Annotated in this window: 56 protein-coding genes and 1 tRNA gene (2 of these 57 running past the window's edge); 28 read left to right on the top strand and 29 right to left on the bottom strand. The window is 50.3% G+C overall.

All coding sequences use genetic code 11. The features are described from left to right. The 3 genes from V2546_RS06855 to V2546_RS06865 all read left to right on the top strand — a co-directional run. On the top strand, positions 1 to 152 hold the final stretch of the coding sequence (locus V2546_RS06855) for an adenine deaminase C-terminal domain-containing protein (protein WP_329751915.1). It extends 1567 nt beyond the left edge of the window; the window shows 152 of its 1719 coding nt (coding positions 1568–1719); the start codon falls outside the window, past its left edge; the stop codon is at positions 150 to 152. An 82-nt stretch (positions 153 to 234) separates the two neighbouring features. Further along, the gene (locus V2546_RS06860) at positions 235 to 1590 is read left to right on the top strand and encodes an amidohydrolase (RefSeq protein WP_329751916.1); all 1356 of its coding nucleotides are present in this window, start codon (positions 235 to 237) and stop codon (positions 1588 to 1590) included. A 183-nt stretch (positions 1591 to 1773) separates the two neighbouring features. Continuing rightward, positions 1774 to 2013, top strand: coding sequence for a hypothetical protein (locus V2546_RS06865; RefSeq protein ID WP_252197316.1), 240 nt, complete (start codon positions 1774 to 1776; stop codon positions 2011 to 2013). A 258-nt stretch (positions 2014 to 2271) separates the two neighbouring features. On the opposite strand, the gene V2546_RS06870 is transcribed toward V2546_RS06865, so the two are convergent. The 5 genes from V2546_RS06870 to V2546_RS06890 form a co-directional block, all read right to left on the bottom strand. After that, positions 2272 to 3603 carry an MATE family efflux transporter gene (locus V2546_RS06870; protein ID WP_329751917.1) on the bottom strand — a complete coding sequence of 444 codons (1332 nt, stop codon included), beginning with the start codon at positions 3601 to 3603 and terminating at the stop codon, positions 2272 to 2274. A gap of 5 nt (positions 3604 to 3608) precedes the next feature. After that, positions 3609 to 4040: a MarR family winged helix-turn-helix transcriptional regulator gene (locus V2546_RS06875; protein ID WP_118531216.1), complete on the bottom strand. Its 432-nt coding sequence runs from the start codon at positions 4038 to 4040 to the stop codon at positions 3609 to 3611. Positions 4041 to 4267: 227 nt separating this feature from the next. Then, on the bottom strand, positions 4268 to 4927 hold the full coding sequence (locus V2546_RS06880; protein ID WP_118531220.1) for a helix-turn-helix domain-containing protein: 660 nt from the start codon (positions 4925 to 4927) through the stop codon (positions 4268 to 4270). Further along, complete coding sequence (locus V2546_RS06885) at positions 4908 to 5585, bottom strand: DUF3990 domain-containing protein (RefSeq protein WP_252197315.1); 678 nt, start codon at positions 5583 to 5585, stop codon at positions 4908 to 4910. Before V2546_RS06885 ends, V2546_RS06880 begins: the two co-directional genes overlap by 20 nt. Positions 5586 to 5652: 67 nt before the next feature. Next, a complete protein-coding gene (locus V2546_RS06890) occupies positions 5653 to 6642 on the bottom strand; it encodes a guanosine polyphosphate pyrophosphohydrolase (protein WP_329751918.1) in 990 nt (329 codons plus the stop codon). A 243-nt stretch (positions 6643 to 6885) separates the two neighbouring features. On the opposite strand from V2546_RS06890, the gene V2546_RS06895 reads away from it, so the two are divergent. Then, on the top strand, positions 6886 to 7407 hold the full coding sequence (locus tag V2546_RS06895; RefSeq protein WP_329751919.1) for a hypothetical protein: 522 nt from the start codon (positions 6886 to 6888) through the stop codon (positions 7405 to 7407). A gap of 157 nt (positions 7408 to 7564) precedes the next feature. Here the strand turns inward: V2546_RS06895 and V2546_RS06900 are convergent, their stop codons facing one another. Both V2546_RS06900 and V2546_RS06905 read right to left on the bottom strand, forming a co-directional pair. Continuing rightward, a complete protein-coding gene (locus tag V2546_RS06900; RefSeq protein WP_021904010.1) occupies positions 7565 to 8212 on the bottom strand; it encodes a potassium channel family protein in 648 nt (215 codons plus the stop codon). Between the two features lie 19 nt (positions 8213 to 8231). After that, positions 8232 to 9569: a TrkH family potassium uptake protein gene (locus V2546_RS06905; RefSeq protein ID WP_118531224.1), complete on the bottom strand. Its 1338-nt coding sequence runs from the start codon at positions 9567 to 9569 to the stop codon at positions 8232 to 8234. A gap of 427 nt (positions 9570 to 9996) precedes the next feature. Here V2546_RS06905 and hcp point away from each other — a divergent pair, with 427 nt between their 5' ends. Beyond that, positions 9997 to 11634, top strand: coding sequence for a hydroxylamine reductase (hcp, locus tag V2546_RS06910; protein WP_021904012.1), 1638 nt, complete (start codon positions 9997 to 9999; stop codon positions 11632 to 11634). 126 nt (positions 11635 to 11760) lie between these two features. Here hcp and V2546_RS06915 read toward each other — a convergent pair whose 3' ends face one another. After that, entirely contained in the window at positions 11761 to 12165 is a 405-nt protein-coding gene (locus V2546_RS06915) for a VOC family protein (protein WP_147326965.1), read from the bottom strand. A 253-nt stretch (positions 12166 to 12418) separates the two neighbouring features. On the opposite strand from V2546_RS06915, the gene V2546_RS06920 reads away from it, so the two are divergent. After that, positions 12419 to 13393: a 3'-5' exonuclease gene (locus V2546_RS06920; RefSeq protein WP_329751920.1), complete on the top strand. Its 975-nt coding sequence runs from the start codon at positions 12419 to 12421 to the stop codon at positions 13391 to 13393. A gap of 135 nt (positions 13394 to 13528) precedes the next feature. Here the strand turns inward: V2546_RS06920 and V2546_RS06925 are convergent, their stop codons facing one another. The 11 genes from V2546_RS06925 to V2546_RS06975 form a co-directional block, all read right to left on the bottom strand. After that, positions 13529 to 15073: a D-alanyl-D-alanine carboxypeptidase family protein gene (locus V2546_RS06925; RefSeq protein WP_329751921.1), complete on the bottom strand. Its 1545-nt coding sequence runs from the start codon at positions 15071 to 15073 to the stop codon at positions 13529 to 13531. 202 nt (positions 15074 to 15275) lie between these two features. Then, on the bottom strand, positions 15276 to 15995 hold the full coding sequence (locus V2546_RS06930) for a TIGR01906 family membrane protein (RefSeq protein WP_329751922.1): 720 nt from the start codon (positions 15993 to 15995) through the stop codon (positions 15276 to 15278). Then, positions 15992 to 16612 (bottom strand): V-type ATP synthase subunit D, encoded by a 621-nt coding sequence (locus V2546_RS06935; RefSeq protein WP_118531234.1) that lies wholly within the window; start codon positions 16610 to 16612, stop codon positions 15992 to 15994. The genes V2546_RS06930 and V2546_RS06935 overlap by 4 nt, the downstream gene beginning before the upstream one ends. 12 nt (positions 16613 to 16624) lie before the next feature. Continuing rightward, positions 16625 to 18022 carry a V-type ATP synthase subunit B gene (locus V2546_RS06940; protein ID WP_118531237.1) on the bottom strand — a complete coding sequence of 466 codons (1398 nt, stop codon included), beginning with the start codon at positions 18020 to 18022 and terminating at the stop codon, positions 16625 to 16627. 14 nt (positions 18023 to 18036) lie between these two features. Continuing rightward, entirely contained in the window at positions 18037 to 19803 is a 1767-nt protein-coding gene (locus tag V2546_RS06945) for a V-type ATP synthase subunit A (RefSeq protein ID WP_117470999.1), read from the bottom strand. Between the two features lie 87 nt (positions 19804 to 19890). Continuing rightward, positions 19891 to 20472 carry a V-type ATP synthase subunit E gene (locus V2546_RS06950; RefSeq protein WP_346011192.1) on the bottom strand — a complete coding sequence of 194 codons (582 nt, stop codon included), beginning with the start codon at positions 20470 to 20472 and terminating at the stop codon, positions 19891 to 19893. A gap of 73 nt (positions 20473 to 20545) precedes the next feature. Further along, positions 20546 to 20854 (bottom strand): V-type ATP synthase subunit F, encoded by a 309-nt coding sequence (locus V2546_RS06955; protein ID WP_118531239.1) that lies wholly within the window; start codon positions 20852 to 20854, stop codon positions 20546 to 20548. Between the two features lie 45 nt (positions 20855 to 20899). Beyond that, complete coding sequence (locus V2546_RS06960; RefSeq protein ID WP_015552854.1) at positions 20900 to 21331, bottom strand: ATP synthase subunit C; 432 nt, start codon at positions 21329 to 21331, stop codon at positions 20900 to 20902. A 39-nt stretch (positions 21332 to 21370) separates the two neighbouring features. After that, positions 21371 to 23299, bottom strand: coding sequence for a V-type ATP synthase subunit I (locus V2546_RS06965; protein ID WP_118531241.1), 1929 nt, complete (start codon positions 23297 to 23299; stop codon positions 21371 to 21373). A gap of 17 nt (positions 23300 to 23316) precedes the next feature. Beyond that, positions 23317 to 24372, bottom strand: coding sequence for a V-type ATPase subunit (locus V2546_RS06970; RefSeq protein WP_329751923.1), 1056 nt, complete (start codon positions 24370 to 24372; stop codon positions 23317 to 23319). Between the two features lie 3 nt (positions 24373 to 24375). Further along, complete coding sequence (locus tag V2546_RS06975; RefSeq protein WP_015552856.1) at positions 24376 to 24687, bottom strand: hypothetical protein; 312 nt, start codon at positions 24685 to 24687, stop codon at positions 24376 to 24378. 274 nt (positions 24688 to 24961) lie between these two features. Here V2546_RS06975 and V2546_RS06980 point away from each other — a divergent pair, with 274 nt between their 5' ends. Next, a complete protein-coding gene (locus V2546_RS06980; protein WP_329751924.1) occupies positions 24962 to 25876 on the top strand; it encodes a LysR family transcriptional regulator in 915 nt (304 codons plus the stop codon). Positions 25877 to 25993: 117 nt separating this feature from the next. Here the strand turns inward: V2546_RS06980 and V2546_RS06985 are convergent, their stop codons facing one another. Further along, positions 25994 to 26800, bottom strand: coding sequence for an SH3 domain-containing protein (locus V2546_RS06985; RefSeq protein ID WP_329751925.1), 807 nt, complete (start codon positions 26798 to 26800; stop codon positions 25994 to 25996). Positions 26801 to 27133: 333 nt separating this feature from the next. On the opposite strand from V2546_RS06985, the gene trmB reads away from it, so the two are divergent. From trmB to V2546_RS07010, 5 genes are all read left to right on the top strand, one after another. Further along, positions 27134 to 27799 carry a tRNA (guanosine(46)-N7)-methyltransferase TrmB gene (trmB, locus tag V2546_RS06990; RefSeq protein ID WP_118531249.1) on the top strand — a complete coding sequence of 222 codons (666 nt, stop codon included), beginning with the start codon at positions 27134 to 27136 and terminating at the stop codon, positions 27797 to 27799. 54 nt (positions 27800 to 27853) lie between these two features. After that, entirely contained in the window at positions 27854 to 27991 is a 138-nt protein-coding gene (locus V2546_RS06995) for a hypothetical protein (protein ID WP_166462232.1), read from the top strand. A gap of 16 nt (positions 27992 to 28007) precedes the next feature. Continuing rightward, the gene (gene trxA / locus V2546_RS07000) at positions 28008 to 28325 is read left to right on the top strand and encodes a thioredoxin (RefSeq protein WP_215701937.1); all 318 of its coding nucleotides are present in this window, start codon (positions 28008 to 28010) and stop codon (positions 28323 to 28325) included. 192 nt (positions 28326 to 28517) lie between these two features. Continuing rightward, a tRNA-Lys gene (locus V2546_RS07005) sits at positions 28518 to 28590 on the top strand. Positions 28591 to 28850: 260 nt separating this feature from the next. Further along, positions 28851 to 29819: a P1 family peptidase gene (locus V2546_RS07010; RefSeq protein WP_015552862.1), complete on the top strand. Its 969-nt coding sequence runs from the start codon at positions 28851 to 28853 to the stop codon at positions 29817 to 29819. A 67-nt stretch (positions 29820 to 29886) separates the two neighbouring features. Here V2546_RS07010 and V2546_RS07015 read toward each other — a convergent pair whose 3' ends face one another. Further along, positions 29887 to 31062 (bottom strand): amidohydrolase, encoded by a 1176-nt coding sequence (locus V2546_RS07015; protein ID WP_329751926.1) that lies wholly within the window; start codon positions 31060 to 31062, stop codon positions 29887 to 29889. A gap of 60 nt (positions 31063 to 31122) precedes the next feature. Beyond that, complete coding sequence (locus V2546_RS07020) at positions 31123 to 32337, bottom strand: metallophosphoesterase (RefSeq protein WP_329751927.1); 1215 nt, start codon at positions 32335 to 32337, stop codon at positions 31123 to 31125. A 122-nt stretch (positions 32338 to 32459) separates the two neighbouring features. Between V2546_RS07020 and V2546_RS07025 the strand changes: the two genes are divergently transcribed. After that, entirely contained in the window at positions 32460 to 32714 is a 255-nt protein-coding gene (locus V2546_RS07025) for a hypothetical protein (RefSeq protein ID WP_215701934.1), read from the top strand. Positions 32715 to 32885: 171 nt separating this feature from the next. On the opposite strand, the gene larE is transcribed toward V2546_RS07025, so the two are convergent. Beyond that, positions 32886 to 33716, bottom strand: a complete 831-nt coding sequence (gene larE, locus V2546_RS07030) for an ATP-dependent sacrificial sulfur transferase LarE (protein ID WP_215701933.1) — start codon at positions 33714 to 33716, stop codon at positions 32886 to 32888. Positions 33717 to 34049: 333 nt separating this feature from the next. Here larE and V2546_RS07035 point away from each other — a divergent pair, with 333 nt between their 5' ends. The 3 genes from V2546_RS07035 (at position 34050) to V2546_RS07045 (ending at position 37874) form a co-directional block, all read left to right on the top strand. After that, on the top strand, positions 34050 to 35216 hold the full coding sequence (locus tag V2546_RS07035) for a M20 family metallopeptidase (RefSeq protein WP_215701932.1): 1167 nt from the start codon (positions 34050 to 34052) through the stop codon (positions 35214 to 35216). A gap of 32 nt (positions 35217 to 35248) precedes the next feature. Continuing rightward, on the top strand, positions 35249 to 36577 hold the full coding sequence (locus V2546_RS07040; protein WP_329751928.1) for an MATE family efflux transporter: 1329 nt from the start codon (positions 35249 to 35251) through the stop codon (positions 36575 to 36577). Between the two features lie 172 nt (positions 36578 to 36749). Then, positions 36750 to 37874, top strand: a complete 1125-nt coding sequence (locus V2546_RS07045) for a M20 family metallopeptidase (RefSeq protein WP_329751929.1) — start codon at positions 36750 to 36752, stop codon at positions 37872 to 37874. 79 nt (positions 37875 to 37953) lie between these two features. On the opposite strand, the gene V2546_RS07050 is transcribed toward V2546_RS07045, so the two are convergent. Both V2546_RS07050 and V2546_RS07055 read right to left on the bottom strand, forming a co-directional pair. After that, positions 37954 to 40248, bottom strand: a complete 2295-nt coding sequence (locus V2546_RS07050; protein WP_329751930.1) for a HAMP domain-containing sensor histidine kinase — start codon at positions 40246 to 40248, stop codon at positions 37954 to 37956. An 11-nt stretch (positions 40249 to 40259) separates the two neighbouring features. Continuing rightward, positions 40260 to 40955, bottom strand: a complete 696-nt coding sequence (locus tag V2546_RS07055; protein ID WP_329751931.1) for a response regulator transcription factor — start codon at positions 40953 to 40955, stop codon at positions 40260 to 40262. Positions 40956 to 41630: 675 nt separating this feature from the next. Here V2546_RS07055 and V2546_RS07060 point away from each other — a divergent pair. From V2546_RS07060 to V2546_RS07085, 6 genes are all read left to right on the top strand, one after another. Further along, entirely contained in the window at positions 41631 to 42200 is a 570-nt protein-coding gene (locus tag V2546_RS07060; protein ID WP_021904038.1) for a glycerol-3-phosphate responsive antiterminator, read from the top strand. An 88-nt stretch (positions 42201 to 42288) separates the two neighbouring features. After that, complete coding sequence (glpK, locus tag V2546_RS07065; protein WP_142410701.1) at positions 42289 to 43785, top strand: glycerol kinase GlpK; 1497 nt, start codon at positions 42289 to 42291, stop codon at positions 43783 to 43785. A 187-nt stretch (positions 43786 to 43972) separates the two neighbouring features. Next, on the top strand, positions 43973 to 44686 hold the full coding sequence (locus V2546_RS07070; RefSeq protein WP_142410700.1) for an MIP/aquaporin family protein: 714 nt from the start codon (positions 43973 to 43975) through the stop codon (positions 44684 to 44686). Between the two features lie 213 nt (positions 44687 to 44899). After that, positions 44900 to 46336 carry an NAD(P)/FAD-dependent oxidoreductase gene (locus tag V2546_RS07075; RefSeq protein ID WP_215704464.1) on the top strand — a complete coding sequence of 479 codons (1437 nt, stop codon included), beginning with the start codon at positions 44900 to 44902 and terminating at the stop codon, positions 46334 to 46336. Between the two features lie 17 nt (positions 46337 to 46353). Beyond that, entirely contained in the window at positions 46354 to 47622 is a 1269-nt protein-coding gene (locus V2546_RS07080; RefSeq protein ID WP_329751933.1) for an FAD-dependent oxidoreductase, read from the top strand. A 3-nt stretch (positions 47623 to 47625) separates the two neighbouring features. Then, on the top strand, positions 47626 to 47985 hold the full coding sequence (locus V2546_RS07085; protein ID WP_118297605.1) for a DUF1667 domain-containing protein: 360 nt from the start codon (positions 47626 to 47628) through the stop codon (positions 47983 to 47985). Between the two features lie 186 nt (positions 47986 to 48171). Here the strand turns inward: V2546_RS07085 and glgB are convergent, their stop codons facing one another. The 4 genes from glgB to V2546_RS07105 form a co-directional block, all read right to left on the bottom strand. After that, positions 48172 to 50109 (bottom strand): 1,4-alpha-glucan branching protein GlgB, encoded by a 1938-nt coding sequence (gene glgB / locus V2546_RS07090; RefSeq protein ID WP_329751934.1) that lies wholly within the window; start codon positions 50107 to 50109, stop codon positions 48172 to 48174. 3 nt (positions 50110 to 50112) lie between these two features. After that, positions 50113 to 51450 (bottom strand): alpha-amylase family glycosyl hydrolase, encoded by a 1338-nt coding sequence (locus V2546_RS07095; protein ID WP_329751935.1) that lies wholly within the window; start codon positions 51448 to 51450, stop codon positions 50113 to 50115. A 5-nt stretch (positions 51451 to 51455) separates the two neighbouring features. After that, complete coding sequence (locus V2546_RS07100; RefSeq protein ID WP_118297602.1) at positions 51456 to 51686, bottom strand: YaaL family protein; 231 nt, start codon at positions 51684 to 51686, stop codon at positions 51456 to 51458. Positions 51687 to 51860: 174 nt separating this feature from the next. Then, positions 51861 to 52196, bottom strand: a complete 336-nt coding sequence (locus tag V2546_RS07105; RefSeq protein WP_118531285.1) for an ArsR/SmtB family transcription factor — start codon at positions 52194 to 52196, stop codon at positions 51861 to 51863. A gap of 671 nt (positions 52197 to 52867) precedes the next feature. Between V2546_RS07105 and V2546_RS07110 the strand changes: the two genes are divergently transcribed. From V2546_RS07110 to V2546_RS07140, 6 genes are all read left to right on the top strand, one after another. Further along, on the top strand, positions 52868 to 53134 hold the full coding sequence (locus V2546_RS07110) for a hypothetical protein (RefSeq protein WP_142410695.1): 267 nt from the start codon (positions 52868 to 52870) through the stop codon (positions 53132 to 53134). A gap of 86 nt (positions 53135 to 53220) precedes the next feature. After that, positions 53221 to 54237: a P-loop NTPase family protein gene (locus tag V2546_RS07115; RefSeq protein WP_142410694.1), complete on the top strand. Its 1017-nt coding sequence runs from the start codon at positions 53221 to 53223 to the stop codon at positions 54235 to 54237. Beyond that, on the top strand, positions 54225 to 56180 hold the full coding sequence (locus V2546_RS15700; RefSeq protein WP_486463572.1) for a TadA family conjugal transfer-associated ATPase: 1956 nt from the start codon (positions 54225 to 54227) through the stop codon (positions 56178 to 56180). Before V2546_RS07115 ends, V2546_RS15700 begins: the two co-directional genes overlap by 13 nt. Beyond that, positions 56177 to 57403, top strand: a complete 1227-nt coding sequence (locus V2546_RS07130; RefSeq protein WP_329751936.1) for a hypothetical protein — start codon at positions 56177 to 56179, stop codon at positions 57401 to 57403. The genes V2546_RS15700 and V2546_RS07130 overlap by 4 nt, the downstream gene beginning before the upstream one ends. A 21-nt stretch (positions 57404 to 57424) precedes the next feature. Beyond that, positions 57425 to 57592: a Flp1 family type IVb pilin gene (locus V2546_RS07135; protein ID WP_118297595.1), complete on the top strand. Its 168-nt coding sequence runs from the start codon at positions 57425 to 57427 to the stop codon at positions 57590 to 57592. Further along, a protein-coding gene (locus V2546_RS07140; protein ID WP_329751937.1) for a DUF5702 domain-containing protein crosses the window boundary here: on the top strand, positions 57593 to 57671 show its start. Its footprint extends 1772 nt past the window's final position; 79 of the gene's 1851 nt are visible here — the first part of the coding sequence; its start codon is at positions 57593 to 57595; the stop codon falls past the right edge of the window. It abuts the gene before it with no gap.

Consider the following 57671-nt stretch of genomic DNA (forward strand, 5'->3'; position numbering starts at 1 on the left):
TGGAAGGTCTCGGATATGTGAACAACAACGTGATCATGTCCATGTCCACGCTTTGTCTGCCGGTTTCACCGAAGTTAAAGCTCACGGATCACGGGCTTTTGACGGTGCCGGGGCAGGAACATGTGCCGTTGGTTGAGAAGTACGGGAAGTAGTTTTACGGCCCGCCGCCGGTTTTCTCCCCGGATAGTGGAAGAGCCGGATCAGATCGAAATTATGAAGGATGAAATTAGAACGATGAAGAAGATTATCAAAAACGGCATTGTTGTGACGATGAATGCGGCAGGTGATGTCTGGGATCATGGTTATGTGATGCTTGAAGATACAAAGATTCTGGCAGCAGGTCCGGAAGATGAGCTTGAGAAAACGCTTCAGGAGCTTACTGCGCAGGGGATCTTAAAAGCTGGCGAGACATTCGAAGAGATCGATGCGAAGCGCGCCATCGTGATTCCGGGTCTTGTGAACACCCACTGCCACCTCGGAATGATCCCGTTCCGCGGTCTCGGGGACGACTGCAAGGACCGCCTGCGGGTGTTCCTGCTTCCGATGGAGAATCAGGCCATGGACGCGGAGATGGCAAAGCTTTCCACGAGATACGCCATCGGCGAGCTGCTGCTTTCCGGCGTGACGACAGTGCTTGATATGTACTATTTCGAGGAAACTGTGGCGAAGGTCATGGACGAGATGGGGATCCGCGGAATCGCCGGTGAGACGGTGATGGAAAAGGATTCCTGCGACAGTAAGAACGCGGATGAGGCCATCAGGCGGGGAATCGCCCTGATCGAAGCATACAAAGATCACCCGCGTGTTTCCGGAGCGATCACGCCCCACGGAACGACGACCTGCAGCCCGGAGACTTTAAAGCGGGCATATGAGGAGGATGTAAAGGCGGGAACCGTATTTACGCTCCATGTGGCGGAGATGGACTACGAGATGACCCAGTTAAGGGAACAGTATAACATGACGCCCATCGAGTTTATGGAGCATATCGGAGTCCTCGGACCGAATACGCTGGCGGCCCACAGCATCCGCACAACGGAACATGATGTGGAGATCCTCGCGAAGCATGGCGCGTCCGTGGCCCACTGCATCGCCTCCAACACGAAGGCCGCAAAGGGCGTAGCCCCGGTGTCACTGATGCATAAGCACGGCATGTCCGTCGGCTTCGGTACCGACGGTCCGGCGAGCGGAAATACGTTAGACCTGTTCATCCAGATGCGGATGTGTGAGAACTTCCACAAAAATGAGCTCCATGACCGCAGCGCGTTCCCGGCAAAAGAGGTCGTTTCCATGGCAACGATCGAGGGAGCAAGAGCGTTAGGACTCGGTGATATCACCGGTTCCATCGAGCCTGGAAAACAGGCGGATCTCGTCCTCGTAGAGACCGACTCCCTGAATATGTTCCCGGTATACGATCCGTATTCGGCGCTTGTGTACAGCGCGATTGCATCGAATGTGAGAGATGTTTACGTTGCGGGTGAGTGCCTCGTAAAGGAAAAGAAGCTTGTCCGTGAGGACTTCGCGAAGATCAGGAATGACCTTCGGGAGAAGATGGAGCAGACAGCGTTTAAGGATATGAAGAATCTGGTGTAAAATATAGAAAAACGGCTGATTTTATGGTGAATGTAAAAGCAGTCGTTTTTTTATTACAATGAAAAGTCTGTTCCGGGTATTTTAAGAACAAACTTATTTAAGTAATATGTTATAAGCAAGAAAGCAATATAGGGGAAAAGGCAGATATATTGATGAGATTTTGGTGTAAAGAGGCGAGTGACAGTGAAAAAGATAGATAAAGATGGCTTACTTCTATGTGAACTTCAGGCAGCAGCATTTGAAAATTCAATCGATAAAATGGATTCAAGTTCAGAGATCTTTAGCAGGCGGTTTATGAGAAGTAAGATTGCAAAAAGTCTGGATAATGAATCGGTTCTTGAAAGAAATATTCAGGCAAGTGATATTTTGCAGTTGGTGGATGAAGAGTACGGAGCTACAGATTATGGGTCTATAAAATTGTAAAACCGAAAGAATTAAGAGGATTGTTTTTGCCGTATCATACGATGGATCCTGCCCAGGCGGTTGAGAGAATATTGGAAGCAAAGGGAATGATATTGGATGAGAATAGGGAATTAGAACGGCAATATGCAATATTTAAAAAGGTAAGGAGACAGACTACAAAAAGAGGGAGAGCACACTAACTGATATGTTAATGTGTCTCTTCCATATCACGCTTGTTTCGAACGGACTTTTTACTGTGACTGCATGGCTGGCATGAAATTACGCGTACAGATTATGCGACAGTTTTCTCCAGAAAACGATAGATAAAAGCACCGTAATGCAGTCAGTCAGGGCCTGACCGTAGATAACGCCGTTTAACCCGAGGAGGCCGTTTAAAAGGTACAGCACCGGGATCAGGAGAACACCCTGACGGAGGACGGAAAGGATCGTTGCCGGGAGCGCTTTTCCGGCGGACTGCATGCAGTTCATGTTCGTGAAGAGGATACCGATGAACGGGCCGGAGATCATGTAGGCGATGAGCATTTTTATACCGTACCGGATGACTTCCTCATCGTTAATGAACATCTGGAGGATCGGGCGGCGGAAGATGAAGAACAGGGCGGTTGCCAGAACGCCGACGATCAGGCAGCATTTCTTTGTGTAGGATTCGACACCATGGAAGCGTTTTGTGTCACCGGAACCGAAATTGTAGCCTAAGAGGGGCTGTACGCCGTTTGCGAGGCCCATCTGCAGGAAGGTGATAAACATGTTGGCTTTAAATACGATGCCGATAGCGGCCACAGGGGCGTTCCCGTAGGTCACCAGGATCTGGTTTAAGATGATCGTGGACAGGCTCATCAGCACCGAGAAGATCGCTGTCGGGAATCCGCAGGAGCAGATCATGGAAGCGAGGCGGTTTTCAAGGCTGAAATATTTCGGCAGGATCGAAAAGTTCGGGCTCTTTTTCATGAAGTACCAGAGGTAGTAGGCGCTTGCCAGGATGTTTCCGATCGTTGTCGCGATGGCGGCACCGGCGGCGCCCATATGGAGAATGCTGATCATGAACGGATCCAGAACGATATTCGCGACAGTTCCGATCATGCTGCCGATCATGGCCTCACGGCTGGAGCCTTCGGAGCGGACAACAAAGCTCGCGGCAGCGGACCAGATGATGAACGGGGCGCCGTAGGAGATATGGAAAACATATCCTTTCGCAAGATCATGAGTCTCCGTGTTTGCGCCGAAGATGTTGAGGATCGGCTGCATGAAGAGGACTAACAGGGCGGCGAAGAGGATGCCGACACCGAGGGATGCGTAGGTGATAAAGGAGGAGACCTGCTTCATGCGCGTTTTGTTGTTCTCGCCCATGGCGATGGACGCCGCGGCGCTTCCGCCCATGCCAAACATGTTGGCAAAGGCCATAAATAAGATAAAGATCGGGTTTGTCAGGCTGACTGCCGCAACCTGTAAGGGATCGCCGGTCTGCCCGACGAAGAACGTGTCCGCCATGTTGTAGACGACGGTGACCAGGCTGCTGATGATGCTGGGAATCGCCATTTTGGCGACGGACTGGGGGATGGGTATGGATTTCATTAATTCGTTGTCGTTCATGATGTTTAACCTCGTTCGCTGCATTCCAGGTTCTGCAGCATTTTTTCTGTTATTCGTATAAATTCCTTCAATTCTTCTTCTGAGATTCCACGCAGAAGCAGTTCTTCCGTCTCGTGGATCTCTTTGTTCAGCGCGTCCTTCACGGCAGCAGCTTTCTCGGTAAAAACGATCCGCTTAAAGCGTCCGTCCTGCTCATCCGGGATCCGGAGGATGAGTTCTCTGGCTTCCAGGGACTTTAACATCTCCGTCACGGTCGGCGGACGGAGAGAAAATTCTTTTTCAATATCTTTCTGATAGACCGGATGAAGCGCCGATTCCACCAGAATAAAGTTTAAGATCTTTCCCTGTGCGTTTCCGATTCCGAGCTTTGTATGTACTTCCTGTGATCGGGAACGGAGACGGCTGGAGAGATGGTTGATGATTTTTCCGATGTCCATGTAAGAAATCCTTTCCTATAATGGGATTTTAGCTTTAAGATCCCCTGGATCATGTAGCATAAGCAGTTCCTCTACGAGAAAAAGCAAATGTAAATATTACTTCGGAACCTAAATATATGGCAGAACCAGAGGAATGTCAAGGATAGTTCAGAAAGTGAAATACCGGATATAGAAATAAAAAACCTGTCCGAAAAGGGCAGGTTTAGAAAATGCATAAATTTAAGATGTTAAATAGGATCTGAGACAGGAACTTTTTCCATCAAATCTTCCACACTGCAGTTTAATACCCGAGAAAGCCGAAGAAGAGTTTCAGCCTGAGCCTTATTAATATTTTTCTGGCGCTGCTCGTATTGTTGAATCGTTCGTAATGGAATATTTGTCTGTTCGGCCAGTTCAGCCTGAGTGAATCCCGAAAGAGTACGTAATGCTTTTAAGTTCGTATCAGGGCTGGAATCATGATAAAGTTCATTCATTTTATCTACAAACTGGCGGATATCCATTTCATGATAAGGTGTATACAAGAGACGAATATCGCTGATATGAACTGCGCGTTCGATTTCATCGAAATGCAGCCCTGTGTCCCATTGATAGTAGGCGATAGCCCAGCCCGTCCAGTATTCCGGGCTACGGTCACAGGCGTAGGATGGACGAATATCAGGAATAGACTGACCTGATTCCTGCAAAACCATGCGTGCAAGTTCCACGCCGGACATTCCGGACAGAACAGAGCAGTCGCCCCGTTCAAAGCGATGAGAGGTCTTGCTCATTAAAAACCACTGCCATACAGTTTCCAGAGAGTGTTTAAGATCGTTGACCATATAATCCAACATTCGGGCAAGATTTTTTTGTGCGGAAGAGAGATAACTTTTATCGTAAGCGTGGATCATCAGGTTTCATCTCCTCATCCAAAATAGTGGTGATATATAAATCCCCCCGTTGTCGGTGGTTTCGTTCGGTATCAAAATATTGACGGCGTGCAGATTGATCACGAAACGCTTTTTTCTTGTACCATTCTTTTGCGTCTGCAATTTCATAGCCAATAAATTCAAGACGATTAAAAGCTGCCTCGCTTTTGAGTACAAACTGTTGTCCAAGTTTTCCTAAACGCATAGCGTTACAAAGCTGGCGGTAGGAGATTGCGCCATTAATAAAGTCAGATGCAAAAGAGAAGTAACTGTCATCAGCCCGGTAACCGACAATGATATCTGCAGCTTTATAATCTGTATGAAAGGTGGTAAGCAAATATTCTTTTGATTCAGCAGCAAGTGGTGTGGAAGTATCAAATTCCCGGTTTTCCAGCAGAATCGTAAGCCAGTGCAGCATGGTGTATTTAGATGCGTTTAAATCAAAAATTGAAAGACCATCACATGTAATTTTATATTGGTTGGCATAACCGTTGTGATCAATGCCAACACCCCATTCTTTTGCCATATTTGGATTTTCAGTGCAGTAGAATCCTGTTCCATAATCATTGTATGTTTTGCCATATCCGAATTCAGGGTGTTCGATAATATGATCAGAACCATGATAGATCATTTTTTCCATGAGATCCACCTCCTGATTTGATTATACTCCCACAGGAGTATAAAAAGCAACTTAAATTGCGGCAACTCTAATCCACCAGTTCATTCTGATGTCTCGACAAATGCTCATAGGGCAGGATCAGGCGTCCGCGGTAGAGGCCGCAGCCATCGTTTACGAGGTCATTATTGATGGCGGAGAACATGTTTACGTCGAGGTCGGCAAGGTTTAAGGTTACGAGGCGGTGGCAGCGCTCGTAGGCTTCGTCAAAGTAGACGCATTCGCCCACAGGGATCTCGTCGCGGCGGGCACGCTCGCCCTCCTGGCGCTTCTCGTAGCTTAAGTGGTTGGCGACATCGATCTCTGCGATGTCGTCCATGTGCTTGGTGCGGAGCTGGACTTCCATATAGCTGCGGGAGCTGTTGTCGTAGAAGGTGATGTGGAGTGACTGGTAGTCCTCAGAAGTATTTCCACAGATATAGTCGCGATAGTAAGGCTTCACATCATCGTTTAATAACGGCGAGGTGCTTTTCTTCACACCGTAGGCCGGTTCCGCGGTAAATCCCCGCTCTTCGAGAAAGCCCGGAAGTTCGTTGGCGATCTGGTAGAGGTATCGGAGGTCAGCTTCTTCCTGAGATTCATCAGGTTTCAGGTAGCATTTCGGCAGGGAAGTCACGATCCGGTATGCGATCAGGTCCCGAAAACAGCTGAGGCGCTGCTTGAGCTCGGAAATCGACGGGTAGGCCTTATTTTCCATATAGTAATCATAGATATATTCAACAATGTAGCCGTTGAACTTTGCCTCCGCGCGGATCAGGGATTTGATGCGTCCTTTGAAGTTAAAGGCCAAAAGCGGATATTCCTTCGCCATATGGATATAGAATTCCCGGATCTTCTGGGACTGGGCAGTAAGGAAATCATTGTGTTCAAGAAGCTCCCGGATCTGGAGCAGAAAGTTCGCGTGCATCAGGTCGATCTCATTGCCGGTGCATTTTGCCTCTTTCTTCAGGTCCTGGCTGTAGTTTTTTAAAATTTTGAACATGGTATCGCCGGAATAAAGATAATCATTTAATGTAACCATGGATGTCACTCCTCTGTCGTAGATAATTACATTTTACCAGAATTACCGTCATTGGCAAGAAAAATCGCTTGCCTTAAAAGTTAGCCTATGCTAACATATCACAGACAACTGTACGGCAGCGTATGTTTATGAACGGGAAGGAATTAAAAATGGAGATCAAACAGCTGGAATATTTTGCGGCGGCGGTGGAGTATGGGAGCCTGAACCGCGCGGCAGAAAATATGCTCAGGAGGTGGCAGAAATATGCTGGAGATCGGAATGATCTGTGCAGAAGCAGGAGAAAAGATCGCCAGGGTGTCTGCGAACATAGCAATGGCAGCGGATATGGAAGTGCGTGCCAGCTCCACAGCGACCACCGGCGCGTATAGCAGCGCTTGCCAAAGAGGTCTTCCTGCGATCCTCATGGAGCGCGGAGGCGGCGGAAGATTTACGGACAGCGAAGTTCAGGCATATAAGCGGGATGTGAAGAATATTATGATCCGCATGGGACTTCTTTTCGGTGAAGAGGTTCATACAGTGCAGCAGAAAAATGTGACCAGAGCGGAGTATCTGGAGGCAGAGACAGATGGATTGTGGTATCCGGTATTTTCCGCAGGAGATACGTTCGCGGGAGGTGCGGTTCTGGGAACGGTGAGAGATATCTGGGGAAACCTTTTACTGGAGTATCGGGCAGACTATCCGGGAATCATTCTGTACCAGACGGTGGGTCTTGGCGTGAAGACAGGGGATCCGCTGATCGCTTATGGGGAATATGCGGATAGATAAATGATAGATGTGAAATAAAAATGTCAATAAAAAGCCATTTTATGGGAAAGTCCTAAAATTCAGGAGATATCCATAAAATGGCTTTTTATGCTGCCATGCATACGAAAGAAGCTGCCGGCGGCAGGTTTCGCAGGCGCGCATTGGAGCAAACAGGATATTAAATCTTAAAGCATTTCTGCAGCTCTCGATACTGTCCGAGAACCAGGATCGTATTGCCGTCTTCAAAGACGGTTTCCGGCTTGACGGAGAAATCCAGAGTGCCGTTTCGCCGGACGGCAATGATGTTGATGCCGTATTTTTTCCGGATATCGATCTCACCTACGCTCATACCGACCCAGCGTTCCGGAAGATCTACCTCATAGATATCGTAGTCGCCTTCCAGATTGACAAAATCAAGAATGTGGTTGGAGCTGAAGCGGATCGCAGTCCATTTCGCAAGCTGCTGTTCCGGGTAGACGACCTGATCGGCACCGTTCCGCAGAAGAAATTTCTGGTGAACATCACTGGAAGCGCGGGAGACAACGAGCTTTGCGCCGAGTTCCTTTAAGAGTGACGTTGTTTCAAGGGAACTCTGGAAGTTATCGCCGATCGCGACGATGCAGGCATCAAAATTGCGGATTCCCAGAGAGGAAAGGAAGGACTCGTTTGTACTGTCACCGATCTGTGCTTCCGTCACATAGGGAAGGACTGCGTTGACGCGTTCCTCCGTACTGTCAACGGCCATGACCTGATGTCCGAGGTTGTGAAGATGCATGGCAACATGTTTTCCAAAACGGCCGAGGCCGATCAAAAGAATTGATTTCATAATTTTCTCCTTAAATATATTATCCGACGGAAATTTTTTCCTGCGGGAATTTTCCGCACTGAATCTTGTACCCGGACATGGTCGCGTAGATGATCGTGAGTCCGCCAACGCGTCCGATGAACATAAATGCGATCAGGATCAGCTTCGATGGAACGGAAAGTGTCGGGGTGATCCCGAAGCTCAAGCCCACCGTAGCAAGCGCAGAAATCGCCTCAAACAGACACGGTATAAGAGGCAGGCTTTCCAGAATGCTGAGCGTCATGGCACACAGGATACCGAGGCTTGTATACATGAAAAGGATCGCGATCGCTGTGGCGACAATATCGGGGATAATGCGCCGTTTAAACATTTCCGGGCTGTCCTTTCTGGCAAAGACAGCAGTCGCGCAGGAGATCAGAACGGCCAGAGTGGTCGTCTTGATTCCGCCGGCGGTGGATCCCGGACTTCCTCCGACCAGCATGAGAAGGATCATAAGGAACTGGCCGGATTCCCGCATGGAGGAAAGATCCGCTGTATTAAAACCGGCAGTTCGCGTTGTCACCGACTGGAATAAGGATACAAGGATCCGTTTTCCGGCCGGGATATCCTGAAATTCCAGAAAAAAGAAGAGGATAGCCGGGATAAAGATCAGTGCCAGCGAGTAGGAGAGGATGACCTTACTCTGCATCCGGTATCGGGAAATATGGTGCCGGTTTCTGTAAATATCATCCCAGGTCAGAAAACCGATTCCGCCGATCACGATAAGCAGGATGATCACGAGATTGATCAGCGGGTCATATGCGTAGGATGTCAGGGAGGAATATGCTCCCCGGACACCCAGCAGATCGATTCCGGCGTTGCAGAATGCGGATACAGAGTGAAATAAAGACATCCAAAGTCCCCGGAAGAGACCAAAATCGCGGCAGAATACAGGTGCCATCAGGAGAGCGCCGATCAGTTCGACACCGAGAGTGACTCTTACAATAAAACCGGTCAGGCGGACAATTCCGCTGAGCTGAGGGGCAGCGACCGATTCCGCCATGATACTCCGCTGGGAAAGACCGATCTTCTTTCCGGAGAGGATCGTAAAGGAAGCAGAGATCGTCACAACGCCGAGACCGCCGGTCTGGATCAGAAGCAGAATTACGGCATGTCCAAAGGAAGACCAGTAGGTTCCAGTGTCACAGACCACAAGACCGGTCACGCAGACGGAGGTGACGGAGGTAAACAGGGCATTTACAAATGGAGTCCAGCTTCCGTCCGCGGAGGATACCGGCAGCATCAGGATGCCGGCGCCGAGCAAGATCACGAAGGCAAAGCCTAAAACAATGATCTGAAATGAATTTAACCGCCTGAAAGCGGAAAGAATACGAAACATAATCTGAATCCTTTCACAAAGCATTTGTTCCATTATAAACGTTTATGGATGTAAAGAAAAGCGAAATTTATGGATTTTAAAGTTCTGAAAATTCCTGATTCGCACAGGAAATTATAAAGAGCGGCTGGATCCGTTCTGGTCTGCGAAAAGTGTGAGAGGTGGACGTGTGGAAATTATTTCCAGGTGGTCTGTTTAAAAATGTTGTAATTACAACATACGAAAGCTGATTTCGCGGATATAATGCGTACATGGTTCGGCGGTGCCGGACAGGGAAACATGATGACTTATCGGTTATGGCTGCCGCAGGGACGGCAGGCGTGTCAGGATAATTTGAGACCGGCAAAACTGCGAAGACAGTGTTGGCTGCTTGTATGGGCTGCCTGGAGTCACGCGGGAAGAGTCGGGGAAATATATGGAGGTATATGAAATGGATCAAAAAATGTTCTGTTATCAGTGTGAGCAGACCGCAGGCTGCGCGGGATGTACCGGGAGCACGGGTGTCTGCGGAAAGACGGCGGAGACAGCAAGGCTGCAGGACCAGCTTGTAGGTGCGATGATCGGGCTTGCGAGAGCGGCAGAAGGCGTGGAATGTCCGGGAGATCGAGTGTACCGCACGGTGATCGAGGGGCTTTTTACGACACTTACGAATGTAAGCTTTGATGATGACGCGATCCGGGCGCAGATTGAGAAGACGCACAGGGAGAAGGAGCGGCTGCTCGCAGCGCCGGTGAAGAAAAGTGCAGGACCGCGCGAAAAGGCAGCGGGAGAGTCAGGTGCGGCAGCAAGTGTGCAAGATACGGATGATTATAATCTCGGTCTGCTGTGGGACATGGACCCTGATATCCGCTCCCTGAAATCCCTGATCCTGTTCGGATTAAAGGGTATGGCGGCGTACGCGTACCATGCGCTGATGCTGGGGGCATCTGATGAGACGGTAAACCAGTTCTTCTTAACGGGACTCCGAGAGATCGCAAAAGACGGCACCGTCGAAAGCCTGCTCCCGACGGTCCTGAAGGTCGGCGAGGTGAACCTCACCTGCATGGCGATGCTGGACGCAGCAAACACGGGAACTTACGGTACTCCGATCCCGGTCAGCGTACCGCTTGTAGTAGAAAGAGGACCGTTTATCGTTGTGACGGGACATGACCTCAAGGACCTGGAGCTTCTCTTAAAGCAGACAGAGGGAAAAGGCGTTAACATCTACACCCACGGCGAGATGCTGCCGGCCCACGCTTACCCGGAGCTCAGAAAGTATCCGCAGTTAAAGGGCAATTTCGGAACTGCATGGCAGAATCAGCAGAAGGAATTTGCGGATATCCCGGCTCCGATCCTCTTTACCACAAACTGCCTGATGCCGCCGAAGAAATCCTACGCGGACCGCGTGTTCACGACGGAGGTCGTAGCATATCCGGGAATGGTTCATATCGATGATGAGAAAGACTTTACCCCGGTGATCGAGAAGGCGCTGGAACTCGGCGGATATCAGGAAGACCGCCAGTTTACGGGAATCAACGGCGGAACTCAGGTCATGACAGGATTCGGACATGGAACGATCCTTTCCATGGCTGATCAGGTCATCGACGCGGTAAAATCCGGCGCGATCAGACATTTCTTCCTCGTTGCGGGCTGCGATGGCGCGAAGCCGGGAAGAAACTACTATACGGATTTTGTAAAGCAGACTCCGGCGGACAGCATTGTCCTGACGTTAGCATGCGGAAAGTTCCGCTTTAACGATCTGGACCTTGGAAATATCGGCGGTCTCCCGCGGATCATGGACATGGGCCAGTGCAACGATGCCTACGGTGCCATCAAGGTGGCTATGGCGCTGGCGGAGGCGTTTGGGTGCGAGGTGAACGAGCTTCCGCTGTCCTTCGTGCTCTCCTGGTATGAGCAGAAGGCAGTGTGTATTCTCCTGACACTCCTGCATCTTGGGATCAGGAATATCCGCCTCGGCCCGTCCTTACCGGCGTTCCTCTCCCCGAATATCCTGAATTTCCTTGTGGAGAACTACGGAATCGGTCCAGTGACGACACCGGAGGAGGATTTGAAGGCGTTATTGGGATAAGATAAAAAGCCCCCGGATAGGGAATGTGCCATCGGTCAGTTGACCAGCTGCGGTAGTTCCTTATCCGGGGACTTTAATTATGTACTTAAATTACAGTGATCCGCATGATCTGCGGTCAACCAAATTTTACAGATGCTGTAAAAGCTCCAGCTGCTCTCCGTTCGGTCCGATAAAAAACGCGTTGCGGATGCCGCCGAAGATCGGGAGGTCAGCTGCCTTGTCGACACCGCCCCGGAAGTTTGTGATCCCGGCTGCCTTTAAGTCTGCGATGGCAGCGTCGATGTCATTGACTTCGATTGCGATGTGCGGGAAGAGACCGCCCTGGGCGGTCACATCAGTGCCGTCATGTGGCTCGATGATCTCGAGGTCAAAGCCCGGCATGCTGACGATCTTGATGTGGTTTGTTCCGAGTGGCTTCTGGACATCAGCCTGTCCGGTTACTTTTCCACCGAGACATTCGTAGAATTTTACGGATGCTTCAAGATCCTTTGTGAAAAGCGCGATATGCGCAAGTCCTGTGATGTGTTTCATGATAAGAATCCTTTCCGCGTTCCAGCGCAGCAAATCTCCAGATAAAAGCACCAGATCAGAAGCAGATGGTCTTACCTGAGTGATCCTACAGAGGCGGAAACGCTGTTGCTGTAGTTTTTCTATCTCAAACTATGCTTATTATAGGATTATTTGAAACAGAGTGCAAGAAAAAAGTAAGCGACTGATCCCTGCCCGTGTACAGCAACAATTTTCTCAGTGACGGGCAGAAAAAACTGTGCTATACTCTTGTATTATGAAAAATTTTATTGTATTTGATTTGGAATGGAACCAGAACCCGGGCGGTAAAGAAGCGTCTGTGGAGCGGCTTCCTTTTGAGATCTTTGAGATCGGAGCAGTAAAACTGAATGAAGAGCGTGAGAAGGTCGCGGAGTTTCACCGGATCATCCGTCCCTGCGTGTACCGCCAGATGCACCGGATCATCTCTGAGGTGACCCATGTTTCCATCGAAGAGTTAGAGCGGGATGGAGAGCCGTTTGCGGCGGTGATGGAGGATTTCCTTAAATGGTGCGGAGAGGACTGCATATTCTGCACCTGGGGAAGTATGGACCTTACGGAACTGCAGAGGAACATGGTCTATCATGGGATGACGATCCCGTTCCCGAAACCGTTCCTTTTTTATGATGTCCAGAAACTGTACAGCCTGTGTTATCAGGACGGAAAGGCGAGAATTTCGCTTGATGAAGCGGTGGAGTCCTTTGCACTTGATGTGGACGCGCCGTTCCACCGGGCACTGGGGGACGCGGAATATACGGGGCGGGTGCTGCAGGCGATGGATTTTGATTCCGTGAAAGATTATGTGTCCGTGGACTACTATATGCCGCCGGAGAGCGAGGATGAGGAGTTCACACTGCGGTTCCCGGAGTATACGAAATTCGTATCACAGATGTTTGAGACAAAGGAAGAGGCGATGGAGGAAAAGCGGGTGACGGATATCGTCTGTACGAAATGCCGCCGGATGCTGCGGAAGAAGATCCGCTGGTTTTCCTCAGGACAGCGCTATTATCTGTGTCTTGCAACATGTCCGGAACACGGTATGATGAAAGGAAAAATCCGGATGAAAAAGTCGGAGGACGGCAGAGTTTTTGCCGTAAAGACGGTAAAACCGGTGGATGAGGAAGGTGCAGAAGCTGTTTTCCTGAAAAAAGAGGAGGCCCGGATCCGCCGTGCGGAGAAAAGCAGGCAAAAGAAACTCCATGGAGTGGAATAGAGGCGGCAGCCCGGAAGATACGGCAGCAATTGAGCACTTTGCTCCTGAAAAAACGGATGTGAAAAGATAGAAAAAGAGCAGAGGTATTGCTTCAAAAAGCATACATCTGCTCTTTTAGTTTACATAAAATAAAACTTATCGTCTCCGAAAACGATCTCTGAGCCGCTCCCGGAATCCCGGCTGCTTAATCCCGGACTTGGATCTTAAGTGCTCTTCCATGATCATATCAAATTCTGTGGAAGAATATCCCCATTCCTTTAAGCGTTTTTCGCGCCGCTGATGACGGAGAAAACGTTCGTTCTGGGCTTTATTTTCCTGATAGATCATGATTCCGAAGACGGCGCCGCCAATGGCTCCGATGACAGCAGCAGCGATCAGGACTTTCTTAACAATGCCGAAAGCAGGAGAGGAGGTCCAGGATGTCTTATTGCTGCCCGTTTTTTTAGAGGAAGGTTCGGTTTTCTTGTCAGGTGCCTTAGAAGGAACGGTTTCAGCCACAGTCTCAGTCTCCGTGGTATCCGTGCTCTGTTTCACTGCTCCGGGCACATATCCCTGTGTCACAGTCGCCTCCAGATAAGCCTGTCCGACAAGCTTATCCCCATAGCGGTAATCGATCCGTGCGATCGCCCCATCCGGTGCATCGTCAGTCAGGTCGTAGTCCAGTGTGGAAGTCACATCGGAGAAGTTCCCATCCGCAGGTAAAGTCACTGCACTGTTTTTATTTACCGTGAGTCTTGTAGCACTCCCGGAAAAGATCCCGGAGATCGTCAGGTCATCAGCCACCTTGCTGTAAGTGCTGTCCTGATCCGCAACCGGAACGGACTTGAAATTTTTAAATCCATAGTCAAACAGTGCTTTTGTGTCGGAATAATGGGTCTGGTGACCATTGAGAACGACAGCTATGAGCTTCATTCCATCGCGCTCCGCGCATGTCACCAATGTATTTCCCGCGAGCAGGGTGTAACCGGTCTTTCCGCCGATGGCACCGTCGTAATAAAGGGAATCATTCCGCCGCAGCATTCTGTGGTGGGCATAGTAGCGCCAGCCATCCGGGTACTGCTTTAATTTCCCCGCAGGAACGTCATAGTATGTTGTGGAATCAACTTCTACAAATGTCGGATTATTAAATGCCGCCTTCGCGATCAGTGCCATATCATAAGCGGACACATAGTGATTCGGATCATTCAGACCGCTCGGGTTTGCGAAATGGGAGTCCGTACATCCAAGCTCCTCCGCCTTCTCATTCATCTTCTCCGCAAAAGCATCAATACTGCCTGCGCAGTGTTCGGCCAGAGCGTTTGCAACCTCATTCGCGGACTGTAAAAGCAGGGCATAAAGACAGTCCCGGACACTTAACGTATCTCCGGCGCGGGCCCCTAGAATGGAGGAGTTCGGCTCAAGAGAGTTCACCGCTGTGTTGGAGAACGTCACGGTCTCATCAAGCCCACAGTTTTCAATCACGATCAGTGCCGTCAGGATCTTTGTGATACTTGCCGGATAATACGGTTCATGGCTGTTCTTCTCGAATAAAACCGCTCCCGAATTGATGTCCATTAGGATCCCGCCGTCCGCCGAGATCGAGATCTCCGACGGCCACTCAGCCGCCGCATATGCCGTCTGTCCCGGACAAAAACCGAGGATCAGCGTCAGACAGAGAAAAATACTTAAAATTCGTTTCATGGAACTCCTTGAAAAAATTGCCGCCATGTTTACCCGACGTGGCGGCTGTTTTGATGTCTTAAATCCCATCGGCACAGCCGATCAGGAATGGATTTTGCCTGTAATTGTGAAGGATTGAACGATCACAGTACTCGTACTATGGATTATAGCAGTTTGAAGACAGGGCTGCAACCGATAAATGATATAAAAAGAGCCGACAGATCTATCTGCCGGCTCTTTTATATAATACCAGATTTCCAACAAAAAATACCATAACGATCCCTGCAAACACCATCGCGATCCGGGCGGCGGTATCGAAAAAGAAACCTTCCGGAACGATGTTGATGAGCATGTCTGTGCGTGGATCGAGGACCCACAGATCATTGTTGAAAAAGATTTTGTGGAAAACAATGAAATATTTTGAAAAGTCTGTGGATATAATGCCGATCAGGGCCAGTGCTACGGCAAAGACCGCGCCGGTGCCGATACAGAGGGATTTCGGGATCAGGCGTTTTAACGCCGCAGTCCGCTCTGAGCTCTTATGCCCCCAGAAATAAGCCAGGGCCGCGAAGCATAGGGTGATCAGGATCCCGATCCGGCGGAGCCACAGGCCGCCGATGAAGAGTCCCCGCACGTCCTCCATGTGGGCAATCTCCCGGTCATTAAAAAATTCCCGGTATTCCCCGCCCATGGTGGTGTATACGTGAAGGTTTTCACGCTTTCCGCGAAGAAATGCCATCATTTCATCGGTAACGTCTAAAAGATCATCCATGGTCATCTCAGGAAGATCATTTAGAACCTGATATTTCGTGTATTCCTTCTCATAATATCCCGGCGTCCAGTAGGCGATCGCCTCCACGGACGTGATAAGGAACGCGATGATCAGCCAGAACGCGGTGAAGATCCCGGCGGCGTAGGTAATGGTCTTTGCTGTTTTTGTCATTTCGTGGTACTCCGTTTGATTACTTTTAGTCTTGTGAACTCCTCGCGGTCCTTTTCCTCCAGGGCGTTGGTGATGTCCTTCACAAGTGCCTGGTATGACGGGATCGTGATGTTCTTTAGTGCATTAGCCCGCTTCTGGGTCTTCTTAATGCTCTCGGCAAGACGGTAGGCGGATGTCTCCACGGTTGCGAGGTCTGCGGTCAGTTCCTTCACGCGCTCGAAGGCGATCCGCGCCTCGTCCAGCGAATCGCTGGTGCTGTAAAACGAATAAGGCGGTTTTTCATCTTTTGACGGTGTATACTCGACAAGCGGGATCTCCGTTCCCATGATGCTGCGCGCCTTGATCCGGATATCATTCGTGACGGGAAGTGAATCTGCGATCTCCTCCACATAGTGGATTCCCATCTCGATATTGGCCTTCTGGAGTGCCCGGTAGGCGGCGGTAAAAGTGGAATCGATCTCGGACTGGATCGCTTTTGCCTGATCGATCAGGCCCATAAGCTCCCGCAGCAAGATGTTCCTCTTTTTATCCATCAGTCCGTACCCCTGAGTCGCAAGGGCGAGGGAGTTTTTCGCAAGGATCAGATTTCCCTTGGTGGGGAATGTGTTCGGATTCATGAGATCCCCTCCTTATGAAGCGTCTGAAGCGGCGTCTGCAGGTTTATAATACTTGTCTAAGATCTTCGTGTCAATACGGTCGAGCTCTTCTCTCGGAAGAAGTCCTAAAAGCTCCCAGCCGATGTTTAAGGTGTCGATGATGGTACGATTGTCATGGATATCCTGTCCGATGAACCGTTTTTCAAATTCCCGGCCGAATTCCAGATATTTTTTATCGATCGGGGAGAGCTCATCTTCACCGATAACAGATGCGAGGGCTCTCGCGTCGCCCACCTTTGCGTAGCAGGAAAACAGCTGGTTTGCCACATCCTGATGATCTTCACGGGTAAATCCCTCACCGATGCCGTCCTTCATAAGACGGGACAGGGACGGAAGCACGCTGATCGGCGGGTAGATGGACTGACCGTTTAGGTTGCGGTCCAGAACGATCTGACCTTCTGTGATGTAACCGGTAAGGTCCGGGATCGGGTGGGTGATATCATCGTTCGGCATGGTAAGGATCGGGATCTGTGTGACAGATCCGTTGACTCCGGCGACAATTCCGGCGCGCTCATAGAGAGATGCCAGATCACTGTATAAGTATCCCGGATATCCCTTACGGGACGGGATCTCGCCCTTTGAGGAGGAGACCTCACGCAGCGCCTCAGCGTAGGAGGTCATATCCGTCAGGATGACCAGGATATGCATGCCTTTTTCAAATGCGAGGTATTCGGCAACTGTGAGGGCAACCTTCGGTGTGATCAGACGCTCGACGACCGGGTCATTTGCAAGATTGATAAACATGGCAACATGGTCCAGGACGCCGCTCTCACGGAAGGTACGTTCAAAGTATTCGGCAACATCGTACTTGACGCCCATAGCTGCGAATACGACGGCGAATTTTTCATCGGAATTGTCTCCCAGAGAGGACTGCATGACGATCTGCGCTGCCAGCTGGTCGTGGGGAAGTCCGTTTCCGGAGAAGATCGGGAGCTTCTGTCCGCGGATCAGGGTCATCAAACCGTCAATGGCGGAGATACCGGTACGGATGTAGTTACGCGGATATTCACGGGCCACCGGGTTTAACGGCTTTCCGTTTACATCCAGTTTTTTATCAGCTAAGATCGGTCCCAGACCGTCGATGGGATTTCCAAGACCGTCAAAGGTACGGCCTAACATATCGGCGGAGACGCCGATCTCCATCGGATGTCCGGTGAGACGGGTATGAGTGTTTTTCAATGCCATATTTCCGGTGCTCTCAAACACCTGGATTACGGCTTTATCCTCGTACGCCTCGATAATGCGTCCGAGCTTCTTTTCTTTTCCGTCGACGGTCATTTCCACGATTTCATCATAAGATGCCCCGGAAACGCCTTCGAGGACGGCAAGAGGGCCGTTTAAGGAACTAAGGCCAAGATATTCGACTGCCATTGTGATCTGCCTCCTTATGCGTTGCGCTCGATGACGGAATTGTAGAAGTCATCGATCTGCTTCTTATAGTCGTCAAACATGTCGAGACGGTCATTCGGGACGTCATATTTGATGGCAATGATCTTCTCAAAGATCTTTTCTTCTTTGAGGACGGATACCGGCATGCCCATGGCAACGAGGGCACGGGATTTTTTATAGAGATAAAGGATGATCTCCATCATCTTAAACTGCTTTTTCAGCGGAACGCAGGTATCTTCCTTATGGAAAGCGTTCTGCTGAAGGAAACCGAGACGGATAACCTTGGCGATCTCGAGAACGAGCTTCTGGTCATCAGGGAGAACATCGGATCCGATCAGTTTTACGATCTCCATCAGGCTGCTTTCCTGATTCAGGATCGTGACGAGCTGGTTACGGTAATTGACAAAGTTTTTATCCACATGCTCAGAGTACCAGGAAGAAAGATCCGTGAGGTATTCCGAGTAGCTGGTCAGCCATTGGATCGCCGGGAAGTGTCTCGCGTAGGCGAGGTTCTTATCAAGTCCCCAGAAGCAGCGGACGAAACGCTTGGTGTTCTGTGTGACCGGCTCGGAGAAATCGCCGCCCTGCGGGGATACGGCTCCGATGATGGATACGGAACCTTCCGTTCCGTTTAAGTTCTGGACCATTCCGGCACGCTCATAGAACTGGGACAGCCGGGATGCCAGATAAGCCGGGAAACCTTCCTCGGCCGGCATTTCCTCCAGACGGCCGGAGAGCTCACGGAGAGCCTCTGCCCAACGGGAGGTGGAGTCTGCCATGATCGCTACGTTGTATCCCATGTCGCGGTAGTATTCTGCAAGTGTCAGGCCGGAGTAAAGACTCGCCTCACGGGCGGCAACCGGCATGTTGGAGGTATTGGCGATCAACGTAGTCCGCTCCATCAGTGGGTTTCCACTCTTCGGGTCGATCAGCTCGCTGAATTCCTCCAGAACCTGTGTCATTTCATTTCCACGCTCGCCGCAGCCGATGTAGATGATGATATCGGCATCGGACCACTTGGCGATCTGGTGCTGGGTCATGGTCTTTCCGGTACCGAATCCGCCCGGGATCGCCGCCGTGCCGCCCTTTGCGAGCGGGAACAGGGTGTCAAGGATACGCTGTCCTGTGATCAGCGGTTTGGATGCCGGATAGCGCTTTACGGTCGGACGCGGGATGCGGATCGGCCATTTCTGTGTCATAGTGATCGCTTTTTCCGTTCCGTCCTTTGTCATGATCGTGAGCAGTGTATCATTGATCGTATATTCACCGTCGGAAACAACGGAGAGAACATCGCCCTCCAGATCCGGCGGGATCATGACTTTATGGGTAATGGCTCTCGTCTCCGGGACCTCCGCGATGATGGTGCCGCCGTAGACATGATCACCGCGCTTTACGGTCATGTGGGTCTGCCATTTCTTTTCTGTATCAAGGGATGTTACATGAACACCGCGGTCAATATAATAGCCGCTTGATTTTTTGATAGCGGCTAACGGACGTTCGATTCCATCAAAAATATTTGTGATGATGCCGGGGGCAAGTGTGACGGAGACAGGAGCTCCTGTTCCTGTGACCGGCTCTCCAGGCTTCAGACCTGTGGTCTCCTCATAGACCTCGATCGTTGTGCGTTCGGAGGTCAGTCCGATGACCTCGCCGACGAGGTTTGCCTCTCCGACGTAGACCATCTCATTCATCTGAAAACCGGAATCACCGGCAATATAGACGATCGGGCCGTTGATTCCGTAAATTGTGCCTTTTGCAGCCATGTTGATTTCCTCCAAAAATGTTATAAAAAGTAACTGTCCGGCAGGTCTGCGCGTGTACCGCGTTGCCCGCGGAAACGTATCGCACAGTTACAGTGAGAACTGGAAGTCCTGTTCAGCTTCTTTGATCTTCGTCTCAAAGGAGTTATCGATCAGGATATTTTTCGAGGCGATGACGGCCCGCGTGCCGCCGAGAAACGGGTACTGGCTGACGCGGATGTCGCAGTCGGTCCTTAAGGATAAAAGATTCTGCTTTTCCTTGTCGGACGGGTCGATATAGATGTGGATCTCACTGGATCCTGCAAATGCTTTTTCTTTTTTGATCTGCGCCTCTAAGAGTGCGTCATATTTCGGGGTCTCCATGAACCGCGCCAGTTTGTCGCGAAGCTCAGAGAAGACTTTTCCGCGGAGTTCCTCATCTTTTCTGCTGTAGGAACGGCGGATCTCGATCTGGCCTAAGGACAGGTTCTTGTTGGTCTCCCGTGCGATCCGCTCTTTTTCAGCAGCGATCTGCAATGCTGCCTGCTTTCTGGCGTTTTCTTTATGCTCATTCAGGATCTTTTCCTCATAAGCAGTATAATCAGAGACTGCCTGCTCGTATTTCTTTAATGCGTCGCCTGTGCAGATGTCTTCAAAATGCTGTAATTTTTCTTCGGTTGTCAAAGCAGCCACCTCCTTGATTCCAATATCGATCTGCAGCGGTTCCGGATCGCTGTCGCCTGCGGACGGAACCGCTGTGTGCATACTATAACTTTAGTCCGATCGCGTCATTTACATATGCCGTGATGAAATCGGGCCGCCGTCCTGTTCCGTGGCGGTCCGGGATTTCGATGAGAAGCGGCTTTTTATGTTCTGTGCGTACCGTCTTAACCAGCTCAGGATACTTCTTTCCGAGCGTTTCGGTGAGCAGGATGATCCCGATATTTTTGTCTTTTAACACTTCGTTCAACGCCTTTTCCAGCGTTCCTTTTTCGTTTGCGATCACACCGTCCACGCCCGCCAGCCGCATGCCGGTCAGCGTGTCAGTGTTATCGCTGATCAAATACATTCTCATAGCCGGTCTCCATTCCTGGTAATAGTTCAGCCATGCTGTCAGGCATTAAAGTTTACCGATGATCATGAAGGAGATGATAAGTCCGTACAGGCAGACACCTTCGGCAAGACCTACGAAGATAAGAGATTTACCAAGAATGGAGGAATCCTCACTGATAGCGCCAAGTGCTGCGGATGCTGCCGCGGAAACGGCAACGCCGCCGCCGATACAGGAAAGTCCGGTGGAAAGAGCAGCTGCGATGTAGCCCATACCGGTGGAGATGCCGCCGGCTGCAGCTGTGGACTCGGCTGCGAATGCAGTGCCGCCAAAGAGTACGCAGACGGCGAAGAGCATGGTTCCGAAGAACATTACGGTGTTGGCTGCGAGGGCTGTTTTATAGCGTCCTTTTGTCTTTTCACCTGCGGCGAAAGCTCCGAAGGGGACAGCAATGCTGAAGATAAGTGCAACGGTTAAAAGAAGTTTTACTGCGATTGTCATGACGATGACCTCCTAAAATCTGTATTTTACCATTTATTTTTATTTCTCGTAGAACGGTTTAAATTCCCGGCCGCTTCCCTTATAGAACCGGCTGAACAGCTCGTAGTACTCGAGACGGAGTACCTGGATCCCGACGATCAGGCCCTCCATGCCGCACACGAACAGGTTTCCGAGAACAATGACCGGTATGGACGGTGCTCCGGTTTCTGCGCCTGCGAGCATTAAAACAACCTGCATCATGGCTGCATGGCTGACGGCGAATGCACCCACACGGACGAAGGAAAGCGTGTTGGAGAAGTAGCTTAAGAGTACCTCAAACAGCTCGAAAAATCCCTGTGTGATGAACATTCCCACGCCACCGGAGATCTTCTCAGATTTCTTTTCCAGAACTGCTGTGAGCGGTTCCTTAAAGAACATCACGAGAAGCGGCAGGACGAACATGATGATCAGGATCGCTGCCGCCGGAAGTGTATGTCCGCTCATGAACATCACGATGGTGGCTGCAAGACTGAAATAAAAGACAAAGCCTGCGAGACCGTTTGTATCGAACCAGGTCTTTTCGGTGTCATGGTTCTTAAAGCTCGTAGTCATGTTTAAGATCATCGTAAAGAGGATGACTCCCATGCCGAGAGCAATGGCAACGACGAACACGGTGTTCAGACGACCCACAAACGGAAGATCCGTCATGGCTTCGGTAGGCTTTAACCACAGCGCCGGGATCACATCTTCAAATCCGAAGACGCTTCCGAAGAGGCATCCGAAGATCGTTGAGAAGAATCCGCAGCAGGAGATGATGGCTGCCAGATCGATTTTTTTGAACTTATAGAGCAGGAAACCTCCGATCAGAAGGACAAGTCCCTGTCCCGCATCTCCGAACATGAAGCCGAAGAAGATGGAGTAGGTGATGGCGATCAGAAGCGTCGGATCAAACTCGTCGTAGGACGGAAGTCCGTACATCTTTACGAACATCTCAAACGGCCGCAGCAGCGGAATGTTTTTTAACTTGGTGGGCGGAATGCTGGTCACGTGCTCTTTGCTGTCTTCTAAGACGAAGAATGTGTCCGCGTCCTTTGCGAGGTCCCTGTGGAGAGCTTCCGCGTCCTCTTTTGTCATCCAGCCGCAGAGAATGTAGAACGGATGATCCTTATCATGGGTGCATGCCGCATACTTTCTCACATTGAAGTTTGCTTCATAGGATTTCAGCACCTGGCTGGCATCCCGGAGACTGGTCTGTCTCGTCAGCAGGTACCCGGAATCTTTTGCGTCCAGAGCCTGTTCCTTTGCTTTCAGATTTGCAAGCTCGTTTTCCAGACGTTCGACCTCGGTCTTCGGGGTTCCGGCGTACTCATCCGGGAGATAGATCCTCTCGAACTGCAGGGACGAGAAGACGGTGTCGATCCGGTCGGAGGTGATATCCGGTGTGAAGTAGAGCAAAGAAATATAGTGGTCTGATTCGTGGCATTTGAACAGGATCGTCTCATCCGAGCGGTCGGCGAATGCCTGAAGCTGCGGGAAGCTTTCCTTTCTGATGCGTCCGAACCGGTATTTGATGTGCTTCAGCTTCAGAATTGCCGGAATATCGAAGTCCAGTTCCACATACAGGCGTACCTGCTCCAACAGGGAAGAGACTTCTTTTTCTTTTGCCTTTAAGGACTCCCGCTCCCCATCGGAGGCGGCGAGCTCCGTATCCATGTCATTTACAAGTGTGATGGCGTTCTCCACGGGCATTGTTCCGGTGGAAATCTCCTGCTGTTTTGCGCCGGGACAGGAAGCGAGAAGTTTCTGCGCTTTCTGAAGCGGTTCCCGGTATGGATTGGTTCCGGGATATGGTTCTAATTTTGATGCGGATCTTAATTCGGTCAGCGCGTTTTCCAGCTGGATCTCATAGTGGGAGAGATACTGGTTGACCATTCGGTCCAGATCGTTCTTTGGCCCGGAGATGCTGACGAATTTCATTTTTTCGATCACAGAGCATACCCCCTTTTCTAACTTTCTGCCAGGCAGGTGAGAATTTCTGAACTGCCAAGGCTGTAACGGATCCCCTCAACGGTGGTGATGATTTTTCTGATCTCTTCTTCCTTAAAATAGAAGTAGCTGTTTAACGCAGCCGCGGAATATGGATCATTCCGTCCGGATTTGCTGTACACAGCATCCAGAAGCGCCCGGAACAGGGAATGCAGTTCCGGATTCTCCTGCTGTTCGACGGATGCCAGAAAGATCCGGTTTCCGTAGCGGGTCCCCTTTAGGATCCGGTCAAATTCCTCTATAGACGGCGCTTCGGCAAGCTCCCTTGCCTGAGACTTTTTTAAACGGTGCCATACGGGGATCAGAAGCTCCATAATGGCATCGGCAGATAATTTGTAGTGGCGTTTCGCTCTTGCGAGCCATTCAATATTTAAAAGATCGATCTTTTCACCGGCACAGTCGGCGATGGCCTCCCGGTCGTCTTTTGAAAGCTGGTCTTTTAAATTTTTCCAGAAACGGATGAAGTACAGGATGTCCAGAGCAGATTCGAACTCAGACAGGGAAGTGATGCCCTGATCCTTTAAGTCCTTTAACGGACCATAATAAGGGGTGTTCTGAATGCTGTCCAGATATTCGTCCAGATCTTTTGAATCAGTCAGAGCGGTGAAATCCAGGTGGGAGTGCTTTCGGAAGAAGGGCTCAAAGCTCTTAAAGTTCAAATCTGAGCGTTTTCCGGAAACCGCGTCCCTCAGACACCGTTTCATGACATCGATCTCGAAATGGAGAAAGTAGAGATCCAGAAATTTTCTCTGGGTTCCGTTTGCGAATCGGAACAGCCTTGAGAAATCACCGTAGAGGGAGTGCCACAAAAGCTCTTCGATCTTACTTCTGTGGAGTTCCTCATTTTCGACACCGGAAAAAACATCCCTATAGGCGGGAGAACTTTTCAGGTATTCGACGGCAGCCGGTACATTCTCCATTCCCGCGAGGACCGAGAACTCATCATCCGTGAGGAAATGCCCGCGCATCGCGGCAAGCTTGGCAGCGATCGCACTGTAAGTGATGAGACTTCCCATAGATCACACCTCGGTCATAGAACGGAAGAGGGAGTCCACATACCAGGAATGCTTTTCTTCGTAATGCTGTTCCAGGCGGGCGATCTGGTCACCGGCGGCGGTTTTCTGCCTGTCAAGCTCCGCGGCGGCTTCTGCCTCCATTTTCTGGCGCATGGACTGGATCTCCAGTTCGGTTTCATGATTCAGCTCCTCGTCAAACTGTTTCGTCTTTGCCTCATATTCTGCTGCAAGAGTTTTTTTCTTGTCGGCAGCGCCGTCTAAGATCGCGACAGTCTTTTCTTCGATCTGGGAGAGCTGATTGATGATATTGTTCATTGATTTGTCTCCTTTCTGAGAAGGATTTTCCCTCATCCAGGGGGATGGGGCCAGATACCCGGGAATTTTATGCGGTAAAATTCAAGTCAGGTTTTCCTGGGTGTCTGACCCCGATAACATCATAATATAACTTGAAAATCAGGAATTTCAAATATATAATAATTATGCTGTTATAACATGAATGTTATAATAATCGAAAAATGCTATAAATGAACAAAAAATTAGCACAAAATTAACAAGATCGTTAAGGCGCGAAAGAAAAAGGGGGAATGATATGGAAATCCAGCAGTTTCGGTATTTTTTGGCGGCAGCGCGGTATGAAAATCTGACAAAAGCGGCAGAAGATCTGCATATTGCCCAGCCGGCATTGTCCCAGTCCATCAAGCGTCTGGAGACGGAGCTCGGCGTAAGCCTTTTTGACCGGAAAAATCACCGGATCGAGCTCAACGAACAGGGGAAACTCCTGAAAAAACGCCTGATCCCGATTCTGGAATCCATCGATAATCTAAAGGATGAGCTCTGGGAGTCGGTTTATTCATCAGAGCGCACGATCTATTTAAATTTCCTGTCTGCGTCGAACCTCATTACGAACAGTATTATTTCCTATCGGGCCCTGAAACCGGATGTCCAGTTTCAGGTATCCCAGCTTGAGATGACGGAGAACTGTGATATCCATATCGAATCAAGGATCGCTATATCTGTGACGCCTCCGCATCCGCAGGAACTTCCGGATGGTGTGGTAAGACGGGAATATCTGCGGGAGGAGATTTTTCTGGCAGTGCCGCCGGATTCAAAGTTTGCGAAGCATAAGACCGTCGATCTGCGGGAAGTGAAGGAAGAAAATTTCATCCGTCTCGGAAACGGCTGGCAGCTCCGCGGGATCTGCGATGATTTCTGCAGGAGAGCGGGGATCCGTCCTCAGGCGGTGTTCGAGAGCAACAGTCCGGAGTCGGTGCGAAACCTGATCGCGGCAGGGCTTGGAATCGGCTTCTGGCCGGAAAAAGCCTGGGGTGGAAAGCCGGGGCACGGTGTTGTCCTGATCCCGATCCGTTACCCGAATTGCAGGCGGGATCTTGTGGTCACAGTGTTTGAGCAGGCGAAAAATAAGCCGGTGGTGGATGAGTTTGTGAATTATTTCTGTAAGTATTTTGAGAAAGACCCATCGGGGATGGGAGATGTGACGGTGTAAGAATGTAGTATAAATGAAAAAAGAACTCTGAAGTCAGCAATAGGGCGGGATCCATCGGAATCCCGCCCTAAATATTGGCTTTAGAGCTTTTTTTGAATTTTATATTCCAATAAGTTATTACTCCGCTGTTAGAAATTCCTTCGCGACATAGGCTTCCTGTCCGTTGTACTTGATGACGGCCCAGGTATCGTCGTGGTCGCGGAGATATTCAACGGATGCGCCCGGGTCCAGTTTTCCGATGCGGTCCGCGTCGGTGGACGGTTCTTTGCGGACGTTTAAGGTCGTTGTTGTCTTGTAGGAGGAGCCGGAAGTTGTGCTCTCCGGTTCGGTCTCCGAGACTGTGGTCTCTGCTGCTTCCGTTGTGATCACTGGTGCGGAGGTCTCCTCTGTAGCCGGTTTCTTCGGCGTGAGGACACGGATCAGGACGATCAGGATGATCACGAGGACGATCGGGACGACAAACTTTAAGAGGTCTGTGGGCTGGATGCCACTTCCGGAGCGCCCGAAACCGGAAGCTCGTCTTGACTGCTGGGAACGGGCCCCGGACGGGCGTCTGCCGCGGGCCGCTTTTCCGTTGTCTGCAAAGGAGTAGATCTCCTGGGACAGCACGTGGTAGGCCTGGTTTGCATTGTAGGCACCGTTATCGCCGTTTTTGGCGGCTTTTGTGCCGATGTCGTAGATCTGTAAGTAGTGCTCGGCGGTGGACTTTGAGATCCAGCCGTTGTTGTAGAGCTCGCGGATCATAGAGTCCATGGAGCCTTCCATGATCCCCGACTGTTCACATTGGAGCTTAACCATGTATTCTACGGTCTGTTTTGCCTTGATCATGGACTGGTTGTATTTTTTCTGTCCTATGAGACGCTCGGTCTCCTGAACATTCTGACGGATCTTATCCCATCCGTTAGGAATGTCGTTTCTTGCCATATAAATCCCTCCGTTTTATGTATTTTAACGGCGCGTGAAGGTGAAAATCCGGTGCCGGTGAAGGTGCCGGATACTCACAGATGCCGTTTTCTTCTATGTAATGCTGTGCGCCTGATGAAACGATCGCAGACACGAAAAGAGCGATTTTGTCAGCCATTATCTTTATTATACTGGAACAGTAGGAAAATTGCACGAAAAATTTTTGAACAATTTAAGAATTCTCTGTTTCCAAAAGATATATTGAAAGAAAAATTCTGCGCGTCACTGTTACCTTGCAAAATAAGGCTTTCAATGATAAAATGATACACAAGCAATATCAGGAGGAAATACATTATGAGATTACGCCATATCAAAGGCGCTGAAGAAGAGATTGCTGAGAGCCCATATGTGGTCCAGGATCCGCAGTCACTGAAAGGAAGGTGGCATGAATTTTTTGGAAACGATAATCCGATCCGCATTGAGGTCGGAATGGGAAAAGGAAAATTCATCATGGAGCTTGCCCAGATGAATCCGGATATCAATTACGTGGGAATCGAGCGTTACTCCAGCGTTCTGCTTCGCGGACTTCAGAAGCGCGCGGAGCTGGAGCTTTCTAATATTTATTTTATGAGGATCGATGCCTTAGAGCTTACGGAGGTGTTCGCGGAGAATGAGGTGGAGCGGATCTACTTAAACTTCTCGGATCCGTGGCCGAAGGACCGCCACGCGAAGCGCCGTCTGACATCGGACCGTTTCCTTGCCGTGTATGATAAGATTTTACAGCCGGACGGAATCATCGAGTTTAAGACTGATAATCAGGACCTGTTCCGCTATTCGTTAGAATCCATTCCGGAGGCAGGCTGGCAGGTGACATCCCATACATTTGATCTTCACCACAGTGATATGGCCGAGGGAAATGTTATGACAGAGTACGAGACGAAGTTCTCCGCGGAGGGCAAGCCGATCTGTAAGCTGACGGCCTGTCGCGACAAGAAGGTTACCGCAAAACAGGCTGAATAAGCCGGGAATGTCTGCATATATTAAATGAGAAATGGCAAAAAGGCTGTGTGACGGATGAGTATGTGGACATGTCTGAAGCGGTGGCTCGCGCAGACAACCTGCGACAAGACAGAACTGAACCGGAAGATTATCCGGGTCAAGAAGTGTTTTGACGAGGCGAACGCTGTGGTCTGCGGCAAAAAGAAAAAATAAAAAAGGAGAAAATAACATGGAAGCAGTATTTACAAGCGCAAATTTTGATGTTGATGTTCTGGGATCCGATATCCCGGTAGTTGTGGATTTCTTTGCGACATGGTGCGGCCCGTGCCGTATGATGGCTCCGGTGATCGAAGAGCTCGCTGAGGAGTACGACGGAAAAGTAAAGATCGGCAAACTCGATGTAGACGAGAACAGTGATATTGCTGCCCGCTACGGAGTTATGTCTATCCCGACGATCATCCTTTTTAAGAACGGAGAAGTTTTTTCCAAGAGCGTTGGACTTCAGGATAAAGAAGTTCTGGAAAATGCGATCAAAGAGATGTTGTAGGAAATATAATGGAAAAGCCGGCAAACCCGCATGTTTGCTGGCTTTTTTAATCGTTTTATTTGTACCTGTTTTTTGAAAAACAAAAAAATTAAAAAAATTTCAAAAAAGGTGTTGACTTTTTTCTTGGTTTATCCTATAATACAAAACGTGCCACGGATGAGGCAAACAAAACAAAGAAAAACAACAAACCAAGCACCTTTAGCTCAGCTGGTAGAGCAGTAGACTCTTAATCTATTTGTCCAGGGTTCGAATCCCTGAAGGTGCACGAAAAAAAGCACTGTTTTAGCGGATGATAAGCCGCCGGGACGGTGTTTTTTGTTACACTGATATCGAATCATTCAATAATCATATCATTCGTTCAAATACTTGTTACCCGTTATATATTCCCGATTTTATGATTTTAATTTAATTTAAAAATGTGATATACTATATAAATAGAAGAAGTGTATGAAAAATTTACCAACAGGATCCTCATTTAGGGGATCCTGTTTCGGAATCACAGGTAATTAAAGGGAGATTAAAAGGATGAAAGAAATCAAAATCACAGAGATCGAAAACATCAGGATCGGCAGCGCAGAGAATAAAGAAGCGGGGACCGGGTGTACGGTTATTATCTGCGAGCGTGGAGCGGCAGCTGGGCTGGATGTGCGTGGGGGCGGTCCGGCATCCAGGGAATCAGAGCTTTTAAAGCCTATGGCGGCAGCTGACGTGATCCAGGCAGTTTTACTCAGCGGCGGCAGCGCGTTCGGTCTGGACGCGGCAGGCGGCGTTATGGAGTATCTGGAAGAGCGCGGGATCGGCTTTGATGTGGGAATCACGAAGGTGCCGCTTGTATGCGAGTCCTGCCTGTTTGACCTGATGGTCGGGGATTTTAAGACGAGACCGGATAAGGCCATGGGATACGCGGCGTGTGAGGGCGCGGAGAAGAATAATTATCAGGATGGAAACTTCGGCGCTGGAACAGGTGCGTCCGTCGGAAAGCTGGGGGACAAGTCTCTCTGCATGAAGGGCGGAATCGGAAGCTATGCGGTGCAGATTGGGGATCTGAAGGTCGGCGCAATCGTCGCGGTGAATGCGAGAGGCGATATCTATGACTGGAAGGACGGAAAGAAGGTCGCCGGTCTTTTAAATGCGGACAGGAAGACATTTGCGGACACAGAAGAAGCCGTTTATAAGAGCTATGAAGTGGTCAAGAACAAGTTCACCGGCGCGACAGAGAATACGACCATCGGTGCGGTGATCACGAACGCGGCATTCCCGAAGAGCAGCCTCTGCAAGATCGCCGGGATGGCCCACGACGGCTATGCGCGGGCGATCCGTCCTGTTCATACCTCTTCCGACGGAGACAGCATCTACGCGCTGTCTGTGGGCGATGTGAAGGCAGATCAGGATATGGTCGGAACCCTCGGTGCCCAGGTTATGGCGGAGGCGATCCTGAGGGCTGTGAGGAGCGCGGAGTCGGCCTACGGACTTGTTGGAGCAAAGGATTTGTAAAAAAGAGCGAAAAAGAGCGGCTGCCCGGCAAAGCTTTGCCGATATGACAGCCGCTTTTACTATACGGTTACATCTGCCCTGTCACGCGCAGGTACAGCCCAAGTTCCATCTCAAGCGCCTCTGAAATTCCGCGCTCATCTAACTGGAAATGGCAGTTATGGTGCGGGGAAGAGGTAATCGGGCGTTCAGGATCGGCCATTCCGATCTGGAAGTAGGCACCCGGCTTCTCAAGAAGATAGTAGGCAAAATCCTCTCCGCCAAGGGCATCCGGGCGCTCGTAGACGGTATATCCGAGGTCCCTTGTGACGCTGCGGACCGTTTCGATCTCCTCCGGCACGTTGATGGCTGCCGGATAGCCCAGAGTCGTGGTCACATCGCAGGTGAGGCCGAATCCGGCGCAGATCCCCCTGCTGATGGAGTGGATGGAGTCAAAGACTTTGTCGATCAGGTCATTGTTTAAAGTGCGGACATTGCCGCCGAGAGTCACAGTGTCTGTGATGATATTCGGATACTGGCCGCCATTTATATAGGAAACCGTAAGAACACCGCCTTCCAGCGGATTCTTTTTCTCAGCCAGGATCTGGTTTAAAGCAGATCCGACCATGCAGGCCACGGGGACCGGGTTCAGGGCATTCTGCGGATAACCGCCATGACCGCCCTTTCCATGGATCTTCACTTCATAAATACCGATCGCGGCGGAATACGCCCGGGGAGTCACAGCGATGGTGCCGAGCGGAAACGCGGAAGCGCAGTGGAAACCATAGACGAGATCGACATCCTTCATGACACCTTCCTCGCAGAGCGCCTTAGCACCTCCTGGGAGCTTTTCCTCGGCTGCCTGAAAGATCAGCTTCACAGTTCCACGGACAAGCTCAGGATGGGCTGTGAGGACTTTCGCGAAGGTTAAAAGGACTGCTGTATGGATATCGTGTCCACAGGCATGCATAACGCCGGGAACCTCGGACTTAAACGGGAGATCATTTTCTTCCTCCACCGGAAGCGCGTCGATGTCCGCGCGGAACGCGATGCATGGACCGGTTTTTTCACCTTTTATGACAGCGACCGTGCTGGTTCCGGAGATCCCTTCCATCAGCGGGACGCCCAGGGCATTCAGGGTGCTGCGGATGTAAGCGGCAGTGTCTGTCTCCTGAAAGGAAAGCTCCGGGTGTCGATGCAGGTAACGGCGTATTTCAATCAGTTCTTTTTCATAAGGGCTTGTGATGGACTTGACAAATTCTTTCATATAAGACCTCCGTTTTTCTCGTTTATACTATTTATAGGAACAACTTATCGGAACAACAGCTTATTGGTCTGTGGCTGGATCAAACGACACATTTGCGATCACGACTTCATTGTTAGTCCCGACCCGCATCGCCGGTCCCCAGACACCGGCACCGGAGGTGACAATAGATGTCATAGACCCCTTTTTCAGGACTCCGCAGGCATTTTCCCAGAGAAAATGGACCACAAGGTTTGCCGGAAACATCTGACCGTCATGGGTATGGCCGGAGAGGTCCAGATCGACACCGGCATCGGAGGCTTCTGACAATTCTCCCGGCTGGTGATCCATGACGATGATGGGAAGTGAGGGATCGAGAGGTTCGGTGATCTCAGCAAAGGTTTTCCGCGGGAGCTGTTCTTTTTTTGCCATATCCTTATCCCGGCGGCCGACAAGATAGAATGCATTATTGATGCAGACGGTCTCGTCCTCCAGCATCGTGATACCGGCGTGGTGCAGAAATTCCGTAAACCGTCCGTCCCGGACGATCGTTTCCTTCTGTGGAAATGTGAATCCGGCGAGGATCTTCTCGCTTACGTCATGGTTGCCCCAGCAGGCGTATGTGCCGTACCGGCTCTTGATACCGGATAGAATGTCGGCCACCTTATCCGGGTCCTTGATCGCGTCGTAATCATTGTCGAAGAGATCTCCGGCAATGCAGACGAGATCGACATTTTGGGAGTTTATGGTGTCTACGATCTTTCTTACATGGGACTTCGTGGAGTTGTATCCAAGGTGAAGATCCGCGATCAGGGCGATCTTAAGTCCCGGAAGAGAAGAACTCTTTTCGATGACGACCGGATCCTGCCGCACATAGACCCGTCTTGCATGCAGGACACCGTAAATGCTGACCATAAGGATCAGGCCAATGGCAAAGCCGCCAAAAATCACGAGATTTTTCGGCATGGTATGCAGCATGGCCGGATACCGGTATTTCATAAAGAAGGAATGGCCGGTGACACGGCGGATCACGTCGAAGGTGATGATAAAAAGCAGGATATATTCCAGAGTGCCGAGCCAGTAGTTGCTGATCACCCGGAGAAAATGGTGAAGTGGTTCTTTTGTGATCAGAAATCCGGTCAGCGGGCTGACGGCAAAAAATAGATAGAGGACTGTGACAGGGATCCTGAAAAACAGTGAATGAAGCGCCGGGGAGCAGGAATCCGCCCAGGCGTAGAGCCATAAAAGAATGTATGCCTGAAATAACAGGTAGATCGGAGATAAAAATACAGCTAACATGAGATACTCCTGATGCTTCGTGGACAGGAATGGTGTATAATGATTCCTGTACAAGTGGTTTATGGTGTAAGTATAGCGAACACTTTAGCAATTTGCAATGGAAAAGAAGAAAAGAGGTTGTTATGATCGATCTGACAGGAATGATCTCCATTCCGTATTTAAAGAAAACAGTATTTACCGGAAGTGAAAAGGGAACGAATTTTATGATCCGGAAGATCAGCGGAGAGGAAGGCGAGCCGGATAAGATTCAGGCGGTCACCTGGCCGGGGCCGTTTATTTTTTCTGTGACGGAAGATGAAAAAAAGACGTATCAGGAATTTGAGTTCAGCGAGGACGGGATCAAAGCGGCAGTAGCGTGGCTGAATGAGGTGACATAGAGAGAAATCCTGTATACAAAAAGGCCCGGAAGTTTCCGGGGTGAAAAATATTTTAAGAGCGAGTATGACCGGTGAAGTTAAGCCGGTTATACTCGTTCCTTGTTTTATAGACTTTAGCTGATCTGCGTATACAGAGCATTAGATCTGATGTACAGATGTGGGAGACGTTCCCTACATCGACGGTGTTCTCGCCACAAGATCCAGTGTCACATCCTTAAATCTCTGCTTTAAGAGCGCGCAGATCTCCTTCCGCTGCTCCATAAGCTTCGGGATCATGTCCTCGGTGAGCTGGAGCTTCGCACACCACGGCGCGTCGGGGTTTGTATCACCGGCAGCAGGATCCGGGTACACGCGGACGCGGAAGTCACGGAATCCAAGGTCGGAGAGGGATTTCTCCGCCCATTCCACATCCTTTAATACAGAAGATTCGATGGAAATTCCCGATGGAACTCTCGTCGCAAGACAGGCGTAGGCGGGCTTGTTCCATGTAAATAATCCGGCATTTCGGGAGTATTCCCGGAGTGCCGTTTTTGTCACTCTGGAAAGGCGCAGCGGGGACAGTACCTTCATTTCTTTTAAAGCGCGCATGCCCGGGCGGTCACCGGCGTCATCGGAGGCATTCGTTCCGTCCATGATCTCGGTAAAGCCGTCCTCCTTTGCGGCTTTCAGGATTCCGCTGAATACCTGATTCTTGCAGTAGTAACAGCGGTCTTTCGGATTGCTCTTTACGACTTTATCCGTCAGCACATCAAAGGGCAGGACCGTCATGTCCGCGTGTAACGATTCAGCGAGAAGCTTCGCGTCATCTAACTCAAATTGCGGCTGGAACGGAGTGGAGACATAGTAGGCATGTACATTTGCTCCGCAGGCCTTTGCGGCATAGAGAAGATAAGAGGAATCCGTTCCGCCGGAAAAAGCAAGAGCGATGGTAGAATGCTCCGCAAAAAATTCCCGGAGTGCGGCCGGAACGCAGTCTATGGAAACGTTGATCGTGTTGTTCATAAGGAATTCTCCGTCCTTTCATATTCTCAAGTTGAACGTCCGTGAGACTTGCCGCGTGATTCTGGTCAGAGAAGTTGACATATTCCTAACAGAATCACTGCGCATCCTCGCGGAGCGTTTATCTTAGCAGCCTCGTACGGGCGGCCATATCTTCATAGTAAAATGGTAGGTTTAATTTACTCATTATAATTCGCAGAGACGCAGAAGTCAAGCGTGTAACCGGGAAGGTGTTACCGTCGGGCGGAATTCCCGATTTTTATAGATTTTCAGTATTTTCATTTCAGTATGTTTGTTATATCATAGATGAATAAAATGACAAGGAGGATGCAGGCTATGGAAGACAGAGAACTAATCGTGAAGACATCCGCGTATATAGACCGTCACAGGGACGAGATGCTGTCGCTATGGGAAAAGATCGTTTCTATCGAAAGCGGAACCCCGGATAAAGAGGGCGTTGACCGGGTAGGTGCGGTCTTAAAGGATGAACTGGAAAGTGCCGGAGTGGAGACAGCTGTGATCCCGATGGAACGTTTCGGAAACCTCCTGACAGGCGTATGGCATAAAGAGGCAGCAGGCCAGCCCATCGTCCTGATCGGACACATGGACACGGTATTCGCGAAAGGCACGCTGGAGAAAAATCCGTTCCGCATCGATGAGAACGGAAATGCCCACGGACCGGGAGTTCTGGATATGAAGGCGGGACTTGTGATCGCTGTCTATATTTTAAAAGCGCTCCATGAATATGGATATGGGAAACGCCCGATCCGCGTTGTCTTTGCGGGAGATGAGGAGAACGGACACCGTCAGACAAATGCGGAGTCAGAGATCCGGAAACTCTGCGCGGGATGCGCGGCGGCATTCAACTTTGAGACGGGATTTATCGATGACGGACTCGTTGTCGGAAGAAAAGGTTCCTGCCGTGTGACACTCACCGTTCACGGAGTCGCGGCCCATGCTGGAAATGATCCACAGCGCGGAAGAAACGCAATTTTGGAGATGGCGCATAAGGTCATCGAGATCCAGAAACTTCATGACTTTGAACATGGACTTTTTGTGAATGTAGGTGTGATCCAGGGCGGAACGGTTGCAAACGCAGTGGCTGCGTCCTGTGAGGTTGGAATCGATATCCGCTACGACAGCTTTGAGCGCCTTGAGGAAACACTTCAGACGATCAAAAAGATTGCGGAGACGAGAACTGTCCCGGACACGACGGCAGATGTGACCTGGACGAAGCCGAGTACGGTAATGCTGGTATCGGAGAAAAATCTGGAGCTTTTCCGCCATGTCCAGAAGGCGGCAGACATGATCGGTTACGGAAAGCTGCAGACAAAGAAAGTCGGCGGATGGTCCGATTCCTGCCTGGCTGCGGCGGAAGGCGTTCCGGTAGTTTGCGCCATGGGCGTCAAGGGAGCGAACAATCATTCAATGGAGGAGTATGCGGTAGCTGAGACGCTGTTTTCCAGAGCGAAACTGGCATTGGCTTCCATCATTACGTTTTGACAGACATGAAAGAGACAAGAAAAAAATATGACATGCTGACGGACAATCCGGGAAAATCCCTGCTTTTCTTCGTGCTTCCGATGATACTCGGAAATCTTTTTCAGCAGTTTTACAACATCACGGACTCAGTAGTGGTAGGAAAATTCGTCGGGGAACAGGCGTTAGCGGCGGTTGGCGCATCCTATGCGATCACGAACGTCTTTATCGCCATCGCCATCGGCGGCGGAATCGGAAGCTCTGTGGTGATCTCCCAGTTCCTGGGGGCGGGAAAACTCGCGAAGATGAAGACGGCAGTCTACACGACGATGTTCAATTTCCTTGGGATTGCGGCGTTTCTGGCAGCAGTGGGGATCCTGTTCAACAACCGGATCCTGAATCTCGTCAACGTACCGGAGGATATCTTCTCCGACGCGGCGCTGTATCTGGCGATCTACTTTATCGGACTGCCGTTCCTGTTCATGTATAACGTTCAGGCATCGATCTTCAACGCGTTGGGAGATTCAAAGAAGCCGCTGTACCTTCTGATCTTTTCTTCCCTGTTAAACATCGCGTTGGACATGATCCTTGTGATCGTTTTCAAGCAGGGTGTCCGGGGCGTTGCGCTGGCGACACTGATCGCACAGGGAATCTCGGCGGTGATCTCCTTCCTTCTTTTGATGCGGAAGCTAAAGGGGTATCCTGCCGAGGAGCCGGTGCGTCTCTACAGCGGAGAGATGGCGGTCTCCATGGTGAAGATCGCCGTTCCGTCCACGCTGCAGCAGTCCATCGTACAGATCGGAATTTTGCTGGTCCAGTCTGTGATCAACAGCTTCGGCTCCACGGCAATCGCCGGATACTCCGCAGGCATGCGGATCGAGTCCTTGAGTATCGTGCCGATGTTGGCCATGGGAAATGCTATGTCAACCTTCACAGCCCAGAATATGGGGGCTGGAAAGATCGACCGGGTGAAGGAAGGTTACCGGATGTGCTATGTGATCGTCCTGACGGCGGGTGCTGTGCTCTGCGTGATGTACCAGCTGGCAGGAGGCGCATTCGTGTCCCTGTTTCTTGACAGCGGCAGCAGTGAGGCATACTCGGTGGGACTCAGTTATGTGAAGTTCTTATCGTTTTTCTACTCGTTTATCGGCCTCAAGGCGTCCACGGACGGTCTGCTGCGCGGCGCAGGTGATGTGACGGCATTTACGGTGGCAAACCTCGTGAATCTCGCGATCCGTGTCAGCGTGACGAACCTGTTTGCGCCGATTTATGGAATCCAGGTAGCATGGATGGCGGTTCCCCTTGGCTGGGCCGCGAATTATGTGATCTCGTTTGGATGGTATCTGACAGGAAAATGGAAGAAGGTCCGCGTGATAAAGAAGTAATATACGGATAGGAAATCTCCGGACTGAGAAATGCTGTACAAAAGTGCAGGCAGATTTTATGAAATATGAAAAAATAGTTCCGATGGTTCAGATTTGATGTAAAATGAAAACGGATCGATCTGGTTGGCCGGAAGGGCATACAGTATCAATTACAGAAGAAAGGACAGAAATCATGGAACAGAAAATACTTGCTTACTTAAAAGAACATGAGACGGAGATCTTTGAGGACTTAAAATCTCTAGTCCTGACAGAGGCCAGCACTTCAGATATTGAGGCTCTGGCAAAGGTGCGGGAAAAGCTGATCATGCTGATCAAGGAGCGCACAGGAGAGGACAGCTTTGTCTACGAAGCGGAGAACGGACACTGTCCGGTGCGGTTCCAGTATGGAAAGGGTACGGAGAAGATCCTGTTTATCGGTCATTATGACACCGTACATCTCATCGGTGCGCTGAAGTATTATACAGAAGGAAATGAGCTCCACGGACCGGGTGTTTATGACATGAAAGGCGGACTTATTTCCGCGATCTGGACTGTAAAGGCATATAAGGATCTTGGGATCGATCCGGGAAAGAGGCTGGAATTCATCTTTAATGGTGACGAGGAGACCGGAAGTGCTGAGTCCACCGATATCATTTGTGAGCTTGCGAAGGACGCGAAGGCGGCGCTTGTCTGCGAGCCGTGTACAGCGAACGGAGATTTAAAGACAGGAAGAAAAGGCCTTGTCCGTTTTACCGTAAGGATTCATGGAAAGGCATCCCATGCAGGAAATGCCCATAAAGAGGGGATCAACGCCATCGAGGAACTGGCGCATGAGATCCTCGCAATCCAGAAACTGACAGATTACGAGGCTGGAACTACCGTCAATGTGGGCGTTTGCAGCGGCGGTACAAAACCGAACGTTGTCCCGGCAGAGGCAGAGATCGAGATCGACTGCCGTGTAAAGACAGCCGCCGAGGGCGACAGGATCCGCAAGGCGATCAACGAGATCAGGACGACGGTTCCGGGAACCACAAGGGAAGTCATCGAACGGGACAGCAAGATGCCGATGGAGGAGACGGAGGCGAACATGGCGCTCTTTGAGAAGGCGAAGATCTGCGGCGAGAAGGTCGGGCTTAAGTTTTCCCATCAGTTTGTGGGCGGCGGCAGCGATGGAAACGAGGTGTCTGCTCTGGGTATCCCGACCCTTGACGGTCTCGGCGCAGCCGGTGACGGGGCCCACTCCGCAAACGAGTACATCCTGATCGACCAGTATATTCCGAGGATCGCGATGTTGGCTTCGTTTGTGCTGATGATCTGAGAGATTTCAATACATAAGATATAAACAGAGAGCGTATTGCCTAAAAAAGGTGGTACGCTCTCTGTTTATAAGAAGCTATTTAGTTTTTGATCGGAAACGTGATCTGCGCCTTAAACAGGTCGCCATCGATGATCAGCTCGAACTTTCCGCCCTGAAGTGTGGTGAGGTCCTTCGCGATGGAAAGCCCAAGACCGCTACCTTCGGTAGTTCGGGAGACATCACCGCGGACGAATCGCTCGGTCAGCTCATCCGGGCTGATATTTAATGGGTTCGCGGACACATTTTTGATCGTGAAGACAACGTCGGCGCCGTGGTCCTCGATGGTGACGTAGACGCGGGTTCCCTCCAAGGCATATTTAAATGCGTTGTTGTAGAGGTTTTCAAGGACGCGCCATAACCGCCGTCCGTCCGCCTCGATCATGATAACCTCGTTCGGAAGCGTATTGACGAGCTCGAGGTGGCGGATCGCGTATTTTTCCTCAAATTCGCCGGTCGTCTGCTGGACGAGTTCCACGAAGTCGATGCTCGCAATCTCAAGCTTGATATTTCCGGAGCTTGCGCGGGATGCCTCGACAAGATCCTCGGTCAGCGTCTTTAAACGCTGGGATTTCTGATCCAGGACTTCCAGATATTTCTGAACGGTCGGATCTTCGATATGCTGGCGCTTGATGAGGTCCACATAGTTGATGATGGAAGTCAGCGGCGTCTTGATATCGTGGGAGACGTTCGTGATCAGATCGGCTTTCAGGCGTTCGCTCTTTACCTGCTCGGCAAGCGCAGTCTCGAGACCGTCGCTGATGCGGTTTAAACCTTCGGCAAGCTCTGCCTCCAGGCTCGAGAAATCGTTTACGTCCACCTTGTAGCTCGTCTCCCCGGAGGCGAGTTTTTCGATGGCGGCATGGATCTTGTCCGTCTGGTCCGCATTCCGGTAGATAAAGTAGAATACCAGAAGGTTTCCGGCGATCCAGGCGATCATCACGAAGATGAACGGCATGAACTGGAAAACGGAATTTTCATGATGGAAGATCATGAATGCCCCCACGGTGATCATGAATACGTTGTATGCAAGATACAGCACAAAGCCTATTGTGATCCGGTAGCGGAACGTGCTCTCGGAGAGTGTTTCTGTAAGATCATGCAGAAAGCTGTTCTTCCAGAGTGTCTCCGCCTTGTATCTGCGGATCAGGCTGAAGAAGGTCAGGATGACGCAGAAATACAGGTATCCGAAGGCCACCAGCAGGTTCGCGCGGTCCCAGTAATCTGATGTCACTACCAGGTGCAGGAGCTTTGATGTCACCGGCGCCATGATGTGGATGCAGAGGTAGGACACGAATGCCATCAGGAGCAGCATGAAATCCGTTTTTGTCCGGTCAAATGGGTAAAGCGTGATGGTCCGGTCAGAGATCGATGCATGTCCGGACAGAAACAGCAGGAATGCGAAGGTCACGAGGGAACCGGCAAGTCCCGCGATCGTAATATAAAGTCCGTTGGAGAAATTCACGCGGGACTTATTATAGGCGGTATATGCCTGAGCATAGTCATCGTTCGCCTTATAGGATGTGTCGAGACCGATGACCACATAGTAGCTGTTGCCGTTGTACGGGTTATTTTTCGACATCAGCGCCGGGATACTCGGAAAGTTGGATTCGAAGTTCGTCCGGACCGCAAGGTCGTTGGAGTCTCCGGAATAGTAGATATATCTTCCCATAGCCATAATGTCATCGTTGGACATCTCCGGCGCGTTGGTATGGATCTCATAGATCGCATTATTTTTTGAGTAGTACGCCACGCGGAAATAGAGATTCGTAAAGTCGCTCATGAGTCTCGAGTAGATCGAGTAGTAGGAAGAGAAACGCCTTAAGATCTCATACGTCAGGTCCGGCATCGTCGAGAAAGACTGATCCGGGCTCGTTAAGTCTTCCTCAGACTGGTAGCAGCGGTAGCGGACATAGACCTGTTCCTGGTCTTCCTCGGACAGAGTCTCCGGACCGCCCTTTAACGCGTAGTTGTCGGACTCGTCCATGTAGTAGCCCAGGGATTTTCCGTACTGGATAATATCGTCCAGAGTGTAGGATTTCTCACCGCCAGGTCCCGTGGTGACTTCCAGGACGACCTGGGAGTAGTCGACCTCACCGTTTACCTCGAAAATATCCTGATACTGGACATAATCGAAGATATTTGTGATATCTGCCTGGACTTTTTTGCTGAAATCCGGGGACTGTTCAAAGGTCTCCGTCTTGATCCAGTCGAGACCCCGGCCGTAGTTGCTGTTTAAATACATGAACCCGATTCCGACGAGTGTCACGCAGGCAAAGAGAAAGTGAAGGAAGCCGACGAGACGCTTGAAAAATGAGTTTGTCTTTTTTTCTGCCATCTGGACTCTCCTTACTGTTTCTCGATCTTATACCCGACGCCCCAGACGACCTTTAAGTAGCGGGGCTCTTTCGGGTTGATCTCGATTTTCTCGCGGATATGGCGGATGTGGACGGCAACAGTGTTATCTGCGCCAATTGCGTCTTCATTCCAGATTTTTTCGTAAATTTGGTCAATAGAGAAAACCTTCCCCGCGTTCTTCACGAGAAGAAGCAGGATGTTGTACTCGATGGGGGTCAGCTTGATTGGATCTCCGTCGACGGTAACTTCCTTGTTCTCATCGTTGATCATCAGTCCGCCGCACTTGTAGACCTGGGAGCTGCCCTGCTGGTTTAAATTTCCGAGCTGGGTGTAGCGGCGGAGCTGAGATTTTACGCGGGCTACCAGCTCTAATGGGTTAAACGGCTTTGTGATATAGTCGTCAGCGCCGATATTTAAGCCTAAGATCTTGTCGGTATCCTCAGATTTCGCGGAGAGGATGATGATCGGGATACTGCTGGTCTCGCGGACCTTAAGTGTGGTGCGGATCCCGTCGAGACCCGGCATCATGACATCCACGATCATTAAGTTTACTTCATTCTTCTCCAGAAGCTCCAGTGCTTCGTAGCCGTCGTAGGCCTTAATTACATTGAAACCTTCGCCGGTCAGATAAATATTGATCGCCTCTACGATCTGTTTGTCGTCATCGCAGACGAGAATGGTTGGCATAATCGATTCCTCCTCATATCAGACATAATAAAAGATGAAAAATCGTAACTGACCATATTTCCAGTTACGAAAAAATCAAATCAAAGAAAAAATACATCATAATCCAGTATAGCATAAAAATGACGCAAAAACATAAGGAACGTTCTTAAATTTTTATGTAGAAATGTAAAGGGGTGTTACAGTACACGGGTACTCTATGCCCGCGCACTGTAACAGGATTTTGCCGATGCTTCGCATTCCGAATCGGCAAAATCCGCGGCCATAACGGTATCATACGGAATTTTCAGTTCAGAAAATTTCTACCCATGAAAAGTAACAAAGGAGTTACTGTATTGTACAGAATTTTCGATTCAGAAAAGCTTTTGGTACGACGCGGCGCTTTGATGCAGTGACATAGGTAAAAAAATACGAACGTAAAAATTTGTGTATAATGTTGTGAAATAGAAGAATAAATAATCGCGCAAGAGGTTAAAACAATAAAAAAATATAGAAAACTTTGTGAGAATTGTACAAAATATATATTTTAATGTGAAATGGTTGATAATAATTGTGCAATGTGCTATGATTGAGTTAACTTAAAAAAGAAGCCGTGATAGGAGAGCAAAATGTAATCAGCTAACGATTAGCTGTTGCTTGGTGCGCTCCTTTTCTTTTTGAGAAATGGAGAAAAGTTTAGTGAAACATTATTTTTATCAGGCATTGGAAGAAACCCCGATCATCGCAGCGATCAAAAACATGGATGATCTGGAACTTTGCTGTTCTCTGGAAGAGATCCGAGTGGTATTCGTCCTGTTCGGCGATATCTGTACGATCCGGACGATCGTAAAACGCCTAAAGGACGCTGGGAAGATCGCAATCGTGCATGTAGACCTGATCGTGGGCTTAAGCAGCAAGGAGATCGTGGTGGACTTCATTAAAATGTCGACAGAGGCAGACGGGATCATTAGTACAAAGGTCCCACTGATCAGAAGGGGAAATGAACTGAATTTCATAACGGTCCAGAGGTGCTTTTTACTGGATTCCATGGCGTATGAAAATTTAAGACAGCAGCAGCATCAGGTGAAGCCGGATTATATCGAGGTTCTTCCGGGAATCATGCCGCAGGTCATCTCAAAGATGTGTAAGGTGTCGAAAGCGCCGATCATCGCGGGTGGACTGATCTCCGAGAAAGAATCCGTTATGAGCGCCCTCTCAGCAGGAGCGATGGCAGTTTCATCTACGAATCATGAAGTCTGGAAGTTGTGAATAGACTGATAACACAAGCTGTTTCAACGCCGGGAAAAGGGCAGTTGAGATAAAGCATGGGAAAAACTATATTGAAGGAGGAATTGGTATGGCAAAGTATGTAATGGCACTCGACGCGGGGACAACCAGCAACAGGTGTATCCTGTTCAACGAAAAAGGTGAGATGTGCAGTGTAGCGCAGAGAGAGTTTACTCAGTACTTCCCGAAGCCGGGCTGGGTAGAGCACGATGCGGACGAGATCTGGGCAAGTATGCTGGGGGTTGCCGTAGAGGCAATGAATATGATCGGTGCCACCGCGGCGGATATCGCGGCCATCGGTATCACGAACCAGCGTGAGACAACGATCGTCTGGGATAAGAATACCGGAGAGCCGATCCATCACGCGATCGTATGGCAGTGCCGCAGAACATCGGAATACTGCGACACCTTAAAGGAAAAAGGCCTGACCGACAAGTTCAGGGAGAAGACAGGTCTCGTGATCGACGCGTACTTCTCAGGAACTAAGGTAAAATGGCTGCTTGACAATGTGCCGGGCGCAAGGGAAAGAGCGGAGAAGGGCGAGCTGTTATTCGGTACGGTTGAGACATGGCTGATCTGGAAACTTACAAAGGGCGCGGTTCATGTCACAGACTATTCCAACGCATCCCGTACAATGCTCTTCAATATCAATACTTTGCAGTGGGATGATGAGATCTTAGCGGAACTCGATATCCCGAAGTGTATTCTCCCGGAGCCGAAGCCGTCAAGCTGCATTTACGGCGAGACAGATCCGTCTTACCTCGGCGGACCGATCCCGATCGGAGGAGCTGCTGGTGACCAGCAGTCCGCACTGTTCGGACAGACCTGCTTCAATCCTGGCGAGGCAAAGAATACATACGGAACCGGCTGCTTCATGTTAATGAACACCGGTGAGAAGCCGATCTTCTCAAAGAATGGTCTTGTTACAACAATTGCATGGGGCTTAGACGGAAAAGTCAACTACGCTCTTGAGGGCTCTATCTTCGTTGCAGGCGCTGCGATCCAGTGGCTCCGCGATGAGTTAAGAATTATCGATTCCGCACCGGATTCCGAATACATGGCGAAAAAAGTAAAGGATACGAACGGCTGCTATGTTGTACCGGCATTCACAGGTCTCGGAGCTCCGCACTGGGATCAGTACGCGCGCGGAACGATCGTAGGAATCACCCGTGGTGTCAATAAGTACCACATTATCCGTGCGACTCTGGAATCCCTCGCATACCAGGTAAACGACGTTCTGGAAGCGATGAAGGCAGATTCCGGTATCGAGCTTGCGGCTCTTAAGGTTGACGGCGGCGCAAGTGCCAACGACTTCTTAATGCAGACACAGGCCGATATCATCAACGCACCGGTGAACCGTCCTCAGTGCGTAGAGACGACAGCTATGGGTGCCGCTTATCTTGCAGGTCTCGCGGTTGGTTACTGGAGCAGCAAGGAAGATGTCATCAAGAACTGGGCAATCGATAAGACCTTCGAGCCGAAGATCGAAGCCGCTGAGAGAGAAAAACGGATCAAAGGCTGGAATAAGGCTGTGAAATACGCTTACGGATGGGCGAAGGAAGACTAAACGAGATATAAAATGAGGAAAAGGTTTCGGGTAAGAATTGCGGCTTGCAGAGAACGGACTTGAATGGAATAATTACTCAAAGTTGTTGAAACAAAACAGAAAGTTTTGAAAAAACAGAAAACTGTCTCCGGCTTTTGAGGGGAACGAAAGCCGGAGATGCCTAAAACAACAAAAAGGGGGATTTTCTATGCTGCCTTATATTGCAGAGTTTCTTGGAACCATGATGCTTATCATCCTCGGTGATGGTGTTGTTGCAAACGTAAACCTTAACAAGTCCGGAATGAAAGGTGCAGGAGCTGTCCAGATCACACTGGCATGGGGCCTTGCAGTTCTGGTACCGGCATTTATCTTCGGAGAAGCTTCCGGTGCGTCCTTTAACCCTGCGCTCACGATCGCTCTTGCGGTTGACGGAAGTTTCGCATGGTCCATGGTGCCCGGATATGTGATCGCACAGATGGCAGGTGCATTTGTCGGCGCATCGATCGTTTACCTGCTCTTCAAGGGACAGTTTGACGCTACAGAAGATCCGGGAACAAAGCTTGGCGTATTCTGTACAGGTCCGTCGATCCCGAACACTGGATTAAACATTTTAAGCGAAGCAGTCGGTACATTTATCCTCGTTTTCGCGATCAAAGGTATCGGCAATGTAACAGGACTTTCCACAGGTGTTGATAAACTCTTCGTATTCGGAATCATCGTTTCCGTAGGTATGTCCCTCGGCGGACTTACCGGTTACGCGATCAACCCGGCAAGAGACTTAGGACCTCGTCTTGCACATGCAGTCCTTCCGATCAAGGACAAAGGCGATTCCAACTTCTCTTACGGTCTTGTAGTTCCGATCGTTGGACCGATCATCGGTGCGATCGTAGCGGTTCTCCTTTATGGAGCGATTCCGTGGTAGGATAAAAACAGAGGGCTGTGCCCGGTGCAGTGCAGCTTAACAATCAGATAATCATGGCGTGAGATGAGAGAGCCTGACAGGATAACCGCATAAGGGTATGCGTTTACTTGGCGGGCTCTTTTCTCTCAAGGACGGACGCCGCCGGTTCCCCAAGGTTGTGGGATATGGCGGAAAACTTCTAAAAGGGACAGGATGTAAAGGAGTGAACGGTAAATGTATGATGTGATCATAATCGGAGCAGGAGTAGCCGGGGCGGCATCTGCGAGAGAATTGTCGCGCTATCAGGCAAAAATCTGCGTGCTGGAGAAAGAGGAGGATGTCTGCTGCGGTACTTCCAAGGCAAACAGCGCCATTGTCCATGCGGGCTATGACGCGGCGGAAGGCTCCCTGATGGCAAAACTCAATGTACGCGGAAATGAAATGATGGAACAACTGTCGAAGGATCTGGATTTTCCGTTTAAGAGAAATGGTTCACTGGTAGTCTGCCTGCATGAAGACGAGATGCCGGGGCTTGAAGCTCTTTATAAACGAGGAATCACAAACGGAGTTCCGGGCTTAAGGATCTTAAACCGGGAAGAACTTCGGGCAATGGAGCCGAATATTTCCGATGAGGCATGTGCAGCTCTTTATGCGCCCACGGGAGGAATCGTATGTCCGTTTAACTTAAATATCGCGATGGCGGAAAATGCCAACGCGAATGGAGTAGAATTCCATTTTGATACGGAGGTCACCGACTTAAGACCGGTGGAAGACGGCTGGGAGATCCGGACAAGCAAGGGCACGTATAAGACGCGGTATGTCGTGAACGCGGCGGGTGTCTACGCAGACAAATTCCACAATATGGTGAGCAACAAGAAGATCCACATCACCCCAAGACGTGGAGATTACTGTCTGCTCGATAAAACTGCCGGAAATCATGTGAGCCATACGGTGTTTGCTCTTCCCGGAAAATACGGAAAAGGCGTTCTCGTGACACCGACGGTCCACGGAAATCTGTTGGTGGGACCGACAGCGATCGATATCGAGAATAAAGAGGGAACGAACACGACGAGAGAGGGCTTAAATGAGGTTATCACAAAGGCAGAGATGAATGTGAAGAACATTCCGATGCGTCAGGTGATCACTTCCTTCGCAGGACTCCGTGCCCATGAGGATGGACATGAATTCCTGATCGGTGAGCTGGAGGACGCGAAAGGCTTTATCGACTGTGCGGGAATCGAGTCTCCGGGTCTGACAAGCTCCCCGGCGATCGGTGAGATGGTGGCGGATATCCTGAAAGAGAAGATGGATCTCAGGGAAAAAGAGAACTTTATCGCGACGAGAAAAGGCGTTCTGAACCCGAATACTTTAAGCAAGGAAGAACGGCTCCGGTTAATTAAGGAAAAACCGGAGTACGGAAATATTATCTGCCGATGCGAGATGATCACGGAAGGTGAGATCATTGATGCGATCCGAAGACCTTTAGGTGCAAAATCCTTAGACGGAGTAAAACGCAGAACGAGAGCCGGAATGGGGCGCTGCCAGGCAGGCTTCTGTTCCCCGAGAACTATGGAGATCCTTGCGAGAGAATGCCATAAGAGCATGTTTGAGATCACAAAATCCGGCGGAAACTCGCAGATCGTCAAGGGAATCAATAAGGATTCGTTATAAAAGGGAGGTGTCAGAGCATGAAATCGTATGATATTGTGATCATCGGAGGCGGACCGGCGGGTCTTGCCGCTGCAGTTTCCGCGAAGAAAAACGGAATCGAGAGTATTCTGATTCTGGAACGTGACAGGGAGTTAGGCGGAATCTTAAACCAGTGCATTCATAACGGCTTTGGACTCCACACCTTCAAGGAAGAACTCACGGGTCCGGAGTACGCGGGACGGTTTATTAAACAGGCAGAAGAATTAAATATCGAGTATAAACTGAATACCATGGTCATGGATATCAGTGAGCAGAAGATCGTGACAGCCATGAACCGGGAAGAAGGTCTCTTCGAGATCCGGGCGAAGGCAGTGATCCTCGCAATGGGATGCAGAGAGCGGTCGAGAGGCGCTTTAAATATTCCCGGATATCGACCGGCGGGAATCTTCTCTGCAGGTACGGCTCAGAGGCTTGTAAACATTGAGGGATATATGCCGGGACGCGAAGTCGTGATCCTGGGATCCGGAGATATCGGTCTCATCATGGCGAGACGTATGACGCTTGAGGGCGCGAAAGTCAAGGTTGTCGCGGAGCTGATGCCTTATTCCGGCGGTTTAAAGAGAAATATCGTCCAGTGTCTCGATGACTACGGAATTCCGCTGAAGTTAAGTCATACGGTTGTAGACATCAGAGGAAAAGAACGGCTGGAAGGAATTACGCTGGCGCAGGTAGACGGAAAAGGAAAGCCGATCCCGGGAACGGAGGAGGAATACAGCTGTGATACGCTGCTTCTCTCCGTCGGACTGATCCCGGAGAATGAGATATCCAGAGGAATGGGTGTGGACATGAACCCGGTGACATCCGGACCGAAGGTCAATGAGAGTCTTGAAACAAATATTGAGGGAGTTTTTGCTTGCGGAAATGTACTTCATGTCCATGATCTCGTGGATTTTGTATCTGAGGAAGCGGCGATTGCCGGAAAGAATGCGGCATCCTATGTGAAACAGGGCGAGAACCGTTCGACCGGCGGACATGAGATCGTCTTAAATCCGATCGAAGGTGTGCGCTACACAGTTCCGGGAACCATCGATCCGGCGAGAATGGACGAGGAGCTGACCGTCCGCTTCCGTGTTGGCGGTGTCTATAAAAACTGCTATGTGAGTGCGTATTTCGGTGACGAGCGTGTGATCCACAGAAAACGCCCGGTCGTAGCACCGGGTGAGATGGAAGAACTGAAACTTAAAAAAGCGGATCTTTTGAAGTATCCGGATCTGAAGACGATCACGATCAAGATCGAGGAGGCATAGGCGATGGAGGAAAGAAGATTAACATGTATCGGATGTCCGATGGGCTGTCCTCTTGTCGTGACGATGGACGGCGGTGAGGTCGTAAGCGTGACAGGGAATACCTGCAAGCGCGGCGAGATCTACGGGCGGAAAGAAGTGACAAATCCGACGAGGATCGTGACTTCCACTGTGCGGGTATCCGGCGGAAGCATCGATATGGTTTCGGTGAAGACGAAGGAAGATATTCCGAAAGGAAAAATCTTCGACTGTGTGAAAGCGTTAAAGACGGTTGAGGTCGCAGCTCCGGTCCACATCGGGGATGTGATATTGAAGGATGTTGCCGGAACGGGAGTGGACGTTGTGGCGACAAAGAATGTGGAATAGGGTTTATTGCGATCAGTAAATGCAGATGGTATGGGTTATGAACAAGGTGCTGTCCGGCTGGTTTTCATGGAAAATGGACAGTATTTTGGGAAAAGGACCTCGCGGATCCATGATTCAGGATTTTGCGAGGTCCTTTTTTGTCAGAAATTGTCTCACCATTGTGAAGGTGAGACAATTTCTGATATTTTAGTTAAATTTAAAGATCGCAGCCCCATACGCCGGCAGCGGATATGCGAAGGAGTATGGCTGACCATCGCACTCGCTCTTTTTGGAGCGGACGGAGAACGCGTGCTCTCCGCGTTTATAAAGTCCGTGTTCGGAATTCAGGATCAGCGAGTAGGTTCCGGATTTCGGAACACCTACACGGTAATCGTCACGGGCAACCGGAGTGAAGTTGATGATGAATAAGAGATTCTTCTTTCCGGTCTCATCGCGGCGGATAAAACTGAAGATGCTGCGGTCGCCGTCATTTGCGTTGATCCACTGGAAGCCGTTCCAGTCGGAATCGAGCTGCCATAATGCCGGATATTTCTGGTATACATGCAGCAGATCGCTATAATACTTCTGCAGATCTTTGTGGAGCGGCTCGTCGGCGAGATACCAGTCGAGGGCGACTTTCTCATCCCACTCGTGATACTGACCGAAATCCTGTCCCATAAAGAGCAGCTTCTTGCCCGGATGTCCCATCATAAACGTATATCCGGCCTTTAGATTCGCAAACTTGTCACCGTTTAAGCCAGGCATCTTGTTGATCATGGAGCATTTCAGATGGACAACTTCATCGTGAGACAGGGTTAAAATATAATTCTCACTGGTGGCGTATGTGATACCGAAGGTCATCTTGTTGTGGTTGAATTTCCGGAAATACGGGTCGAGTTTCATATACTCCAGGAAATCGTGCATCCAGCCCATGTTCCACTTGAAGGTAAAGCCGAGGCCGCCTTCCTCCGGTGCCTTTGTGACGCCCGGCCACGCGGTGGACTCTTCGGCGATCATCATGGCGCCGGTGAGATGTCCGGTCAGGACGCTGTTTAAGTGGCGGAAGAACTCGATCGCTTCGAGGTTTTTGTTCTCGCCGTATTTATTCGGAACCCAGTTTCCATCGCTGCGGCCGTAATCCAGGTACAGCATCGATGCAACGGCATCCACGCGAAGCCCGTCGACGTGGAAGTTTTCCACCCAGTAGAGGGCATTCGCGATCAGGAAGTTTTTAACCTCATTTTTACTGTAGTCAAAGACCTTTGTGCCCCAGTCCGGATGTTCTCCCTTTCGCGGGTCCGCGTACTCGTAGAGCGGCTGTCCGTCAAAGTCGGCAAGTCCATGGGCGTCTTTCGGGAAGTGAGCCGGAACCCAGTCCAGGATCACGCCGATGCCCTTTTTATGAAGGTAGTTTACGAAGTACATGAACTCCTTCGGAGTGCCGTAACGGGAGGTCGGTGCGTAGTATCCGGTGACCTGGTAGCCCCAGGAACCGTCATAAGGATGTTCTGCAATTCCCATGAGCTCTACATGGGTGTAGCCCATCTTCTTCACATAGTCGGCCAGCTCGTGGGCTGCCTCCATATATGTATAATAACCTTCCTTCTGCGGGCGGTCTTTCTTTCTCCAGGAGCCGAGATGAACTTCGTAGATCGCCATCGGGGATTTTACAGGATCAGCTTTTTTTCTCGCGTCCATCCAGCCTGCATCTTCCCATTTAAAACCGCTGATGTCTTCCGTGATGGAAGCGGTTCCCGGACGGAATTCTGCGTGGACTGCATACGGGTCAGCTTTGAACAGGATCTTTCCATCCTGTGTGGTGATCGCAAATTTGTAGAGTTCTCCAAGGCCGACGCCCGGAATAAATGTCTCATAGATCCCCGAGTCGGCTAACGGTGACATTGGTGCGGCATCCGGATCCCAGCCGTTAAAATCGCCTACAACGCCGACCGCTTTTGCGTGCGGAGCCCAGACGGCAAAATACATGCCGCTTTTTCCTTTATATGTTTTCTGATGAGCACCGAGTTTTTCAAAGATTTTATAATGAGTCCCCTGACCGAAGAGGTAACGGTCCAGTTCGGTGATGAAACCGAGACCGATTTCTTTTGTTTTGGCAGGAGCCTTGGTTTTCTTTGTTCTTGTCATCACTTAAACCTCCTGAAGTTTAAAGATCGCGCCGCCGTTTGCCGGGAGCGTGACGGAAAGTCTGCCGTTTTCAAGGGAGAATGGGATTTCCCCGGGCAGCAGGGATACGGCATCTGAAGCCGCGCATGGCAGCGGGATCGAGATGGATGCCGGCTGCTCATCATTATTGACGGCGGAGATGAGAGTGCCGTGTTCTCCGGACCGGCTGAATGCATACTGCCGGTTGGTGAGGAGAAGTTCTTTATAAGAGCCACTGTGGAATGCGTCATGTTCCGCATGGATCTTTCCGAGCGCCGCGATGTGGGAAATAAGTTCCGGAGCTTTTCCGTCCATGCCGGATAAAGTGAGCGCCGGGCGCAGGACTTCATCGGATGTTCTGGAGCGCTTTCCCTCGATCCCCCACTCGCTTCCATAGTAGATGGAAGGGATTCCCGGAAGTGTAAAGAGAAGCTGGTACACCGGAAAGAGGTTCGCCGGATGATTTAACTTGCTTGCGATCCGGTCCTCATCGTGGTTGTCCACGAAGGTGTAAAGCGATTTCCCGACTGCCTCCAGGCGCCGCACATTGTGGGCAATCTCAAAGTAGTTGTGGTCGTTGTGACCAGAGTAGAGAGCTTTGTGGAGCTCGTAATTTGTGACGGAATGCAGCATTTCCGGATTGACCCAGCGGCTGTATTCGCCGTGGATCACCTCGCCCATGAGCCAGAAGTCCGGTTTCATGGCGGAAGTTTTTTCACGAAGCTCTTTCATGAACCCGAAATCCAGGACATTCGCGCAGTCCAGACGGATCCCGTCGATATCAAAATTGTCGCCCCAGAAGCGAACCGAATCGAACAGATACTGGCGGACATCCGGATTCCATAAATTTAAACACGGAAGTTCGAAATGCCCCTGCCAGGCTTCGTAGCCGAACGGATCGCCAAGAGGACTTCCCCAACCGAAATTGACGCCGCGATACCAGTCTTTATAAGGGGAAGCTTCGCGTTTTTCCCGGATATCCTGAAAGGCGAAAAATTCGCGTCCGGTATGGTTGAAGACACCATCCACCACAACGCGGATCCCGTTTTCGTGGCAGAGCTGCACAAAATGGGCGAAATCCTCGTTTGTGCCCAGGCGCCTGTCGACAAGGCGGAAATCTCTTGTGTCGTAGCCGTGTGTGGATGACTCGAAGAGCGGACCGATATAGATCGCGGAGCCGTTTAAGGCGCGGATATGCGGGATCCAGGTCTCAAGATCACGGAGTCGGTGGGCGGTTTCTGTAAGTGTATTCGTTTTCTCAGCCCCCAGAAGTCCGAGGGGATAAATATGGTAAAAGACAGCCTGTTCGTACCAGGTATGCATGGTTATCAGACCTCCTGAAGCTCCCGTTTTTTCAGGCGTCGGAGAAGAAACTGATACCGGAGCTGCGCAGCGTTTAGCTCATAGATGTAACAGTCGACCAGAGTCGGGTCAACGACCTGTTCGAACTGGTTCTGGGCGGATAGGATCGCCGTTTTGCTGAGTTCGATCTGGCGCTTCAGTTCATTTGTCTCCCGGCTGAATGCCTGTTGGGAAGCTGATTTTTTAGAGAAAAACATCGTATCATACTCCAATTCCTTTATTTCCGGCGCGTATCGCTGCCAGATCCGGGCAGCTGCGCCCCTGTTTTGTCAGATCCTGTCTGCAGACCGGTTTGCCGCACGGCGTGCCTGTCCGCGGAAAGATCTGTGGTTCCTGTAATTGGTAGTATGAGATCCATTCATCCGGAATATTCAGGATTCAGGATATTTTTCAAGCTCTTTCTTTAAGCGGCCGAGCTTATCGATGGCGCTTTTGTTTGTAAGATAGTAGTAATTGCAGACGCCTTTTTTTAAAACATCGATCAGGCCGGTATCTTTTAAGATCTTTAAATGATGAGAGACAGCCGGACGGGAGAGACTTGTCCGGTCTGTGATCTCATTGACGTTCAAACCGGGGATCCGGCTTTCGCCGGTGGTCTGCGTCTCAAAGAGACACTGCAGGATCGTGAGTCTTGTCCGGTCTCCGAGCGCGATGAATAAAGGAATGCACTCTTCGAAGATATCGCCCAGAAGATTGTCTGAGGTCATGAATTCTCTCCTTTCCTGAAGGTTTTGGTTTAAAAATTTAAACTTAATTGCATTTTACCATTTTTCATGAATCACGTCAATGAATTGTTCAACATTTCTGGAAAATGAAAGGTGACATAATAATTTTTGGTGAAAATTGACGAAAAACGTCACCTTGATTTTACGAAAACGAAATTGACTTTCGCTCAAAATTCAGAGATAATAGTGGCACATTCAGAGATGAGTTCTTCATTTCTAAATAGCAGATGTATGACCGGTAGCTTCGCCGGATGCCCGTTTTCAGGGCATGAAATCCTTTTTATGTTACGAAGACCAGTACCGCCAGTCTGGCATCAGTGAAGATATTTTCACAAAGGATCTATATGGAAAAAGTACTGGGAATTCTTCACCTTTTTGAGAAAGGAGATGATCCTGTCATGATATTATTTACGATTTTACTGTCTGCGGCCGTGACGGACTGAAGGTATGGAAAGATCTTTCACATCCAGAGCTTTTTGGGGATCGCAGCCGGGATCGTGTCGGCCTGCATGGGCAACAGAGTGGACGGACAGACACAGATAAACTCTGTGCTCATTCCCGCGGGAGTCTTCGTTCTGCGGTTTGCCGGGACATGCGCTGTGTTTTATCTCTTTTTTCTCTGCCGGATGATCGGCGCGGGAGATATCAAGCTTATGGGGCTGATTGTCGGATTTTCAGGACTCTGGGACGGGATCTTTATCTTAGGTCTTGGATTTGTGATCGCGGCTGTATCTGCAGCCTGCAGGATGACAAGACAGGGAACCGTCTGGCTGCGGTTAGAGAGGATCGCGCGGTTTGCGGTGGAGTCCGGGATCAATGGAAAGATCACGGAATATCCGGGATATTTTGAAAAGGAAAGTCTTATGCGGCTGGGGCCGTATCTGTTCGCGGGCTACTGTCTGTTTCTGCTGATCCGATAGCAGGCAGGACCGCAAGTCTTGAAGGCTGGGAAACCAGTCCTGTCGATCATATGCCGGGTCTGCTCCGGTAGGGGAAAGGAAAAAGTATGAAAAAGATGATGGCGGTTTATGACGCGGATACGAGATACGCGGAACGATTGTCGGATTATGTTAACAGAAAAGAGCGGGGAGTATTCACTGCACAGGCGTTTACCTCGAAAGAAAAGCTGGCGGAATATGCCGCGAAACATGAGATCGATGTCCTGCTTTCCGGGGAGCGGACGGATTCCGGGGATATCTCCGAAATTCCGTCCGGACAGAAGATCTATATGTCGGAGGAAACAGAACGGCAGATGGAATCAGGGAAAGAAATCTATAAGTTCCAGTCCGGGGACGATATTATCCGGGAGGTGATGGCGGTCTACAGTGAGATCCCGGGGATCCGCCCGAATACCGCAGGAAGCGTGGATCAGTCCAGACGGATCATAGGCGTCTATTCGCCGGTCGGAAGATGCGGAAAGACCTGTCTGGCGCTGGCGATCGGTCAGATCCTGGCAAAAGAGGAAAAGGTGCTGTTTGTGACGCTGGATACTTTTACCGGTTTTACCGGTCTGTTAAATGAGCGCTGGAAGCGGGATCTCTCGGACCTTATCTACTACTATAAGCAGGAACGGTTTCATATAGTACGGCTGAACTCACTTGTCTACTATCTGGGAGATATGGCATGGATCCCGCCGATCCGGATCCCTCAGGATTATGCACAGCTTACCGCGCAGGAGATGGCGGATCTCATGGAACGGATCCTTCGGGAAGGAAATTATACGACACTTGTCCTCGATATCGGGGATTACGGGCGGGATGCCCTGCCGCTGCTGGAAAAATGTCAGGTCGTTTACGCACCGATCAGAGAAGATCCGTTTTCTGCGGAAAAAATGCGTGAATTTGAGGAGTATCTGGAGACAACGGGAAATAACGCTGTCGCAGAAAAGATCCAGAAGATCCATGTGCCGATGGTGACCGGAGGGAGAAGGATGGAACATTTTCCACAGGAGCTTCTGTGGGGAGATATGGGAGATTTTGTCAGGAGTCTGCTGAAAGGACAGAGGAACTTATGGGACAATTAAAGAAGATCCTGCGGGAACAGATCCTGGCGGAGATGACATATGAGCGGCAGATGTCGGATGAAGAGATCGCGGACCTCATCGACCGGAAGATGGATGCCTGTCTGGAGGAGCAGCCGGGAGAATTCCCGCTGACTCTGGGGGAACGGCTGAAACTCCACAGGGAGTTATTTGACTCTTTCCGGCGTCTTGATATCCTGCAGGAGCTGGTGGATGATCCGCGGGTGACAGAGATCATGGTAAATGGTCCGGACCAGGTATTCGTAGAGACAGGGGGAAAGATCGGGCGGTGGGAAAAGTCTTTCGAATCCAGGGAGCAGCTGGAAGATCTGATCCAGCAGATCGTCAGCAGTGTGAACAGGATCGTCAATACATCAACGCCGCTTGCAAATGCCAGATTGTCAGACGGATCGAGAGTCCATGTGGTCCTCGAACCGATCGCATTAAACGGACCGATCTTGACGATCCGGAAATTTCCGGAGCCGGTGACGATGGAACGGCTCATGGAATACGGAAGCATCTCAAAAGAGGCAGCGGATCTCTTGAAGACGCTTGTTGCGGCGCGCTACAACATCTTTGTCAGCGGCGGCACTGGAGCGGGAAAAACGACACTCTTAAATGCACTCTCAGAGTTTATCCCATCCGGTGAGCGGGTGATCACGATCGAGGACGCGGCGGAACTGCAGTTAAGCCATATCGAGAACCTGGTAAGGTTAGAGACGAGGGACGCGAATGCGGAAGGAGCCGGGGCCATCGGGATCGGGGAGCTGATCCGGGCGGCGCTCCGCATGCGGCCGGACAGGATTATCGTTGGCGAGGTGCGCGGAAAAGAGGCGCTGGATCTTTTGCAGAGTCTCAACACGGGCCATGACGGCGGCTTTTCCAGCGGTCATGCGAACAGTGTAAAAGACATGCTCGCACGCCTGGAAACGATGGTGCTGATGGCGGCAGATCTGCCGCTTCCGGCGATCCGGAGTCAGATCGCGTCGGCGGTGGATGTCATGGTGCATGTGGCGAGAATGCGGGATAAGACGAGAAAGATAACAGCGATCGAGGAGGTGGACCGGTTTGAAAACGGCGAGATCATCCTCAATCCCCTTTTCGCTTTCAGGGAGACAAAGTGCCCGGAGAGCCGGATCGGGGACAGGAGGAAAGTGGAAGGAAGCCTTGAATGGGTCGGAGCACTCAAACACAGGGAAAAGCTCCGTATGATGTATGAGACGTATGAGTTGAGCAGAAAAGAATGGGGGATCTACGGGGCAGAGGGGATTCTTGGCATTGCGGTGATGGACTATGTTTTTTACCGGAATGCAGGGCTTTTTCTGGTGTTGCTGCCGGTTGGAATGCTGTTTCCTCTTATGTTGAGAAAGCAGTTGAAGAAAAGGCGGCTGGAGACCCTGCGGGGGCAGTTTAAGGATGCGATCCTGGCAGTGGCCTCGGGACTGAATGCCGGATATTCGGTGGAAAATGCGTTTGCGGTGAGCTTAAAGGAGATGGAGGAGATCCATGGGAGTGATTCCATGATCGCGCAGGAAATCCGTCTGATCCTGCGGAAAGTGCGCCTGAATCTGACGTTCGAGGAGGCATTGGGGGATTTTGCGAAGCGGAGCGGCCTGGACGATGTGAAAAAATTTTCAGATGTTTTTCTTGCAGCGAGAAAAAGCGGCGGGGAACTGATGAAGATCATCGCCAGGACCGCGGAGATCATCGGAGAAAAAATTCGGATCCAGGAGGAGATCCTGACGGCAACCGCATCGAGGCGGATGGAGCAGAAGATCATGAGCGCGATCCCGATCCTGATCGTGGTCTACATTGAACTTACGTCACCGGGATTTTTTAAGATTTTGTATTCGACCATGGGAGGACGGATCCTGATGACGATCTGTCTCGGGATCTATCTGGTATCCTGTCAGCTGGCAAAAAGTTTCCTGGAGATCGAGATATGAGTGAGAAGGTGGAAAAAGGCAGGTTAAAAAAGTACGGGAAAGAGTATGGAAAGTATGCGGCATGTGTCGTGACCGGATTTGCGCTCTATGGAGCGGCGGAAGTGAACAGAAAGCTGGGGGATCCGGCGCGAAATGCGATTCTGGAGCGAAAACGATACGGCGAAGGAGATCGTCAGTATGATCTTCTGGTGGATGGACTGGGAGAAAGGGAGGAGGAAATCTCAGTCACGATCCCGGAGCGAAAAATGTCGGCAGATGAAATGCAGGAAAAGTTTCCGGAGATCATGGAATGCCTGATCGGAGAGATATTGGGGGAGAATGAGTCTCTCTCCGAGGTGCGCCATGATCTGGAGCTGACAGGCAGGCTAGAACCGTATGGATTGTCGGTACAGTGGGAATCCGGAAAACCGGAGCTTTTGAGCGATATGGGGCTGATCGGCTCTGAAGTGCCGGAATCGGGGGAGGAGGTGGTCCTTGATGCCGGGATATCCAATGGAACCACAGTCCTGCGGGCAGAGATAAAGGCTACAGTTTTTCCTGAAGAAAAGACGGTGGGGGAGAAATTTGAAGCGTTTCTGGAGAAACTCGCGGGGGAGAACCTGGAGAAGACTACGGTCAGTCTTCCTGAAAGCTTTGAGGGACAGCCACTCCATTACCGTCTGGCATCCGGCGGCGGAAATGGAGGTCTGATCTTTCTTGGGATCGCGGCAGCTTTATGTTTATTCTTAAAGGAAAAAAGTGATGAAAAAGAAAAGCGGAAACAGTGGGAAGAGCACATGATCCTGGACTATCCGGAACTGCTGTCCGGTTTCCTTGTATTAACGGGAGCCGGATATCCGGTGAGACAGGCCTGGAAGAAACAGGTCATGGATGGAATGAAGAAAAAACAGCAGGAGCGTCATCCTGTGTACCGGGAAATGCAGACGACATTAAACCAGATGGAGACGGGAACACCGGAGATCCGGGCCTATGCGGAATTCGGGCGTCGGATCGGGATCGGCAGTTATATGAAATTTGCGTCTCTGCTCGGCAACAGTGTGAGCACAGGGGGAAAGGATCTGAGGAGGCTTCTTGAGGAGGAGATGGAGGCGGCATTCCGTCAGAGAAAAGATTTTGCGCTCAGAAAAGGCGAAGAAGCGTCCACAAAACTTCTGATCCCGATGTTTCTCATGCTGGGAGTTGTGATGGTCATGGTAGTCGCACCGGCGTTTTTGTCACTGTAAAAAATGTTTGGAGGTAAGTGTATGCAGTTGAAAAGATTTCTTATGGAAGAAGATGGCGTCGGAGTCATAGAAGTTGTGCTGATCCTTGTCGTGCTGATCGGTTTGGTCATTGTATTTAAGACCCAGATCAACAAACTTCTGACCGGAATTTTCACGGAGATCAATAAACAGGCGAAAGAGGTATATTAAATGCGGTACCGGGGAGAGATCACAGTGTTTCTGAGTCTGACGATCCTGTGTGTGATGTCGCTGATGCTTGGACTTTTAG

The sequence above is a fragment of the Clostridium sp. CM74B_53 genome (assembly GCF_036318045.1).
In the GTDB taxonomy this organism is placed as follows: domain Bacteria; phylum Bacillota; class Clostridia; order Lachnospirales; family Lachnospiraceae; genus Pilosibacter.

Excerpts from the sequence above, each read along its gene's own strand:
- V2546_RS06860 (WP_329751916.1), top strand. The coding sequence starts at position 235 with ATGAAGAAGATTATCAAAAACGGCATTGTTGTGACGATGAATGCGGCA.
- V2546_RS06870 (WP_329751917.1), bottom strand. The coding sequence starts at position 3,603 with ATGAACGACAACGAATTAATGAAATCCATACCCATCCCCCAGTCCGTC.
- V2546_RS06875 (WP_118531216.1), bottom strand. The coding sequence starts at position 4,040 with ATGGACATCGGAAAAATCATCAACCATCTCTCCAGCCGTCTCCGTTCC.
- V2546_RS06880 (WP_118531220.1), bottom strand. The coding sequence starts at position 4,927 with ATGATCCACGCTTACGATAAAAGTTATCTCTCTTCCGCACAAAAAAAT.
- V2546_RS06885 (WP_252197315.1), bottom strand. The coding sequence starts at position 5,585 with ATGGAAAAAATGATCTATCATGGTTCTGATCATATTATCGAACACCCT.
- V2546_RS06890 (WP_329751918.1), bottom strand. The coding sequence starts at position 6,642 with ATGGTTACATTAAATGATTATCTTTATTCCGGCGATACCATGTTCAAA.
- V2546_RS06895 (WP_329751919.1), top strand. The coding sequence starts at position 6,886 with ATGCTGGAGATCGGAATGATCTGTGCAGAAGCAGGAGAAAAGATCGCC.
- V2546_RS06900 (WP_021904010.1), bottom strand. The coding sequence starts at position 8,212 with ATGAAATCAATTCTTTTGATCGGCCTCGGCCGTTTTGGAAAACATGTT.
- V2546_RS06905 (WP_118531224.1), bottom strand. The coding sequence starts at position 9,569 with ATGTTTCGTATTCTTTCCGCTTTCAGGCGGTTAAATTCATTTCAGATC.
- hcp (WP_021904012.1), top strand. The coding sequence starts at position 9,997 with ATGGATCAAAAAATGTTCTGTTATCAGTGTGAGCAGACCGCAGGCTGC.
- V2546_RS06915 (WP_147326965.1), bottom strand. The coding sequence starts at position 12,165 with ATGAAACACATCACAGGACTTGCGCATATCGCGCTTTTCACAAAGGAT.
- V2546_RS06920 (WP_329751920.1), top strand. The coding sequence starts at position 12,419 with ATGAAAAATTTTATTGTATTTGATTTGGAATGGAACCAGAACCCGGGC.
- V2546_RS06925 (WP_329751921.1), bottom strand. The coding sequence starts at position 15,073 with ATGAAACGAATTTTAAGTATTTTTCTCTGTCTGACGCTGATCCTCGGT.
- V2546_RS06930 (WP_329751922.1), bottom strand. The coding sequence starts at position 15,995 with ATGACAAAAACAGCAAAGACCATTACCTACGCCGCCGGGATCTTCACC.
- V2546_RS06935 (WP_118531234.1), bottom strand. The coding sequence starts at position 16,612 with ATGAATCCGAACACATTCCCCACCAAGGGAAATCTGATCCTTGCGAAA.
- V2546_RS06940 (WP_118531237.1), bottom strand. The coding sequence starts at position 18,022 with ATGGCAGTCGAATATCTTGGCCTTAGTTCCTTAAACGGCCCTCTTGCC.
- V2546_RS06945 (WP_117470999.1), bottom strand. The coding sequence starts at position 19,803 with ATGGCTGCAAAAGGCACAATTTACGGAATCAACGGCCCGATCGTCTAT.
- V2546_RS06955 (WP_118531239.1), bottom strand. The coding sequence starts at position 20,854 with ATGAGAATGTATTTGATCAGCGATAACACTGACACGCTGACCGGCATG.
- V2546_RS06960 (WP_015552854.1), bottom strand. The coding sequence starts at position 21,331 with ATGACAATCGCAGTAAAACTTCTTTTAACCGTTGCACTTATCTTCAGC.
- V2546_RS06970 (WP_329751923.1), bottom strand. The coding sequence starts at position 24,372 with ATGGGAAGTCTCATCACTTACAGTGCGATCGCTGCCAAGCTTGCCGCG.
- V2546_RS06975 (WP_015552856.1), bottom strand. The coding sequence starts at position 24,687 with ATGAACAATATCATCAATCAGCTCTCCCAGATCGAAGAAAAGACTGTC.
- V2546_RS06980 (WP_329751924.1), top strand. The coding sequence starts at position 24,962 with ATGGAAATCCAGCAGTTTCGGTATTTTTTGGCGGCAGCGCGGTATGAA.
- V2546_RS06985 (WP_329751925.1), bottom strand. The coding sequence starts at position 26,800 with ATGGCAAGAAACGACATTCCTAACGGATGGGATAAGATCCGTCAGAAT.
- trmB (WP_118531249.1), top strand. The coding sequence starts at position 27,134 with ATGAGATTACGCCATATCAAAGGCGCTGAAGAAGAGATTGCTGAGAGC.
- V2546_RS06995 (WP_166462232.1), top strand. The coding sequence starts at position 27,854 with ATGAGTATGTGGACATGTCTGAAGCGGTGGCTCGCGCAGACAACCTGC.
- trxA (WP_215701937.1), top strand. The coding sequence starts at position 28,008 with ATGGAAGCAGTATTTACAAGCGCAAATTTTGATGTTGATGTTCTGGGA.
- V2546_RS07010 (WP_015552862.1), top strand. The coding sequence starts at position 28,851 with ATGAAAGAAATCAAAATCACAGAGATCGAAAACATCAGGATCGGCAGC.
- V2546_RS07015 (WP_329751926.1), bottom strand. The coding sequence starts at position 31,062 with ATGAAAGAATTTGTCAAGTCCATCACAAGCCCTTATGAAAAAGAACTG.
- V2546_RS07020 (WP_329751927.1), bottom strand. The coding sequence starts at position 32,337 with ATGTTAGCTGTATTTTTATCTCCGATCTACCTGTTATTTCAGGCATAC.
- V2546_RS07025 (WP_215701934.1), top strand. The coding sequence starts at position 32,460 with ATGATCGATCTGACAGGAATGATCTCCATTCCGTATTTAAAGAAAACA.
- larE (WP_215701933.1), bottom strand. The coding sequence starts at position 33,716 with ATGAACAACACGATCAACGTTTCCATAGACTGCGTTCCGGCCGCACTC.
- V2546_RS07035 (WP_215701932.1), top strand. The coding sequence starts at position 34,050 with ATGGAAGACAGAGAACTAATCGTGAAGACATCCGCGTATATAGACCGT.
- V2546_RS07040 (WP_329751928.1), top strand. The coding sequence starts at position 35,249 with ATGCTGACGGACAATCCGGGAAAATCCCTGCTTTTCTTCGTGCTTCCG.
- V2546_RS07045 (WP_329751929.1), top strand. The coding sequence starts at position 36,750 with ATGGAACAGAAAATACTTGCTTACTTAAAAGAACATGAGACGGAGATC.
- V2546_RS07050 (WP_329751930.1), bottom strand. The coding sequence starts at position 40,248 with ATGGCAGAAAAAAAGACAAACTCATTTTTCAAGCGTCTCGTCGGCTTC.
- V2546_RS07055 (WP_329751931.1), bottom strand. The coding sequence starts at position 40,955 with ATGCCAACCATTCTCGTCTGCGATGACGACAAACAGATCGTAGAGGCG.
- glpK (WP_142410701.1), top strand. The coding sequence starts at position 42,289 with ATGGCAAAGTATGTAATGGCACTCGACGCGGGGACAACCAGCAACAGG.
- V2546_RS07070 (WP_142410700.1), top strand. The coding sequence starts at position 43,973 with ATGCTGCCTTATATTGCAGAGTTTCTTGGAACCATGATGCTTATCATC.
- V2546_RS07075 (WP_215704464.1), top strand. The coding sequence starts at position 44,900 with ATGTATGATGTGATCATAATCGGAGCAGGAGTAGCCGGGGCGGCATCT.
- V2546_RS07080 (WP_329751933.1), top strand. The coding sequence starts at position 46,354 with ATGAAATCGTATGATATTGTGATCATCGGAGGCGGACCGGCGGGTCTT.
- V2546_RS07085 (WP_118297605.1), top strand. The coding sequence starts at position 47,626 with ATGGAGGAAAGAAGATTAACATGTATCGGATGTCCGATGGGCTGTCCT.
- glgB (WP_329751934.1), bottom strand. The coding sequence starts at position 50,109 with ATGACAAGAACAAAGAAAACCAAGGCTCCTGCCAAAACAAAAGAAATC.
- V2546_RS07095 (WP_329751935.1), bottom strand. The coding sequence starts at position 51,450 with ATGCATACCTGGTACGAACAGGCTGTCTTTTACCATATTTATCCCCTC.
- V2546_RS07100 (WP_118297602.1), bottom strand. The coding sequence starts at position 51,686 with ATGTTTTTCTCTAAAAAATCAGCTTCCCAACAGGCATTCAGCCGGGAG.
- V2546_RS07105 (WP_118531285.1), bottom strand. The coding sequence starts at position 52,196 with ATGACCTCAGACAATCTTCTGGGCGATATCTTCGAAGAGTGCATTCCT.
- V2546_RS07110 (WP_142410695.1), top strand. The coding sequence starts at position 52,868 with ATGGGGCTGATTGTCGGATTTTCAGGACTCTGGGACGGGATCTTTATC.
- V2546_RS07115 (WP_142410694.1), top strand. The coding sequence starts at position 53,221 with ATGAAAAAGATGATGGCGGTTTATGACGCGGATACGAGATACGCGGAA.
- V2546_RS15700 (WP_486463572.1), top strand. The coding sequence starts at position 54,225 with ATGGGACAATTAAAGAAGATCCTGCGGGAACAGATCCTGGCGGAGATG.
- V2546_RS07130 (WP_329751936.1), top strand. The coding sequence starts at position 56,177 with ATGAGTGAGAAGGTGGAAAAAGGCAGGTTAAAAAAGTACGGGAAAGAG.
- V2546_RS07135 (WP_118297595.1), top strand. The coding sequence starts at position 57,425 with ATGCAGTTGAAAAGATTTCTTATGGAAGAAGATGGCGTCGGAGTCATA.